Here is a 51,634-nt window from a genome sequence, read left to right as displayed (position 1 = left end):
GGTTTGCGATCCGGTCGGTGAAGAGACTGATCAGCGCCGCGCTCGCGAGATCGTTGCCCGTTGCAAGGACAGGACCGACCAGTTGCCAGTCGCCGCGGCTGTTGTCGACGTCCCAGACGAGAGAAATATCGGGCATCGGCTATTCCTGTTGCGTCGGCACTTCGGAGGTGACGGTGCTCGAGCCGCCCTGCACGTTTTTTACTTGATGCTGGTGGCCGTCGAAGATGATCCGATCATCGGCCATGCTGCGGCCCGTGGTGTCGCAGTTGTCGACGATATCGCCGGTGCACTCGAACAACGGCGTCTCCGCTCGGATCTTCGGCGTGTTGGTGATGGTCAGCGGATTGCCCCCACCGTTAATCACAATCCCATTCGCCGTGAGATATACCGATTGCCCGATGTTGTCGTGGATTGCGATCTCACCGGTCGCGAGCCCCTTCATGCGGTATTTCGCATTTCCGGTGGCAATCACGACGCCGTTCGAGCGGTCGCCGCCGGCGAACGCAACGAGCGCATCCGAGTCTTCCGGCGGATTCGACGTCAATCCATATTCCGCGCAACGCGGCAGATTGTCGATCGTCTGCAGGGAATTGAACTTCACCTGCATGAGCTGGATGCCGCCACTGTCGTTCACCACTTTGACGAGGCCTCGCGCGAGCGCACTCATGACGCGCCGCGCCGTACGATCGAGATATGCCCTCATGGTGCATTCGGCGCGCCGAGCACCACGTCCGGCGAAAGGGGCTGCAGGATGGTCGGCTCCGGCTTGAACGCGTCGGGCGGCATCAGCACCAGCTGCGCGTGCGTGCCGTGCTCGTCGCGCGTGTAGGTCACCTCGGAAATCAGCATAAAGGTCTCATCGGGGATCTTCAGCGACGGCAGCGTCACTGGCACCAGCACATTCGGGGTCCACAACAGACCGTCACCATCGCGCCAACTATCGGTCAGAAGATGGATCGCCTGCGAGCGGCCAGCGCGACGCGCCGCCTCCCAGTTCGCCCTTTCCTGCGCAATATTGCGACCGGCCTGCACCTGCTCAGACACGATGTACAGCTTCCGGTGGCGGCTCACAGTCGCGTCTCTGGCCGTCGCCACAGGCACGAGATTGACACCCGCGTCGCCCATCGTTTGCATTGTCAGCAGATAGCAGTCGATCTCCGAATAGCGGAGATCCGCGCCCCATTCAAACTCGGCGTCCTCGACGTTCTGCCCTTCGATAAAACCAGACGTGTGCGAATCGACGCCTGCACGCGCGAGCCTCAGGTTTCCGTCCGGTAGGTCATACGCGAGCAGGCCGGCATAGCGCGCGATCCGCTCAATTACCTCGAATGCCGTCTCGCCGATCATCAGGTTGATTTGCGGAATGCTCGGGCCATTGTTGCCGTCGCTCGTGACTGTGATTTTGTAAGGCGACGCGAGCTTCTGGGCTATCTGCAGCGCGTTCGAACCGCTGATCTGGCCGCCTTCCCATTCGGCGCTGCAATCGACGAGGTCCTCACACTTGCCACGTCCGAGCACGGCGATGCGGTGGTAGTCACGCCCGATGCCGGGCCGCACGCGGTCGACGTACCCGGTAATCACGACGTCTTCGCCGATGGCAATCTGGCAGGCTTGGCCTGGGATAACGCTCATCTGCTCGAGATCGCCGGGATACAGGTCCGTCATCTCGATTTCGAAGTCGCTGGGTAGCCGCTCAACGCCTCGAGTGACCCGAATCTTCGTCCAGCCCGACAGGCGCACACCGTCGACGATCAAGCTCAGTTCGTCTGCCATCGTCAGGATGAAAGTGCGCGGAAGCTGAGAGGCATGAACGCTGGATGCACCGGGTTCACCTGCGCAACGAGTTCGTCGGCGCGGCCCGCATCGCGGTATAGGCGATGCGCCAACACCAACGCCGGCAGGCCGGCCTTCATGTTGAAAGTCTTGATCGATGCAAGTCCGGCGCCGCGCTTGTTCAGATCCTGAACCACCGCGGCGCGCAGCGATCGCAACGCACCATATGTCTGGTCTTCGCCCTGATTGCCCGCGACCTCGATCTCGCTGTCGATCAGAGCCGTCAGGGCTTCGCGCACCGCGGCAGCATCGTCGGCCGACGTCGGTTGATACTGCGACGCGGCGATCGCGGCCGATCCAATCGCGGCCCGCCGAAACAGGTCGCCGCACGCAGACTGCATCGTCGCCATGCCCGTGCCGATCACTGACGTGGTCGTCGGCGACGACGGCTGAAAGTCGGCCAGCGACGTCAGCAGTCGCATGCTGTCGGCCGGCGCCGGCGCGGCCGCAAGCACGGCACTTGCAACGCCCTGCGCTGCCGCGGCGAACGTTGACGTCGAACCCGAATCCAGCGCGGCCGCCGCGGTCGCCAACACACCGGCCGCAGTCGAAACGGCGGTGCGCGCCTGCGTCGCCTGCTCGACCAGGTCCTCGACCGTCAGTGACGACGAGCGCGCCGGCGCGCCCGGGTACTTGCTGAACGTCGGCACGGTCGCGCTGCCCGCGAACCGGCCGAAGTTGCCGGGCAGGTTGAATACCAGCCGAACGAGGTTCCGTGCGTCGCCGACGATGTTTTTCGCATTGGTGTACCACGTCAGCGCGGTGCTGACCGCCATGCCGACGACCGCCGCGCCATACGAAAACGTGTTGAGCACGCGCGATGCGAAATCCGCGGCCGCCGACAGCCCCAGCGAATCGACGGCCGACGCAATCATGCTCGTCGTCGCGTTGGCAGCAGTCGGGAAAACGCGCTCGCCGCTCTCGACGAAGTCGAACTGGAGCTCGAAATAGCGCGCCTTGTCCCAGCGCTCGATCACCCTGAATTCCATGAGGCTGACCGTGCGACGGCCATAGGTCGGATGCACGAGCTCGCCGGTGTCCTCGGTCTCGCACATCCTGATCATGACGTCGCGCTTCTGGATGACGTCATCCCCTACCAGATATCCGGTCACCTGAAAGCGCCGCGCCGCGCGGCCCATATCCTCGGCCCACGGCGTGTCGCGTTTAGGGTACTCATGCAGCGCGTTGCGACGACCGAAGGTGCCGTCCGCGCCGAGCGAGACGAACTGCATGCCGCGAAACGATGCCGGTCGCAGCTGCTCGAAGTAACTGCCGATCGACCCGCCAAGCCGCGCGGCCAATGAGCTTGCGAGATTCGAAATACCGGACGTTGTCCCGAGTACTGCGCCCGCGCCGCCACCAACACTCATGTCGCTGCTCCAAGATCCATCGTCGAGCCGGTGCGCACGTTCGTATCGACGTTGCGCGACGAGCTCACCGACGTCCGCGTGCCTCGCGGTGCGCCTTTCAGATGGATGTCCACTTTCACGACCGATTCACCCTGGCTCAGCGATGCCTGCGTATTGTCGACAGAGCCTGCCGAGCCATAGAAACCGCCCAGGCTTGTCGCCAGTTGTGCGCGCCGCGCCGCCTCCGCATCGGCCGCCTGTGGCCGCTCGTAAAGACGCGAAACAATACTGGCGGCCTCCTCGGGTGTACTCGCGCAGGCGAGCGCCGCGCCCGCCTGCTTTTCACCGCCCTGGCGCAATTCGTAGTCGACGAAGCCGAGCTGTTGCTCGAGCGTCGAGTTGCCGATCCAGTTGCCGGCCCACTTCTGGAACGCGTCCTGACGATCCTTGTGCCACTGTGCGATCCCATAGGCCTTTCCGTTATCGCCCACCGCTGTTGGATCCACCGCGCTTTCGGCTTGCAGATTCGCGGCGATGCCGAGCGCCTGTGCGTGCGACCAGCCGCGCGATTCGAAGAACTGAACGGCAGATGTCGTGTTGCCATTGACGCCGGCGGCGAGTTCCGCGTTGGTGCTGAAGCCGTTCCCGCGCAGGCCGTTGCCAAGCCGCTCGAACCCCTCGCCGACCCGAGACGTCGTGCGGCTGACGCGCTGCAGCAGCTCATAGGTACGCGAGAGAAGGTCGAAGAACTCGTTTGCGCCCTTCTTCGCCTTGTCCCAGTCGAAGCTCTTCACCTCATCGGACAGCCAGCGCACGGCGCCGGCGACGCCATCTATCAGCTTTTCCTTGTTCTCAGGCACAGCGAGCCATTCAGTCATCAGCTGGATGGCGGGCTGAAGGACTGGAATCAGCGCGTTGCCGAGCGAATTCCGCAGAGATTCGACCGAGATTTCCAGTTTTGCGATGTTCTGCGCATATTCGTCGGCTTGGCGGATCGAGTCCCCACTCATCGCCGCATGCAGATCGTCGAACTGACGTACTAGGTCCTGAATCGCAGCCGGCCCTTTCAGCAGAATCGGTAGCAGCGCTTCAACGCCGAAGGCCTGCGCAATTTGGCGCGCCGATTGCACAGTGCCGCCGGCGCGCATGTTCGACTGAATCGCCTTCGATACGTCGAGTAACGCGCGCGAGGTGTCAACGGCGCCGTCGGCCGTCTTGTGCAGCCCGATACGCCATGCGCTCATGAGGGCCAGCGCTTCAGGTGCGCGGCCGTTGACTGCACCCTGCATCGTGTCGCCGAGCTGCTGCAGCGACGCGTCCATGCTCTCCGTCGACAGGCCGGCGAGGCGTGCCACCCCGCGGTATTGCTGCAACTCATCCGTGTTCACGCCGAGCAGCGCGGATGTGCGGTCGAGCTCCTGACCCGCTCGCCCCCATCCCGTGATGATTGCTGCGAGGCCAGCCGCGGATCCTAGGCCGCCGAGCAGACCGAGCGGCGTGGCGCGCATGACCAGCTTGCTCGCGAGCGAGCCGGCCGCCCGAGCGGCGCCCAGCAGGCCACGCGTCAGGCGCGACAGCCCGGTTTCGCGGCTGAGAGAGCCAAGCGATTTCGCGAGATCGGTGACTGGCGATACCGTGCTCGCAATCGATCCCTTGACCTTCCGCACGGTGGACGTCGCGCGGTCGACAGCGGTGATGACGAACTGAATCTTATTGGCCATTGGGTGTTCCAGTCGCGCCGCGAATCCGGTGCGCTTCTATCAGGTGCCACTCCGTTTCGGACCAGGTCATTGCCCAGACGCTGGCGGGCGCGATGCTCCAAAAATGAGCGGCATCAGCTATCCACTGTTCCCAGTCGGCGGGCACGTATGTCGCGTTGGCGGCGATCAGTCGTCCGAGTCTGTCCGCCGCCCGATCTGAAAACCGTTGAAGTAGCCCACGGCCGTGAGGAAGTCGCGGGCGCACATCGCGCGTACGGTCTTTTTCGGCACCTTCGCGACGTCGGAAATCAACGCGACGGATGCTGCGAAGGGGCCGCCGGCAGCGCGCGCTTTCCGGCGCTGCTGGTTCGTCGGTTCGCACAGGTCGAGCGACGCGGCATTCAGGCTGGTGTTGTCTTCGGTGATCTGCACCGGCTGCTGGAGCAGCAGCGTCATTTCATCGGCGCTGCGCTGTGTCGGATCGCTCACGCCGTCGGCGAACGTGGCGAAATAGTCTTCCGCCTCGTCGAGCTGGCTGCCGAACATCTGGTCGACGGCGTCGATCGGCACCGCGGAGATCAGCGCGATGAGCGCAACGAGGAAGCCGTACTTGCCCGCGTTCTTCTCGGCCGTCTCGTAATCGCCGGCAAGCGGCTCGCGCAGCGTCACGGATTCGTACGTCTTCGCACCTTCGCCGGCGCCGACGGTGATCGGCTTGCGGAAAGTGATGATCTTCGTCGATTCCATCAATTAGTGCTCCGTCACGCTCGGACCTTCCCACGTGACCGGCACGGTCGCGTCCTCGGCCTTAGCGCCCTGCGGATCAACCGTCCACATGTTCCGACCAATGACCGTCTTGCCATTCGCGAGCTCCACGGTCACCGTGACGTTGTCCATGGCGTTGATCGCTGCGAGCGTCAGACCACCCATGTCGCGCAGCGTTGCCTTGATCTGGCCCGCCTTCGGCTTTTCGCTGAAGCCGTCGACGCCTGACTGACCCGCGAGCGTCTCGCGCGTGACCGAGCTAGGGTCGTATTCGAAGTCGCCGGCAACGGGGTACGAGGTGCCGTCGACAGCCAGGTATGCCGTCCCGGCAATGCGGTTCGTGGTATTCGACATTTATGAACTCACAAAAAGAGAAGCCGCCCGAAGGCGGCCAATGCCGGTAGAAAAACTGGTTACTGCAGGCGGAACTGAGCGAGCAGCGCGAAGATGCGGAGACCGTCGATCAGGACGCCATCCCACAGCTCGTTGATCCGGCTGGGGTTCTGCGAGTCCTGCTCGACGATGAGGCCTGCCGCGAACGCGTCGCTGTTCTGAACGTAGCCCTCGTACTCCATCGCCTGATATTCAGCGATTTGATCCGCGCGGATCATGTTTGGCGTGACGATGTTGGCGCCCGGCGCAAAGCGTGTGCCGTTCGCGGCGAGCTTCTTGCGGGCATATTTGCTCGTGACGACGCCCTTCAGGCGGCGGATTACGTACATCAGCAGGAACAGCGTTTCGACCTCCAGATAGCTGTTGTCCGGCTGTCCAAAGGCGTTTTTCTGGTAGGTCGTGATCAGGTTTTCGATCGCGACCGTACCGTCATCGGCGACGGTGAAGGTTGAGATGCCGTCGAAAAGCAGCGTGTTGCGATCCGTGAACTCGAAACGCGCCTCGACTGGCGGTGCAAGGAACGTCGACAGCGCGACGGTCTGAAGCGGGAGGCCCGGATCCGCACGCAATGCGACAGCCGCTGCGCCGCACAGGTCGGCGGCTGCGACCCATGCCGGCGTCGGAGAGCCGTTGAAACCCATCACGGTGCCGTGCTGATCGTTGCGCGTGACACCGAATGTCGTGAGGGCGCCGACGGTGCCGCGATAAAACGCAAAGAAATGCCCGTAGATGCCCTTGGACCATGCCCAACGGCCGTTCTGGTCATTCAGGAACGACTTCACCGCGTCAAGCGACGTCGAGTCCGTGTACGGCATGGCGATAAAGTCGAACGGCATGTCCGCAAGGTTCGACAGACCAGCCGTCAGAGACGGATTGACCAGGCCGCCGCTCATCCCGACGATCGTGAAGGTCAGGCCGGCCGGGGTGACTTCACCGTTCCTCGTCCCCCTGTAGTTCACGCTGATGTCGATGTCGTTTCCGGCGAGACCCTTGTTCTTCGCCGTGAAGTTCACCTTACTGGTGGTCGTGCCATCGACAGCGGCAGTTACCGGCAGGTCCGTCGCAGCGTTGACTGTCGCGGCGAGCGCCGCGGCGATCTGTGCAGGCGTGAGCGACGCGTTGACCGTCTGCGTGACGAGCTGACCGCCCAGATACAGGAAGAGGACACCGGTCGCCGTGGCGGCAGTCAGGAAGTTGATGGATCCGCTCGCCGCGACGGCGCTGCCGTCGTCGGCCAGTGGCAGATACCAGACCTCGCCGAAGCTGTCGCTGTCGCGATATGCCGCCGTCATGAGTGCAAGCATCGAACCGGGGCCGCCTACCGTCTTCGCGTCCGACTTGCCTTGGCAGATGGTCGGCGTGTTTGCGACACCGGTACCGGCCGCGGTGATCTGGCCGATGATGAGCGCGCGCTGCGACTGCGTCGCGGTGTTCGCCTGGCTGTTGTCGACCTCCGCGTAGAACAGCGGAACGCGGATCTGGTCGCCAGCCGGGATATTTTTGAACGGAACGGTCACGATTATTCGCTCCCGATGTTACGCGCGGGCTGTGTGGATGCCGGCGCATTGGTCTTTTCAACCAGGACGACGTCACCATCGCGCAAGCGGCGGTGCCAATACAGGTCGTCGTCCGACACGTTCCGGCCATCGTCCGGAATCAGGTCCTTCAGTTGAGGGTCGCGAATCTTCAGACCCGGTGCGGGTTTGACGAACATGCGTCGCTCCTATTGGGGAAGTTCAATATCGAAGCCGCCTTCTGCGCGGCCGTCGGGGCCCGATGTGCGCGGCGCCGGCTGGACTGAATCAGGGAATGGCGGATTGGGGTAAGTGCCGTTCGGGTCGTAGACGTTTCGGAGGTCGGCCGTGAGCGACATCTCTTGCAGAGACGTCGTCACGTCCGGATCGAACGCCTCGAAGATCTGGAAATGCATCGCGATGCTGACTGCGCCGAAGTGCAGTTGCCCGTCTGACTTGATCTCTGTTGCGCTGGTGATCCTCGGGAAATCCTGTGTCACCTTGCGGATACCGATATTGCGGAGAACCACGTCTTCGATCGTCGCACCGAGGTCTTCCAGAGCGTCTTGAGCGGCTTCCGCCGTCGCTCCGGACACGATGCCGCGGATTTCGATGACAAAGTCAGTGTTGAACTCGGTCTCGCCGACAGGTCCCAACGATGTCTTCTGCTCGTCGCCACAGCGCACGAGGATAGCCGGTAGCTTCGCCGGCGGCACGCTCCAGTCTCCCGGCGACTGGATCGTCGGTGCTGTGGCCGTCGCCTGCAGCGCCGCTACAACCAGCTTGCGCATGGCCGAGCGGCCCGTCGGACTAGCCATTTCCACTCCCCACAAGGTTTAGCATCAGACCACCACCACCCCAGCCATCCAGCCGTGCTTCGCGCACGACATACATGGCCCCCGTGCGGATGATCTGCAGCTGATCGTCCTGCGCGGGCGCATGGGTGAACTGGGAGAGCTGGATGCCGAGGCGGGGTTGAACAGTCGCTACCTGCGCGCCATCGACGATGATGAGATCGAGAAAGGCTTCATCGAACACGCCGTCGACTTCGTATGGCGTATCGCCATTCGCCGGCATGAACAGCACCCGCTCTTCTTCGCCGAACGTCTGCATCACCACGCCGTTCATCCTGTCGGTGACGGCGCGCCAATCGAACGGCACGATCAGGTGCCGGCGCGGCCGGTCTGCAACACTTCAGGCCGCGTGCAGATGTGCAGCGGGTAGCTGTACACCTCCATCTTCCACCACGCGTTGCGGTCGCGATCGATGATCGGAAGCACATAGATCGGCTTGCCCGGGGTATTGACCCACTCGAACGACTCGCCCGGGGCGTATGCGACGCGAAAGACGCCGGGTGCACCGACCGGGAAGAATTTGACCTTGTCGTCCGGGATTTTCAGCGTAGTGTTGTCGTCCGAGCCCCGATAGTTGGACCACACGACGCCGGCAAACGGAAACGCTTCGAACGCACCGCCCTGCGTGCCGTCGCGCAGATCCTTGGCAGCGCTCCAGTTGACGTACGTCCGGATCACGTCAGGATGGTTCACGAACTCGTCGTAGAACACGTCCCCGCAAAGGGCATAGACCTTCGTCGTCGGCAAGAACGCGCCCTGCGCTTTCCGAGCCATCGAACGCACGATTCCGTTGATGATCGGACGCAGGCTGTTGGCCGTACCAGCGGCGAGATCGAAGGGAACTTCGGTCGCCGGGGTGATACCGAACTCGTCGAACCAGTTGTATTTGACGGTCCCGTCTGCATCGAGCAGTTGCCCTTGAACGGCCGCGAGGCGGTGATACTCCCACGTGTATTCGATATTGCTCGTAAGGCCCGTCGGTCCATTCAGACGGCGAGCGACTTCCGCCTGAACCTGCATCAGCTCGGATTCCGTACCGAATGCCCGGATGTCCTGAATTTCGTTCGCCTTCAGAGTGTCCGAATGCATGATCCGCGGCACCTTGAAGAAACGAGCTTCGCGGGTTTCGGTCGTACGCTGCGTGCCTTCCTGACCGCGCTCGCTGAACGGCACGATAACAAGCTTGCCCTGACGCTGTTCGACCGCGAGCATGGTCGTGCGGATCGGGTCCGGCTCGAAGATGTTCAGATCGCCCAGGCCGGTGGGCTGAAACGGAAATTTCTCGACCGCGGTCGTCAGTTGGATGGTCGAAAACGCATCCTGATGAAATACGTCCAAACTGGCCATTATTGGCTCCCAGAAATAATAATGGCCGCTTGCGCGGCCGACATTTACCTTAAAGAGAAGTACTTCTGGAGATCAGCGGACAATGATTCCCAGGGCTGCGAGCTGCGCGGTACCGGTAGCGATTTGCGCGTTGGTGGCGCCCGTGGGCCAGAACAGCTCAGAGCCGTTGACTTCGCAATCTCGCGTGACGACGGTGCCGGTCTGGTCAGCTAGCGTGGCGTCGACATTCGCGAACGAGATGCCGGCGGCAATCTGCGAGCCGTCCGTCGCTGTCAGGCTCAGCGGCACATAGGTCTTCGAAAGCGCCGAGACGGTGACGTCGAACTCGTCACCGACTGCGAAGTCGGTGGCGCCGTCAGCGATCACAAACTTGATCTGGTCGTTGAACGTCGCGCCTACGACGACGTCGCCGATAACGTCGCCGGTCGGATCGAACACGCGGAAAGTGCCGCCGTTGGCAGCCGCGGTCGTGCAACGCACGACATACACGCCGGGCTGCGCATTGCCCACGACCGGCGTTGTCGCATCAAGCGTGAACGTGCCGTTCCCGGTGTTGCCGGCTTTAGCCGCGGCGACCGCCGTGCCACCCGTTTTCTTGCCAAGCACGGTGCCAGCCAGGTGTTTGACTGCACCGCTAAGGATGCCGCGATCGAAGGAACGATGGCCGCGTGCTTCGCTGACCATAAAGCCACCATCGTGACGGCCTTCGACGAGAGGGGTTTGAGCCATGATTTGCTACCTCTAAATTGGATTGACGAAGAGTCGCGAATTAGCGCTTGGGCGGTCGAGCTCTCTGCATCGCGGTTTCCCAGCTCGAAGCAATCGCCTGCTCCGAACTGATGCCGCGTTCGCCGCCGGCGCCCAGCTGCGGATTGCGGCGAGCAACGGGTGCAGCTGCGGCCGGAGCAGGCGTGCCCCCGAGCACCGCGAGCGCTTCCTTGCGCGTCATCGACGTGTTGAAAGCGAGGTTTGCCGCAAGAACCGGGTTCTTGCCGGCTGCGGCCGATCCCATGATCGTTGCGCAACGCATGCGCTCGCGGCGACGGGCCTGTGCCGACGCGCTGCTACCGCGCATCTCTTCCTCGTCGTCATCGTCGTCGGCGTTTTCCTTGTCGTCGCTTTCGGCTTTGCCATTCTTGCCGCCCTTGCCGTTCTCCGGCGGCTGATCGTCACCTTCGGCGCCGGCGCCCCGTGCATCGCCGTTCTCATGGTTCTGATCGTTGTTTTCCTGATCGTCGCCTTCGGCGCTTTTGCCGTTCTTGCCCTTGTCGTCGGGCGGCGGCGTATCGTCGCCGGCGCGCGCCGGCACTTTCGCGAGGTGGGCAAAACTCAGCCCACGCGAGGTCAGATTGCGAAGCAAGTTACTCATTTGATGGCCCTGTTGGTGGGGGAATCAGCCCAGCTCGTCGAGCAGGGACGCAAAGGCTTCGTCCGGCGCCATGACGGCGTCAGCGAAGCCGATCTCGACGCCGGCGGCGCCCAGAAAGGTGCCCGCCTCGGTGGCACGCACCTTGGCGGGAGAAAGCTCGCGATTGCGCGCGACGGTCTCTACGAACAGTTCGCCCATCGCGTCGACGTCGGCCTGATAGCGCGCGAGGGCATCTTGTGAAAGCGGCTTCATGTCACTGCCGTCGGCCTTCTTCGCGCCGTAATGGATCAATGTCACCTCGATCCCGGCTTTCGAAAGCGCCTGTGAGAAATCCACGTGCATGCAGATCACGCCTACGCTGCCGGTACCGCCGGTGCGCGGCACGATGATTCGCGAAGCAGCACTGGCGATCGCGTACGCGGCCGAGAACGCATGCTCAGTCAGGATTGCCCAGATCGGTTTCGTCGCGCTCGCCTGGTAGATCGCGTCGACGAGATCGAAGCACCCGGCCACCTCGCCGCCCGGCGAGTCGATATCGAGCACGATCGCGCGCACGTCGTCGTCGTTCATCGCCATGCTCAGGTTCGCGCGGATGCCGTCGTACCCCGTCATGCCAGAGTACGGCCGCATTTCGCCGAGCTTCTGCACGAGCGTGCCTTCGATCGGAATAATCGCGACGCCCGCGATAACCTCGTACGGGCGATAGTCGGCGCGTCCGCTCGATGCAGCGTTATCGAGAAACGCTTTCGCGCCGCCGTCGGCGAACACGACGACGTCGCCTGAGGCACGAAATAGCTTCGAAATGCCGAAGCGGTCCGCTAGCGCAGCCATCACGATCTCCGCTTTCTGCGGTGCGATCGCGATAGGCGTGTTGAACAGCCGCGTGGCGAGATGCGGGTAATTGCTCATGCTGCTTGCGGCTCCTGAGGAGGTTCGTCGGTGCGCGTCGCGACCTCGGCGCCGCCCCATTCAGGCAGCGGAATATCGCGCTCGCGGAAGGCCGCGATTTCGACCTGTCGCTGGTCGAGTACTTCTTCCCAGTCGAGGCCCTGCTCGGCCGCTTCTTGTTTGAGCGTGGTGAGGGCCGCGTCCATCTTCAGGATTGAGCCTTGCGGTTCCTTCACCGGATCGACCCAGCCGCGCGCGGGGCCGAGCCAGCTGCAGGCTGCATATGCCGTGATCGCCTCGATGAAATCGGGCGCGCCAGCGGGCAGCGGCAACTCCCCGTTTTCCATTGCCTCGCGCAGCCACACTGCATACATCGGCGCAGCTGTCCCGGCCGAGAATTCTTGTCGGCGGCGCACCAGGGTTTTCCAGCTTTCAAGAAGCGCTGAGCGACCGCTCGTGTATGTCGTCTTCGACCAGTCCTGTGTCACCTGCTCCAGCGACACGCCCAGTGCAGAGGCGACGCAACCCTGCATCTCATGCACAAACTCCGTAAAGCCGTTGTGCGGGTGATCGGACGTCAGCGCCTTGATGTCTTCGCCCGGTGCAAGAGCCGGCACGCGAACGCCGTTGAACATGGCCGGCCGCTCGTCGTTCCATTCCTTCCGCAGGCCCTGATAGAAACCGAGCTCTTCGTTGCCTCCGACCGCTTCCTGCACGTCGTTCGGGTCGTAAGGACTCGTCACGTACGTGCCGATGGACGCGGCCAGCGCGGCAGCCTGCAGCTCGATTCCGTAATAACGGGCGAGCATTCGCGCGTGCGCGAGCACGGGAATGAACACGCCAACGCCGCGGTTCTGGCCAGCTCGATCGCGCTCGAAGTCGTGGATGACGCGCAGCCATCCGTCATCGTCTTCGCGCACGACGCGCTCCCAGACCATGCTCTCGACCGAGTTGTACCAGTCGTTCTGATGAGCCTTGCGGATGTGATAAGCAATCGGCACGCCGTCGTCGTCGATTTCGACACCGTTGCGCATGTACCGCGTATCGACCATCTGGTTCGGGTTCGACAGGCGATCCGGATCCACTACCAGATAGGAAGTCGCGTATCGTGCGCCGCCGCGGCCGACTCGCTCGGGCTTCCAGTAGTTGACGACCAAGGCCTCGCCGTCAATGAGCTTGTGGCGTAGCGCGAGGCGGAACTGCTGCGACACTGTCAGTTGGCGGGACACGTCGTTGTATCGACCGAAGTCATTCGCGAACAGACGCCAGCGGGCCTCGACGGCACGCCGGAATTCGTTCGCCCACGTGTTATCGAACGCCGCGCCGCTGATCTCCGCCAGCGCCCGATAATCCGGCGCGGCCGACAGTCGGAGCGACGAGCCGACCGCGTTGTCGAGGATCCGGGTGATGCCACCGCTCGAGCGGCCGTCGTTGCGAACCTGATCGCGCGAGCGCGCGACCATTCGATCGCGGAACTGGTTGATCTCGGCGTCGGGCGAGCGAATCCACGGCAGCCACGCACCCATCTCCTGCGTCTGCCAGTCGGCGGCCTGATACGGAAAGAATGCGCGCCCGACGTTGTTCGCGAGACTGCCGGGGCCCGCGCCAGTATCGGCGCGCGCGCGCAGCGGCTCGCCGCGCGAGTCGACGAGAGTGATGGCGTTGCTCATCAGAACAGCGGCACCATGCGACGGCGCTTGCAAATCTTCACGCCGGGATTGAGAGCGGCCTGAAGGTCGCTAATGAACATGCGGATCGAGGCGAGGTTCGTTGCTTGGAACGTGACGCTGCGCGAGCCGTCGCCCTGTGCGTAGGCCACCGTTACCGCCTTGTTTCCCGAGCGCAGCTCGAGATACGCCTGCTGCGCGGCCGCGAGCGCGGCCTGCAGCTGCGCGTCGGTCATGCCGTACAGCGGCGAGCAAAGATCGGTTGTGGCCATGGCTATCGATATCGGTGTACAGCAGACTTTTTCTGTGGCGCCTGCGCGGCTTGTGTCGATGTCAGGCCCGGCGCACTGGCCGAGCTCGTGCTGACCGCAGCTGCGGTCGCGCTGACGAGAAACGTGTTGGTGTCCCAAGGCTTTGCCCATGACGGCGGCTTGTCCCACGAGATCCGGTTGAGACCGTGCAGCTGCGCGAGCATGTGGGTCATCACCATCAGGTCCAGCGCCTCGTTCCGCCGGCCGGCAGCGGTTTTCTCCCATGCACCGTTCTTCAGCCGCGTCTCGGAAGTCAGCTGCTCGAACCACACATGCGGCTGCTCCTGCGAACGGAGCGCGTAAGGGAAATGCACGTAGAGCTTGCCGGGCTCAGCAAGCTGCAACTGCCCGGCGAGATCGTCCTTGAACAGGTTCGGATTGAATCGCGCGACCGGCACATCGCCGCTCGACGCGGCGCGGTTTGCTTTGCGCGACGTGTCCGGATAAACGACTGCCAGCCGCGGCGCGGCAAGTCTGTCAGCGCCCTTCGTCGGTATGACTGTCCATGCATCGCGGCCAGAGATCTTGCCGATCAATCGCGCGAGCCCCTTCTTTTTCCAGCGGCGCCATGCTGCATACGCCTGCTGTGTCACGCCCGGTTGGCCGTAGCTGTCGAAACCCAACGCGCGTACCGGCATCGCGCGACCAGACCCGTCAGCAAGCGGATATGTCCGCGTGATGAGGTTGATGATCTGGTCCCAATCCTCGGCTGACGTCGCCGGATCGCCTGGGATGCGCCCCTTGTCGATGACCCAGCTTTCACCGTCGACGCCGAACCCACGCGTGAGCCATTCGAAGTGCGCTATCTGGCAGTCGACAGCCGTGACGAGGAAACGCACGCCTTCGGGCACGACGCCGAGCTTGAGCTCCGAATCGGCCCGCTCGGCTAGCACGTTCGCGTCGATCGACCCGACTCCGCGCGCCGCCGCATACGGAAAGCCGAACTGCTTGACCATGACCTGGCGGATCGCCATGTCATCGCCGCTCATCTCCAGCTCGCGTTCAGCCTTGACCTTCGCGCGAGCGAGGCCGCCAATACCGCCGAGGATGAACGGCGACATCGCGCCAACGATCCAGAACCCGGCGCTCTTGCGCGCAACGAGCTCGCCGGTTACGACGCCGTCCTGCGAGATCTCCTGTCCGTCTCCAATCCAGCCGCCGAAAGGTGACCGGAACGCGGCCACGTTCATCCCGCGACGTTCCCGGTCTTCGATCAGGCAACCATTCACCGGGCACAAAAGCCGCGTGTTCTTCTCGATTTCGTCGAGCGACTGGTTCTCGTCGTAGTGCAGCGTCATGTGCCGCGGCGCGATCGGTACCGGGCTGGACCACGCACCGCAATGCGGGCAAGGCCAATACCAGATGCGGCGATCGCTGTCGCCGTACATCGCCATGATCCCGGCCGACCAGTCCCGATCCGGAACAAGGCCGCGCGCGCGGTCCGGGTGGCTCATCGCCAGCAGCATCGACTGCCGCTGGAACGTCTGGCGGCGCACGTCGAGCAACGTTTTCACGTCGCCGAGCGATGGATCGTAGGCGTCCACCTCGTCGGCGACGATCCGCGGCGCCGACTTGTTGATGACGTTGTTTGGCGCGGCCGAAAGGAACTCGACACGCATGCCGTCGAACCGCTTGAAGTGCAGCGAGTCGTCGATCGGCTTCGACCCGAGCCGCATCGCCATCTCGGGATGCGAGTCGATCATTGGGTTAATCCGGCTCTTTACATACGACTCGAGACCCGGATCGGTCTGCATGTACCACAGCATGTCGGCCGGATCGTTCGCAACCGACTTGAGCAACCAGTTCTGCGCGATCTCCGTCTTGCCGGACTGGCCGGGCCCGACCACCACCGTCGTCAGGTAGTCGAGGCGCGTGAGGGTCTCCATCGGCGCGACGAGATACGGCGCTTTCTCGTGGTGCCAACGCCCGACGTAACCGCCGCCCTGATTCGACAGGTGCCGGTGCAGCACGGCGTATTCCGCTACGGTCTGCCGCTCCGGTGGCACCAGCGAGCTGAGCGACTCGCGCGCGACCTGATATGGGTCGGCGTATTCCTGCTCGAGCATCGCGTTACCCCAGAAGCACGCGCAGCTCGTCGGCCATCGTGCGACGCAGATCGTCGGTGACCACGCGTATCTGGTCGGCGTATTCCTCCGGCAGCCCACATCGCTCGACGACCTGGTCCGACAGCCGGTCGAGCCCCTTGCCGAGGTGCGCGAGCATCGTATTCAGCACCTGACGCATTACCTCGACCTGCACGAGCTCGCCGCGATCGCGGCGCAGCTTGTCTTCGAGGATCTCTGCCTGCACGGCATCGCGCCGCTGCCTTGCGGTCTGTTCGCCCGTATGCAGAACCGGCTCTGTGCCCGGCGGCGGCACGACCGTGAACTTTGGCGCGGCCATCGGAGTGCGCGAGTCGATCGGCGCGCGGCCCTCGGTGCTCGGCTTCGGCGCCGCGGCGGCCGGCGTCGGCATTTCGATCGATGGCTCGCCGCCCAGGTATGCGCGCACCGCGGCGAGATCGAATTCCCAACCGCCGGCGCGCGTGCCGCGCTTCGCCACCGGAAAGTTGCCGTCGCTGTCGAGACGGCGATCAAGGCGCGGCCGCGTCCACCCGAGTGCCGCGCACAGCGCAGCCTTGCCGATCGTCTCCGGTGTAACGCTCCCTGCTGCCGGTGTAACGCTCCCCGCGTTCGGTGTAACGCCGCGATTTTTCCGCGTTACACCGGTTTCGCCAGTTGCCATAAGGGTTTGCGCCGCGCGCCGCGTCACGAGCGTGTAACGTGTAACGCGTTTTTTTTACTCAAAAGAACGGGAAGAACGGGCGCGCGCAGTGCCCGCGTTCCGGTAGGGCGGTGGAAGGACCCGCACCGACATGGTGCAATTGCCTATTTTTCGCGCAATCGCCCGGCAACCCGCGTCAGGCGGGGCTCGGGCGGTTGACGCTGAGGCGATCCAGCTCGGCTAGAAGCCGTCGTACGAAGCGCGGGTCAAGCATCGCGAGATAAACGACGGTGCTCCGGTCATGCGCGCTTGCCACATAGGACTGATCGCCAACAGCACGCACAGTGCATCCGTCGGCGTGCCATTCTTTATCGTCAACCGCCGCCAATGCGTGGCGAAGGGCGGCCAACTCAACAGCGAGTGATACGTCGACTGCGCTCTGGTTGTTGCGGGGTGCGTCATCGGCGCCCAGCATCAGCGACTCGATCTCATCCTGCTGAAACGTAATCGTGTGAGCGAGCAAATAGAGGGCCAGCGCCGAGATCTGGACCGGTGTCTCTGGCCTACGGGCCTCGACAGCCTGTAGCGCCTCACGCATTGCGCGAACTTTGTCCTGCTCGACCCAGTCGCTCATAGCTCCCTCAATTGCGCTTCGCGGTCCTGAGTGCCTTGGCCAACGCCTTAGCGAATTCCGCAGCTGCATTTTCCTTCACAACTGCCTGTGCCCGAGAGCCAAAATCAAGATGTTGCTTGACCGGCTGGGCGTCGCCGAACCGAATCAGCAACTTTAGATGCCCGGTTTTATTTGCGCCCCGCACCTTGGCGGCGCGCTTGCCTGGCGTCTGGACGACCTTGGTCGGCGCCGGCCGCTGCCACACACCACCAATCTGTTCGCCGCTGCGCGTGTGAATCGTCCCGACGAAAATGTCGGGGCGCGCCTTGAGCCGATCGAGCGCGGTCTTCGAGAAGTTGCCGTACTGATTGAGCAGCGCCCTGTCCTTTGGGTTCAGCCACGTGCGTCCTGAGCCGATCAGCTTATGCGTGCCCCCGAATTCGAACGGCGCGAGGTAAGCGGCTGCAATGTCCTTAACGAAGACGGTGGCCTCGAGGGACGACTTGCGCGCGCCCTTCACGCCGATGGAGTTGACAGTGAACGGCGTGGGCCTGTCGAACACCTGCGGCAGCGCCTTTTTCTCTACGCCCTGCGCGATCTTTGCGAGCGACGTGAGAGCCATCGCTGTGGCGAACGGCACCTGCTTTTTCTCCAACGCGCTCAAGCCGCGCGCGGCGGCCTGAAAATCAGCGCGCACGGAAATCGTGAACATGGGCTTAGGTGAGAACGTACGGGATCAAGCCGCCCATACCGCCGATTGGACGTCGTCGTCCGGCTCGGCGCTGTAGTACGGGATCGCAGGGATCTGGATGGACTCGCGGTCTACCGGAAACGCCTGCACGATGACATCGTCAGTGTCGGCTTCATACAGGCCGATGATGATGCCAACCGTGTTCGGTTTCACAAACCGGGACCTGACAATAACGGCTTGTCCACGCTTCGGGCCGCTGCCCTTCGACGCAGCCTTCGAAGCAGGTTTAGCCATCTCAGAATCTCCGCCACAAATGAAAAAGCCCCGGCCAATTTCTCGGTCGGGGCTTTGGAGACACTTATACACAGTGTCAGATTGAGGCGTATTTTACGGTCGGTTTCCTACGTGTCAAGAAAATTTCGATCACGTGCCAATGAAAGGCAGCGTGGACAGTAACTCATCCGCGCGCTTTCGCGCCTTCGATTCCAGCCCGTCGACGGCGCTCGAAACTTCAGGCTGGACTATCGCCTCGTCGTGCAAGTGCGGCTCGTCAGCCACATCGGCAGTCGCGTCACCAGCCGCGGCTCGCTTTCGCTTGGACGGTTTCACCTTCGGCCTGGAGCGCCCCTGAAACCATAGCTTGATTATCTGCCAGTGCGCGTCAGCCGTTTTCTCGTTGACCTCGCACTTCCTCGCAAGCGTCGCGATCTCCACCTTCAACCCAGCAGCCTTTTCGACGAGCCCCCGCCGCAACTGGTAGTGCACAACGCGGCCCGCGAGCACGCTCATTGCCGACTGTGTGAGCAGGCTGATTGCGGCTTGGTATTCCGGGTTCGGCTCGTAGCCAGAACAGCAAGCGCGGCCGCATGCGCATGGCCATGACCGGGGAGCGAAACGCGCCACCAACACGGCACGCTCGATATCGGATAGCTGCTCGAGCTCGCGCCGGATCATGCCGGCCTGTCCGGCGCCGTCATTGCCGCTCAGTCCCTTACCGGTGCGCGCCGCCGGCGACGCCATGCGATCGACAAGCGAGCGGTCGGCCCGCTGCATCGAATAGTTGAAAGCGAATATGAGGGCGTCCTGCGGCGTGCGAAATAGCTTTTGTTCAGTGTCGATCATGTGGTTTCCTTGTATTGCGCACAGCGCTTCCCGTATTTCCTGCCTTTCTTGCAAACCATCCGCACGCTGCCGAATGGGTCCTCCCGCGGCACGGCGTGTTGGCACCCAACGCATCGTTCCGACTAGCGACGCTCGAGCACTTCAAGCGGGTCGCTGTATTCCCACCATTCGAGCGGCTCGGTCATTTCGCATGCGCGCCGCCGGCGTCGCCAAATATCGCGATCGCTGCCTCATCGCGCTTTGCCAGCTTCCCCGTGCGCTCTGCGTATCGAATGCGCTGGCGCGTAGCATCGATGTCGCGCAGATATGGATCACGTCGCCGTTTGCGGTAGTACTTGCGCGCCGCGACTGTCGCATCCTGTGGCGCCGGCCTAGGCATATCCTCGCCCGCTCCCCACGCAAAGACTGCCGGCGGCGGTCCGGAAATGCCGCGAGGGCGATAGTCAATGACTCGTACCTCGGCGCGATGGCGTTCAATGAAGTTTTGGACGGTGCGCTTCGATGCGAGCGAGCGCGCCGCCAGTTCGGCCGTCGTTCCGGGCTCACGCTCCATCTGCTCCCTGATGCGCGCCCCCACCGTCGCTTCCGACCGCGCGAGCCTCATATCGCGACGGCGGTCCGGCAGACCAAGCTCTTTCTTCCCGCGCTGAATGAGCGAGTCATACGAGCGGCCGCTAAAGCGGTGCACGTGGATCTTCAACGGTGCTGGATCAGCCCACAACCGGGTAAGCAGCGCGTCTTCTTCCGGCGACCATGCGCGCCGGGGCGGTTTTGCCTCACTCATCGGCCAACTCCTGAACCGATTCATCGACAACGCCGTCGCGCACGAGCGACCACTCCCTGTATCCGCGCCGCCATGTCGTCGCTTTCAGCCCGTACGACGCGCCGCTCTGGTCGAGCCACGCATGGCACCAGAAGCATGCGGGCACCGTGTATCGGTCGTCGGTCTTGCGCATCCATCCTTTCCCGTGCGCCGTCTCGTTGCTGTGCGCCGGCACAATGGTCTCTTCCGGGTCGCGACGCGGGCATATATGCGGCACCCGGAGATAGCAGATCTGATTGCGGCACGCGTTCCGCATCTTCGCGTCGTGCCATTTGCGCTTCTTCCGAGGGCGGCGCTTCATCGGCGACTTCACGAGCATCTTCGTGTGCGTGAGCGAGCTGCCCGGCGCCGGCCGCACGCCGAGCGGCGCAGTGCGCTGAAGCGGCGTTTTGCTCACGAGCGGCTTCTTGCGCTTCAGCATGGGTCGCCTCGAAGCTGCACGACGTCGTCAATGCGCACGCGGTTCTTGTCCGGCGGAAACGCGGGCAGCGGCACGCGTTGGTTGAAATGCAGTGGCACGCGCAGCTCGACCTCGCCCGTCTCGAGGCGCGGCCAGTTCTCCGGCGGAATGATCCAGGCGGGCAAACGGACATACGCCGTATAGCTGACGCGCAAGCCGCGGCGAAGGCTGTTGCGGAACTTCCACGGCGAGTGAGCGAACATGCGCACGAGTTCGACAACGTCGCATTGAATGAGGCATGGCGGACGCTCGCGCTGCGGCACGCCGTACACCGTGAATTGCGCGGGCACGATGAAGGTCATCTTCACCACTCACCCCCGAGGCCGTTCAACTTCATCAGCACGAACGGAGCGTTCGCTTCGCTGGAGTCGCGATACACGCCGCGCGCGATCGCACCGATGAGGTAAAGCAGGTAGATGCGCTGTGTGCTGCGCGTCCACGCGTCCAGTTCGGCCTTACCCGTGGGCACCGAGAGCGCCGGCGTGCTGCTCGGCCGAAACTTCTCTGGCAGCAGGCCGATAAGTTCCGCGTGATGCGCGCGAATGCCCATCGTCTCGTCGTGCGCCGGCGGCGCGCTGCTAGCGACCGGCTCCGGATCGCCGAAAATGTCGAGCTGGCTCATGGTCAGACTGCGTGCGTGCCTTCGACGCCGCGCTGCATGCGCTTCGCGGTGCGCAACTGCATCCAATGGAGCGACTGCTCCGCGAGCAGAAGCGCGAACGAGTTTTCCTCGCACGCGTACGGGCCGTCCTGAAACGCGCGCAGGCGATCAATGACGATCGCCAGCAGAACCTCATGCGTGAGGCCGTTGACGCCGACCTCATTGATCGGGCCGTTCTGGAATTCGATCAGCACGCTGTCGTGGCCGCTCTCGCCCCGATAGCCAGAAACCATGTACTTGTGATTCGCGCCGCCGCTGCCCGGCTCGTCGATAACTTCGATTACAAGGCGATCGTTCGCCGGGTTCGTAGCGTGTTCAGTGATCGTGCGCATGTCCGTTTATTCCGTGAAATGTGAGGGGCGCCGCGCAATGGCGGCGCGCTTCGGTCAGGCCGGCGTGAAGTCGACGTAGTACTCGGCGCCGAGCGCGAACTGCTTGCCAGCATCGTCGCTGACCGTTTGAAGCTTCACCACGCCGCCGGGCGTCGCAGCGTAAAACGAGTCGTTATCCGGCGAGCCGCTCGTCACCGGGTGCATCTCGATCTCGTGGATTTGCCCTTTCTGCTTGTCCCAGTGCTCACGCTGGGTCGTGGAAACGACTTTGAATTTGGCTCGGACTGACATGCGTTGCTCCTATGGGTGGGTGGTCACCAGCTGCGGCTGGTGAGGTCTTCAAAGCTCCAGCCATGCCGGCCGGAGCGCTTGATCGCGATGAATCGATACGGATGCTGCGCCGCGGCCGCTTTCGTCTTGGCGCGCGCTTTGTCTGTCCAGTACCCCTTCACCTCGTGATATTCCGTGCTGCCATCGGCAACGATCACCGTGAAGTCGGGCGTATAGAAGGTGTTGTCGCCGAGCCGCAGCTTGTGTGCTTCAAAGCGATAGAAGAGGATCTCGCCAAGGTGGAGACGCGCCGCCAGCAACTGTTCGTATGCGGCCTCGGTTTTGTTCATGCGCCCCGTGCCGAGTCGGCCGAGCGCCTGATTCCGCTGCAGGGGCGTGAGTTCTCCCCGCGGGGTTTCGCGGTTGCCAGCCGCAGGCTTTTCCCCGAGCGCCGCGTTCGCGCGATGCTTTGCGCCGGCCGCCAAGTGCGGGGCTACCGACTGCACCCCGCTAGTATTCGAAATGTCCGTCTTTACACCACGCGGCATGGCGACCATCTGTGATGTCGCAGCGTCGAGCGCCACGTGCTCGTTTGATGCCAAGCGCGCCGCCGCATCTGCGATGGTCGACGCCACACGCGACGTGCCAATGCGGCCGTCTACGATCGCGCTCGCCGGGAAACGGACAGTGCCCTTGCTCACGCAGGGACTCGCAACGGCGCTATCGCAGCCGGGTATTGGCTGCAATCGATGATCATCTGAGGCGGCGAAGCATCGCTCGCCACTCGCCAGTCAAGATTCCGTTCGCACCACTTCCCTAGCGCGTATGCCTCAAGCTCCGATTCCGGCTTGATGCTGAGCGTGCCGTCGGCGAGAATGGTCGTCTTCATATCAGCACCAACTTTTGGTGATAGTCGCGGCCCTCGATGGGTACAGACAACCATTCGCGCGACTTGCACGTGTGGGTGTCAATTTCGATGTAGTGCCAGCCGCCGTTAGCAAGCCTCTGCGCCGTTCTCTCGACTTCGCGGCCCACGAACGGGCTCGATCGGTGCGGCCAGTCGAATACCTTGACGATGTAACGCCGGACGACCGGTGGCTCCGCGTATGGGCCTATGGCCTCGGTCTTCCCGATCATGATTGACCTCGCTTGGCGGCGCGCCGCCAGCAGGTGCACGCCCTCTTCCTGCGCCGTCGCCAGTCGCTTCTGCGCACTCGTCAGCTTCGCGATCGCGCGCTGGTAGTACTCGGTGAAATGCGTAATCGCCCAGTACGCAGAGAGCTGCACGCCGCAGTCGTCGCACTTCACAATGTCGCCGTTGTCGTCGAGCGTGATGTGCATGTGCCGACATTCGCCGGGCGCGCGAACGTAGGTGCTCTTGCGGGCCACGCGCAGTGCGTCGATGTCGATCACGTTGCTCATTTGTCGTCGCCGATGTCGAAGGGGATTGACTGTGCGAAGTGCTCGAGCTGGCGAAAGCGCATATGCTCATGTACCGTCGGCACCAGCATCTCGGGCGGCAGGTAAAACGCGTCGACTATCGATCGCCGGATGAACTCGGCGAGCTCGTCTAAAGCCGGATCGAGGGGACACAACTCGTAAAGCTCCGGCTCCGGGTGGAACGGCTCGCCGCTGCACATCGAAAGAACGGCCAATGGAACCGCGCAAAGCGGCGCCATCGCAGCGAGGATGAGCAGGGTCTCGGTCACGATGCGTAAAAATCCACGGGCAGCAGCTCGTCGCCGAATGTCGCCACGGCGAATTCGTAGAGCGCATGTGAGTTGAAACGCTTCGCGTCGCGAAGCACGAAATCGACGGCCGCTTTCTCGCGCGACGCCGCGACGACCAGCACGCGGTACGACGCGATCGGCTCGTCAGGTTTGCGCGGCCGCACGCCCAGTTCGGCGCCCCGCGCTTCGATCACTTCGGGCGTTGATTCGTACCAGGCAGTGCCGTCGTCGGCCGCGCCGGACTGTTCAGCCGTCGGCAAGCCGTCGCGCCAGCGCTTTTGCTCGAGATAGCGGATCGGAGTCGGATCACCGCCAGTGCGCCAGTGCTGCGTCTGGCTCATCGCCTCGACGTGCGCAACGATCTCGTCAACGAACGCTTCGAGCCCGCATGCGTCCCAGTGCGCCCGGCAGAGCACTGCGGCCTGTTTGCGTCCGGACGATCCCGGCCATGCAGCCCAGAAGCGATCAAACCCCGAGGGCGGTGTGTCGGGGTTCGCTGTTTCGTCGGTGTGTGTGGGAGGTTTTCCAGCGGCGGCCTCGCGCGCGTCTCCCTCTAAAACCTCTTCAGAAACCCTTAAAACCTTATCGTCCACCAAATTTGGGGGGCTTTCACTCCGTTTTTGGGGGTCTTTCTCTCCAAATTTGGGGGGCTTTGCATCCGTTTTTGGAAGCCTTCCGTTTTTGGAAGGGTTCCGTTTTTGGGTGTCTTTAACACCACCGTTTTTGGAAGCCTTCCGTTTTTGGGTGGCTTCGAACGCTTCGAGATCGGGTGGACCGTACGTCTTCGTCTCTCCGTTGTTCCTTTGATCGACGGTCTGCACGATGATGGAGCCCGGCGGCGCGGTCATCTGATACACGATGATCTGGCGCGTGGCCCCCTGCCGCTGGCCCGTGTCGCGCAGGTAGCCCATCTCGACGAGGATCGCGACATACTTAGAGATCGTCTTCGGGTTCATCTCCGTGTCGGCCTGCAGCTCGCCCGCACTGACCCACACGGTGTAGTCCTCGTTCGCCCAGTCGGCGAACGTTTTCAACAGGTGCTTTGCCGAGCTGTCATTAAGCTGCTGGCGGCGCGCCCAAACGCGTGCGTCATAGCTCATACGTCACCTTCGATCTTGCGGAGGCGGACAAACATCAGCGGCACCAGATCAACGCAGCCCCCGCTCGGCGCCGACCAGCTCACCGAACGAATCGCATATTCAACGCCGAACACCGACACGGTCTTGCGGGTCTCGCACGCCGTCCGAGCAGCAAAGAACTGTTCGAGCGAGAACAGGGGAACCTTCACAGGCGCTTGCGTCCACAGAGGGTCGTTCAGCATGAAACGCCCTCCCGCACATGCCGCGCAATACGGCCTTCAAGATGGACCCGCTGTTCCCAATAGCGGTAATAGAGATTGCGCAGCCACGTGCCGAGCACGGCAGCTGGCAACTTCTGCCGGCCGAGCACATGCGGCGCGCGCGCCACGATGATCTGATAGCCGTCAGGGCGACGACTCTCGAGCGCAGGGTTGTAGTACGGATCAACCACGGACGGCACCAAGTGCCATACCCCGGCGTGCGCAGGCACCCATTCCGGAATGCCGAGCTGCTCGGGCACCACGTAGATGAAGCGCGTGATCCAGTCGGGCATGCCGACCCACTTCGGCTTCGACAGATCCTTGCGCCAGTCCGCGAGCGAGACTTTCACCTCAAGCTCGGTGGCGTAGTTGGAGCGCGTGATCATCATGAAATCAGCTCGGTAGACGCCGCGCGTGCTGCCGACGCCATAGCGGATCTCGGCCTCAGGAATGAGCGTGTTGGCGCCGCGCGGATCGACGTGGCGACGTATCGCGGCCTCGACGAGGCCGGCATTGATCTGCGGGCGCGCCGCCGCGCCCTTCTTGCTGGTCTTAGGCATCGCGCGGCGCCACGTTGACGCGGTAGAACGTCTCGCCATCGCCCTTGATCTCGTCGACCAGGCCGGCCGCGGCCAGCGCCGTCAGCTGGTCGCGCACGCCGCTATCCGACATGCCGCACATGAAGGCGATCTTGCGGACCGTCGGCGAGCATTCGCGCGTGCTCATCACCGCAAGGTGCGCGAGGCACAGCAGGACGATCTTGCGCGGGCCGCGCAGCTCGATGTCCCACGTCTGGTTGGTCAGGTGATGGGACATGTCAGTGGCTCCAGAGAATGGCCACGGCCGCGAGCGCCGCGACAAACGTCACGACGAGCCGTTTCCGGTTGCGGGCCAGCGCCGGCGCAAACGCGGCCGCGATGCCCACGAGCGCGAAGGCGCGTAGCGCCGCGGTGCAAATCAGATCTGCGTTCATCGGTCGACTCAGTGGCAAAGGTTTTGCGATTCCCAGAGCCGTTGCATGCCGAGCAATGCGAACGCCTCTTGCAATTCCGGCTCGCGCTGGACCATTCGCAGCAGCTCAGCCTTCACGTCCTCTTCGTTGTCTCCTGCCCGGGCGCGCGCCGTACGCAACGCCCTCTTCGTTCGCCGTTCGGCCTCAACTTCTGTCACCGGCTTTGCTCCACCGCAAAAAACTCCTCGACGAGCCGCACGGCCATGTCGCGCGCGAGCCACTGGCCAATCGCGCAATTCCCGAGCTGCTGCTGCACGACGGCGATCTTGTGCGCCGGCAGCGCGCGGCGCTTGCGGCCCTTCTCGTCGTACTCGTCAGGTCGGAAATAGTCGGAGACGTGCTGCTGATACAGGTCGCACGTCGCTGCAAGGTAGGACTCGCTCAGCCCGCTGAACGCGCGGTGTTTCCACGCGAGCACGCACGCGTCGCGATACGTCTTGCAGGATTCAATGAGATCGCGCGGAAGAAAGCGCATGCGCGGCCCCGCGACGGCGGGATCGGCGCACAGCGCGCCGCCGGCCTCTCGCTTGGGATCTGCTTGATAGAGAAATGTCATCGTTACACCCGTTGCTACACCGGTTGCCCGGCGACGAAAATTTTTTGCATGGACAACATGCAAAACCCCGTAAATTCACGCGCCGCCGGGCAGCGCCATCTCCGGAACAACGCCTGCAGAGACAGCTGCGGCGAACTGGAGCAGCTGACGACTGGCGAGCAGCTCGACACCCACGCTGAAGCTCACCGACCCGTTGGCGTGCTGCGTGCCGTTGCCGGGGCGTGTGCGCACTTCGCTCAAGCCGTGGCGGATCGACGAGTCGTCATCGAAGATGAAATGCATTACGTCCGGCGCGAGCTCAGGACGCTCCTCGATCGTGCAGAGCAGCTGGTCGATCACGGAATGAAGAAGCTGGGCGCGCATTTAAGTGGCCTCCGGAATGTCGCGGTAGATCGCGATCGCAAACCGGAAAAGCAGGTAGGCAAACAGATAAACCGCTGCAAGAACCTGGTGAGAAACCGCGACGAGCAGGCCGATGCGCACGATCAACATGCCCCAGCTGGATATGCGACTTACCACGCCCTCTGTCGGAAAGGCGTCTCGCCGCTTCAAGGCGAGCGCGCCCAACATGGTGAAAGCACCGACGATCAGCAGCAGGACCGCGATCACCCAGTAGTAGAAAATCAGCACGCGGCCAGCCGCTTCAAAGTGGGCGATCTGCCAGAGGTACGCCGCTGCGCACTCGCTGGCGAAAAAGATGATGGAGGCGAGGCGTTTCATTCAAACGCCCTCCTTCGGATTACGCGGTTTGGCTTTGGCTCGACGTTCAGAGCGGCCCCCCGTCGGCGGCTGAGCATCGTCAACTGCTCGAGCAGATTCCAGTTGCAGTTCAGCAGCACCCTTCAGCTCGGGCCAGATCTTCCACCAGTCATCCGGTCTGCTATCCTCCCGGCGCACCTTCCCGTTCGTTGCCAGCTCAAGCCCGACACAATTTTCTGGGCTCGGCAACCGTCCCGAATATTTGTGCCGCCATTGCCTCAACTGGGCATTACTTTTAATTGGATAGCCGAGCTCCTCCATGCGCTTGCGCAGTTGGGAGATCGTCGGTGCGCCTGGCGCAGAGAGGAATTGGTCGAGATCCATGCCCGCATTCTAGTAGCGTCAGCTACTAGTTGCAAGGAGCATTTGCTATGCGTAGCCGGTGCTACGCTGTGAGAATGAACGAACTTGAACTGGCGCAGCAGCGCATCGAGGCTCTGCGAGCCGCAATCGAGAAAGTGTCCGAGGGCAATAGGACAGCTTTCGGTCGGCGTCTTGGCTACAAAGACGGTGCTTTTGTGCGCCAGATGCTTTCCGGTGACCGCCCCGTCACCGAGAAAACCATTCGAGCCATTGAAGCGATTCCGGGCATGCGCGGATGGTTTTCGAAGCATCAGCTCGCCGTTGACGAAGCGCGCGCTACGCAGTCATCAGGTAAGCATAAAAAAAGTGGAACAGATACATCAATCAGCGGGCAAAAAGGCAGCGTGCTTACGGAGTTGCCGGGCACATCACGTCATACGATGGAAAAAAATACTGAGCCGGGGCCTCAGACCAAGGGGACCTTTCCCCTTATCTCATGGGCCCAGGCTGGAACCTGGGAAACCATCGTGGACAAATTTGAATTTGGTGACGCCGAGCAATGGCTCGACTCACCATTTGCCGTTTCTGAAAAGTCCTACTACCTGCGCGTGCGGGGAGAGAGCAATTATGACCCGGCGGACCCTCGCTCTTTCCGCGAGGGAGAAATCGTGCTGATCGACCCGCGGGCGGATCCTGCGCACCGGAAGTTCGTGATCGTCCAGATCGACGGCGAGGCCGAACCCGTGTTGCGCCAGCTGCTCATCGAGGGCGAACGTAGGTACCTGAAAGCGTTGAATCCTGCATGGCCAGACCGCATTGTCGAGTTTGATGACATGAACGCAAGGATCTGCGGGGTCGTGAGAAGCAAAATCGTCGATTACGATTGATGCGAGGGCACATTGACTAAGGAGCGCATCGCACGACGAGTCACATTTTTGATTGCGGTGGCGGCTGCCAGCGCGGCGAACGCGCAACCGGCGAACGGCTCGTGGGTCAGGACGACTGCGCCAGAGCTTTACGCCGCATATCACGACAACGAAGTGGCCGCTGACCAGACCTACAAAGGGAAATCGCTTCGCATACGCGGGATGGTTGTAGGCATTGCCAAAGACGTTCTGAACCACCCTTATGTCAGCCTGGCCGGCTCTCAATTCGGGACGGTGCACCTCCAATTCGGTGATCGCAGCGCGAGCGAGCTGGCGAAGCTTCACCGCGGAATGAACATCGAAGTCACTTGCCGCGGTGACGGCATGATAATCGGCATCCCAGTGCTCACCTGCGGCAACTGACCTTCCCCAAAAGACCTACCCTCGAAACCCCGCTCTGCGGGGTTTTTTCTTGGCTGTTACAAATTTTCTTGCAGCTAGTAGCTTTCGCTACTTGCAATGACTCGTAGCGTTCGCTACTATTCGCTCCATCGCATCCGAACCGGAGCAACACCGTGAACGCGAACAAGGCGAAGCGCAAAGCAGCCCACCGTTCCCTTGATGGTCACGTCCGGTTCGTCGTTGCGACGGAGAAATCGATTGAAGTGCTGGATCTGCGTGCGGTAGCAACGCGCGGCGCCCGAGTCGATTTCATCGCAGCCTACTCCGGCGGCAAGTGCGTCACGCCGCGCAAGCATTGAACTGGGAACTGTGATGTCGAGCGTACAAAAAGAAGCTGCCGCGACGTCGCGCGCTACTCGCGCTGCGAAGTCCATCTTCCGGATCACGCGCAACGTGCTTGCGGTGATGGGCGTGATCTTCGCCTACCTGCTCTATACGGGCTGGCAGCAGTACGAAGATCGCGCCGCCAGCGGCGATACATCGTGCACGCTCACTCATTGCGTGTGAGAACGGCCATGCGATTTTGGACGTGCACCCTCATGAAACGCGCAGTGGCGTGTTCCAGCGTTATGACGGACGACTTCGGCGATGTAGTCGCAGTTGTTTCTGATATCAACTCGGAACGCCTCGAAGGTCTCTTCGACCGCCTCATTGTTATCGATCGCTCGACGTATCTCTCGCTGGCGCGGGCAAGCACGCGGGAGGACGAATAACATGCGTCCCACTCCCACCCGTCTCCCCGACGATCTGCTCGCGCCAGCATGCCGCACGCTCGGCGTCGAGGGATCCGCCGACGAAGCGCTGCTCAATCCCGCTGTGCGCGCCGCCGTGCAGGCCGCGGTGCGCGCGCAAATCGTCGGCCGCCCGCAGCGCCGAACCGGCCGCTTCACCCAGCCGCGCGCCGTTCCCACTCAAGCGTCCCTCGGTTTCGACGAGCAGTGCGTCGACATCAAGCGCCGCGCCGCCAATGACATCGACGAGGACTGACCATGTACGTCTCAGTGGAAATCGACGCCGACGACGTCCTTCGTCAAATGGACACCGACGAACTCATCACCGAGGTCGAGAAGCGCAACCGTAAGACCGAAGGGCCGAGCGACGTGTCTGTCCAGCAGATCTTCGACGCCTTCTACCTCGGCAACGAGGCAGCCGCCCTCGCGCTTACGAAGGCCTATATCCAAGCCATCACCGGTCGGGTGCTCCCATGAATACGCTCGGCTACATAGGCTCTGCCCTCGTCGCGTTCGGCTCCGTCGCCTGGACGCTCACCACGGTGGCGGGTCGTTTCGACCGCGCCTTCGACATCGATTCTGAACTGCCCGCCCCCGCGAATGATGATCGGGCTCATCCGGAGGCGCGGTCGCGGCGCGTCTCCGGCATAGGACGCTCCATGAGCATGCTCCTTCAACGTGGCACGCCCGCTGTGCCCGTGCGCCTCCGCGCGTTGCCGACGGCCGCGGTGCCGGTTGCTGAAACCGGAGTTCTCGACATCGCCGGTTGCCACTACTACAAGCGCTGCTTTATCTGCGGTGAGCAGCTCGGCCAGTACAAGGCATTTGTCCTGCGCCCGGCGGCCGCCGTCAGCCGTGTTTGCGTTGTGCCGCCGGCGCACCAGGACTGCGCGAAGTTCAAAGCAGCGAATCTCGCTGCGCGTCCGGACGCTGGTGTGGTCATGGTGTGGGTGACTCGCATCTATGAGCTGCTCCCGAACGACGACATCGTTCAGGTGCGCCTCGGCGATGCCGAGCAGGTCTTCTGGTACCGCGAAAGCCGCTGCGCGACACGCGACGAGGTGCGCTCGAGCTTCGAGGATGCGCTGCCAGCGCTGTACGACCGTGCTCACGAAATCGGCGAAGGCGCGGTGCTCGAGCTGGACACCATGGTGGCGCGCGCGACGCGCTTCTTCCCGAAGCACAGCGCAGCTGCACACATCGGGTGATAGCGATGAAAAACGTCCCTCACCCGAACATGTTCCCGGTCGGCGCCGGCGCGCCGACGAGCGAAGCACCGGCCACCACCGACGCTGATGTTGGCGGCATTGCCGCGACGCCAGCTCCGGCCGATCCGTGGGCAAACCCGATATCTGCGCTCCAGAAGCGCGGCGATAAGCCCTACATCCCCGCCGGCAAGACCCGCGCGGATAAGGTGATGAGCTATCTGCGCGAGAACGGACCTGCTGACGGCGCGACGCTTTGCAAGGCCTTGGGCATCACTTCCACCGGCGGGATCTCGCCGTACATCGCCGGGGCGCTGAAAGACGGGCGCATCGTGCGCGCCGATGGGAAATATTCGCTTGGCGCAACGGCGCCGGCAGCCGCGGCCGGTGCCGAGGCTTCACCCCCGACTCCCGCGCCGGCGCCGACGCCAGCGCCGGATCTGGCTGCGGTCAAAGCCGAGTTGCCAGCGATAGCCCACTTCGAGGCTGCTACCTCGATCGTCGCGCGTAAGCCGAAGGCACAGCGCCAGGCAGCGCCCGCGCCGACTCCGTCGCCGTCCGTAGAGGCGGAGCCAGCGAAATCGGCTGGCCGCAAGCCAGAGTTCGTTGTGTTCGTCGGCGACATACAGCTGCTGTCGTGGCCGGCAGGCGACATCACGATCCAAACGGAAGCATGCGCCGTCGACCTGAAGCCCGAGCACTTCCGCGCGCTCATGACGCTGGTCGAGCTGCGCAAATGATTTTTCAGTGGTCTCTCGTCGGCTGACGTCCCCCGGACGGCGAGCTTGGGGGCGGCTCTCACAGCGCCCGCTTTTTTCAGGATTGGACATGCGGCGACGCAGGCACACACCGACTCTCTGGCAGCTGCTCGCGGATCTGCAGGCAAACAGTATTTCGCTTCGCGAAGCTTATCGATTGACCCGCGCGCACATGCGCGCCGCCGAGCGTCGGCGATCGACGCACAAACCGAAGGGGCTCAAGCCATGAAAACCATCTTCATCTTCAATTATTCGCTGCCCACCGACGAATATCGCGCGGTTATGGCTCTCGGCGAAGACGGTCAGTGCGTCGCCCTCATCAAGTTCGACGCCTTCACTTATCCCCATCGGCAATTCGCGATGGGCTCCATGCACTCGTTCCATGAGGACGACACCGACATCTCGCGACCGGTGCAGGCAACCCGCGCGGCCGTGCTGGGCCGCTATGACGAAGTTTTCGGCGCCGCGAACTGGATGCCACTGTGGCTCGATGAGCCGAGTGCGAACCCGGACTGCTACGCCGCCCTGCGTCGCATGCGTGAACTGAACCGGCCGCCCGTCGGCGTGCGCGTCGGGTTCAGCCCTCAGGCGCTCGCCGGCATTCTCGGCGCGATCTTCGGCGCCTCCGACGCAACCCCGCGCACCACGCACTGATCGCCATGATGACCACCCAAGACTCGTCCGTCGCTATTCTGCCGATCGCATCGATCCGCCGATCCCCCACGAACCCGCGCAAGCGCTTCTCGGAGTCGGCGCACGCGGAGATGACCGCGAGCGTGCGCAAGCACGGCGTCATGCAGCCGGTGCTCTTGCGCCCATGGCCTGACGAGCCGGGCCTGTTCGAGCTCGTGGCCGGCGAGCGCCGCTACCGCGCCGCCGAGGCTGCGGGGCTCACCGAATTACCCGCCCTGGTGAAGGATCTCAGCGACGATGAAGTGCTGCACATCCAGATCATCGAGAACCTGCAGCGTAAAGATCTGCATCCGCTCGAAGAGGCTGACGGCTACAAGGTCCTGGCGGATCGCGGGCACACGCTCGAGCAGATCGCGGAGGAAGTCAGCCAGACGCGCTCGTACGTCGCGCAGCGTCTCAAGCTTTGCAGCCTGAACGCATCGTCGCGCAAGCTGTTCTTCGACGAGTTGCTCAACGCGAAAACGGCCCTGATCATCGCGCGCCTGCCCATCGAGCTGCAGGACAAGGCAGCGAAGGAAATCACGGCGAAGCGCTGGAACGGCGAGCAAATGTCTGCACGCGAGGTTTCCGAGCACGTGCAAGAACACTACATGCTGCGTCTCGACCAGGCCCCTTTCAAGACGTCGGACGCCGAACTGGTGGCGAGTGCCGGCGCATGCGGGCCATGCCCGAAACGCACCGGCAATCAGGTTGATCTGTTCGGCGACGTGAAGAGCAAAGAGATATGCACCGACCCGACGTGCTTCGAAAAGAAAAAAGCCGCCGCGGCGAAGCAAAAGCGTGAAGAGGCTGAGGCCGCCGGCCGCACGGTCATCACTGGCAAGCAGGCCAAACAGGTCAAACCGTATGAATACGGCGAGCTGAATGGCGGCTACGTGGATCTCGATAAGCGCTGCTACGACGATCCTAAGCAGCGTACCTATCGCCAGATCCTCGGCGCGAAAGGCGTGAAATCCGCAGCGTTGCTCGAAGATCCACACGGCGGGAAGCTCGTCGACGTCATGCAGAAGTCCGATCTGAAAAAGGCTCTCGCTGATAAGGGGATTGAGGCGCGCAGCACGGGCTCGGCCAATCCGAGCCAGTCAGCGGAAAACGCCAAAAAGAAGGCGGCAGACGCATATCGCGGCGAGCTCTTCCGTAGGGTGCGCGAGAAGCATCTCCCGGCCGGTGGTCTGGACAACTTCGATTTGAAGATCGTTGCCGTTACGTTCTATCGGCGGCTTTGGAGCGAAAACCAGAAGCGAATCACGAAACTGTACGACTGGGGTTCGAAGCCAATCAGCGAGGCCGACTTCGCGAAGAAGGTCGACGAACTCGAGAGCAACGAGCCGGAACTGCTCGGCCGTCTCGTGATGGATATCGCGCTGATCGACGAATCGGTCGTGCCGGGATACGCCACCTCGTCGAAGCCCGAGCTGCTCGAGGCGCTCGCGCGCGTACGCGGCATCGATCCCGCTGCGATCAAGAAGGAACTGGATGCCGCGAAGCCTAAGGCCAAGCCGCCGGCGAAGAAGGCTGCTGCGAAAAAAGCGGCGGTCGAACAGCCACCCGTGGCGAAACCTTCTCCGCGCACGACGACGTCGAAGAAATTTGCCGTGAAGAAGGTTCCCGCAAAGAAAGCGGTGGCCACGCCGAAATCGATCAACAGCGATGAGGCAAAGGTCGCGTGGCCCTTCCCGTCCGGCAGCCGCCCATGAACAAGCAACTGATCGAGCTGGCGCGCGCCGCGGGCCTCACGGTCGTTCTGAACGGTCGCATCGGCCGCGAGGAATACCACAGCGTCTCAGGCCCGATCAGCGCGCTCGAGCGTTTCGCTGAAGCGTATCGCGCCGCGGCCGAGCTGCGCGTCGACGAAACGAAGCAAGACTGAATTTGCAGTACCGGGCGCGGCCGGACCACCGCGCAAACCAACCTGAGGAAGACCATGAAGCGCATCACCATCGCAATCGCAGCAGCTTTCGCACTCGCCGCAGCACCGGCGGCTTTCGCCACGAACGGCAATGGCAATTCCGGCAGCAACACGTATTCGTCCAGCGGCGGCTTCGGCTCGTCGTCCAACACCTCCGGCGGCTCGCAGGCTGAAGCCGGCCAGAACGGCAATGGCTATTCGTCGCAGTGGAGCAGCTCGGCGGGTGGCGGCTATGCAATCGGCGGCACGGCGATCGGATCCGGCGCCGTCGGCGGTTACGGCTTCAGCGCCGCTGGCGGCCTGTCGGCGTCGGGCAGCTACACGGCCAGCACGTCGAACGCCGCTGCCGGCGGATACACGAGCGGTTCGGGCTATGGCTCGAGCAAGTCAGGTGTCGGCACCGACGTGGGCGGCTACGGCTACACCAACCTCGCCGGCAGCTATTCCTTCAGCCACTAAGCAAAAAAAGGCCTTCGATACCGCAAATATCGAAGGCCCGAACCACACACACCTTGGGGGTGTAACGATGAAAACGAAATTCGCCGTCGCGCTGATTCTAACACTGGGAGTCATAGGGCATGCACAAGCCCAATCGTCATCTTCGGCGACGCAATCCAGCGCGTCGACCTCCACTGCACAGGGCACGATCCAGTTCTCGCAGACGCCGGAGCATACGAGCGAGACCGTTCGGAACGTTTCGGCACCGGTACTGGGGGCTTACGCGTCTTCTTTCTCGCAGATGAACTGCGGGCAGACGACGCAGGCCGGCGTCGCGTTTGCCGGCTTCTCGGCCGCGGCCGGATCGAGCAACAGCTTGCTCGACTGCAAGCTCGAGGTGGCGGCCGCCGAAACCGTGCGCCAGTCCACGGTCACCGACGACCAGGCCGTTAAGGCAAACCTGCAGAAGGCCGCGGTGCTGATTCGCTGCCAGGTGAGCAAGGAAGTCTACGACGCATATCGCGCCGCCGGCTTCGACTGTTCGCTGAAACCGGCCGAACTGGTGTCGCGCACTGACACGCAGCCCGCTAACTACCGAGTGGCAGGCAACTGATGAAAGGCATACCGCGCCGCCGCGATGCGTTTCTCGACGCGGCGCGCGTATATGCCGGCTCGCGGATTCCGACGCACAACGCGACGCACGAGCTCTGCGTCCAGCTCGTCGAAATGCTCGCGCACGATCGCGGCGAGCGAGTCGTCCTGCAGGTTGGCCCTGTGGTCATCGCACGCGACGGTTCGAGCGCCATTTTGAGTGGGACGTCGCGCTGAATCTCTCAGCAGCGCGGCGTGTGTTTGGCCGGGCTTCGGCCCGGTCCTTTTTAGGAGTTTTCATGGCCCCGCAGCCGAACAAAGAGCAGGTCTACGACGAGCAGATCAATCCTTTGATGGCTCAGATCATCGAGATTTGTCGCGCGCACAAGATCGCGTTCGTGGCGTCGTTCTCCATTGCGACCGCTGAGGATCCGGATCTCGCATGCAGCAGCGCCATGCTCGCTCCCGAGTTCGACCCGCCGAAACGCTTCGTCGAAGCATGGAACGTCTTGCATCAGGGGCGCCGCTCCCTTGCACCGCCCCTGATGCTGCGCACCGAGAATGCCGACGGCTCTACGACACTGACCGCGATTATCGGCTAACGCCCATGCCTTGCACGCCCTTCCGACTGCCCGGCGGCGTCTCTGGAATCGTCTGCACGCGCGGCCGCAAGAGCAGCCGTCGTTGCTCAGTGGCCGGTTGCAACGCGCCGAGCGGCTTCCAGTGCGATTACCCGGTCAAGCCCGGCAAGACGTGCGACCGGCACCTATGTGTAACGCACGCGCGGGAAATCGGCACTGACATGCACCGCTGTCCAGAGCACGTCGACGCAGCGGCACAGACTGACCTATTTGAGGAGCACAAGTGAAACGACCCCGCATTCTTCTCGCCCTTGCCGTGGCATGCGTATCCGCGTTGTCCGGTTGCAATGATGCTGATGTGGCATCGAGAAATCTAAGCACGGCGGCCGACAACTTCCAGATCACGCGTCGAATCGTGTTCTACAACACGCAGTCCGACACATACGTGCTCACCATCGAGGGTCTGTGCTCGCTCGGCAATGCGGATAGGAACGGCGAATTGTCCGTGACCTGCAAAGTAGGCCCGAACGCGTACAAGAAACACTTCCTTGGGCTCTCGCGCAACGTCACCTACCTGGTGGAACAGATGGATCCAGCCCAGGTCAGCCCGTACCACTACAAAGTGGTGTTCAAGCCGGCCCAGATCGTTCCTGACCTCGAAGTGAAATGAGGCCCCGGTCCATGAACTCCAATACACGAGACTCTGATGCGATGCGCGAATACGACGAGCGTGACCCCATCGACCGCGCAATCGACGCTTTTCACGAAGTCCATCCGCTCGCCGGCAATGAGCCGATGGATTGGCCCGCGCGCTTCATGGAAGACGTGCGGATTGCGCTCAAGGCCGCCATTGCCGTCGCCACCACGGCGACAGATGCGGAGCCGGCCGCCTATCTCGTGCGCGGCATCGACAGCCAGAACGAGGAATACGCGAGCGTCTGGATTAAGCGGCAAAACGCCGATGCGGCAGCAGCGGGCATCTTTCGCGCGACGATCACGCCGCTCGACGAGCGCCGCGCGGCAGCACCGCAGGCAAATTTGACTGACGAGCAGCGCGAAGCGATTCAGACCGCGATCAACCTGTTACCGGATGAATACCCGCAGACCGCCCGAAATCTGCGCGCCCTACTCGCCGAGCAATCCGCCGCTCCGAAGGAGACGGTTACGCAGAAGCGCGACGATACAGGCCGTCTGACTTCGGACTACGAGCCGACGCCATATGAAATCAAGGTGGCGCGCGAAGCAATCTGCCGGGAGTTCGGTAACAACGGTACCGATGGTTATTACATGCGTATCCTCAAGGCCATCCACGGCGCGTCTCCCCTTCCGCGCGCCAGCGAGCAAGCAGACGAGCGCCCAGACCCAAACGACATTCAGGGCTGGGCCGTCACAGTCAATGTGAACGCACGAGACATTCTCACGATCGGCCACAACAGCCTCAGTGGGATCGACAACATCGAGGACTTTGCACCCGTCGTTCGCAACTGCGCTGAGCACTTGCTCTCGTTCATTGGCGCCGACCACCAAGGCACAGATGGTCACTTGACGAGGGACGCCGCGCGTTACCGCTGGCTACGCAAACATCGCCTGTTCCCCCCAACCTCGACGTTCCTCAACGCGGTCGAGCTCGACGCCGCCATCGATGCCGCGCGGAAAGGAGACGATCATGCCGACGTTTAAGCGCATTTGCGTGATGGTCGCCGCTCTGTGTCCGCTCCTCGTCCATGCCCAAAAAACCGCGCCGAACACGCGCATCGATCCTGCAGATCAGTCGATCACGTATGCGGTAACCGGGCTCGACCCCTATCTCGAAATCAGCGGGGACTACACGCTGCTGAACGTGACGCCGGCGAACATCCCTCAGAAGTTGGTGATGGTGCAGGTGGTGTGCACAGACTCTCCAAACGTGTCGACTGGCGGTCACGAAGGGCACTACGTTACCTGGGTGATCTGCAAAGGCGGCAAGCGATGACTGTCTACGTCGACGACATGCGCGCGAAGTTCGGCCGCATGGTGATGTGCCACATGATCGCGGACACCGACGACGAGCTGCATGCGACGGCTGAACGCATCGGCGTCGCGCGCAAATGGCACCAGGCTCCGCCGAAGCACGACAGCCATTACGACATTGCTCTCAGCAAACGCGCCGCCGCGGTCGCCGCAGGCGCGGTCGAAATCACTTGGCGCCAGACCGGCGCCATGGTGATGCGCCGGCGTATCACCGGCCAGCTTGGTTCGCATGCCGACGCGATTGATTGGCAAGTAAAGCACTTCGCTGCACGCCGCGAAGGAAATCTGCAAGGACAAACCACGTGAGCGCGAGCAGTCTACGAAAAGCTGTCGCTGCCGAGCGTAACAACGTCAACCGTCGGGTGTGCTCGGCACATCCGGTAAGCAGCTGCCCGGATACGGTCGATATTGGCCAAGAAAGCCTCTTCACGAGTTCCGTTGCCGAGCAGCGCGAGCGCCGTCCCAGAAATTCGACCCTTTCGCGGCCGGTCGCCATCCAAGATCCGGAAGGACAGAAAGTCTCCGGTTGTCGGCGTCTCGGGCGCAGAGATATCAAACGGTTCGTCCATAGCGGCCTCGTATTGTCCGAAAGGAAAATCGTAGCATGAGCGAGAACAGCAAAATCGAGTGGACCGACCACACGTTTAACCCGTGGGAGGGCTGCCAGAAGGTCGGCCCGGGGTGCGATCACTGCTATGCCGAGGCACGCAACTCGCGCTTCGCCGGCGGCACCCCGATCAACTGGGGGCCCGGCGCACCGCGCCGCCGCACTTCCGCAGTGAACTGGCGCAAGCCGTTGCAGTGGAACGCTGGGCATGCGGAGTTCTTCGCCGCCCATGGGCGCCGGCAGCGTGTGTTTTGTGCGTCGCTCGCCGACGTCTTCGACAACGCCGTCCCGAATGCTTGGCGCGCTGACCTGTTCGACCTGATATGGAACACCCCGCACATCGATTGGCTGCTGCTGACAAAACGCATTGGCAACGCTGGGCCAATGATCGGTCGGGCGCTCGAGCTCGCCGGCCGCGGTGTCAATACGCCGTGGCCGTGGTCGAACGTCTGGCTTGGCGCGACGATCGTCAATCAGGAAGAGGCTGATCGCGACATCCCAAAGCTGCTCGCCACGCCGGCGCGCGTGCGATTTCTTTCGATGGAGCCTTTGCTCGGGCCGGTCGATCTGAATCACGACTGGCTCAGCGGCGAGTACTTTGGGCACGCCGATGATTGCGGCGATGACCTCTGCGCGCTGAATGGCGACATCCACTCGTGCGCTGGGCAGCTATTTCCTCAGCCTCGCGTCGACTGGGTAATCGTCGGCGGCGACGCGCGGCCAATGCGTCCATCGTGGCCACGTGCGCTCCGCGATCAGTGCGCAGCTGCACGCGTCCCGTTCTTGTTCAAGCAGTGGGGTGAATGGCTGCCCGATGACCAAAACCCTGCCATGACCGGCCCGCGTGACCTGAGCGGCGCGATTCGCATCGGCAAGCGCGCGGCCGGTCGCAAGCTCGACGGCCGCACGCACGACGAATTTCCGGAGGTCGCGTGAAAGAGCGCCCCATTCTCATGTCCGGTGCGATGGTGCGCGCGACTCTGCGCGACGTCTATCCCAAGACACAGACGCGGCGTCTCGTGAAACTGCCCCACAACAATCCACTCGGGCAATGGGAGCCGATGACATTCGGCGGCCCCAATGGCGGTCGAACGTCGGCCGGCGCGGCCGTGCCGCTCCAAGGGGGCGTCTGGCACACCCGCACTGGTGAATGCCTCGCGAGCCCACACGGTCAGCCGGGCGACCGCCTGTGGGTCCGCGAGGCTTGGCGATACGACGGCTGGTGCCCGAGCCAATACCGAAACATGGCGCAGGGCGCGATGGCCGTGGGAATTCGATACGCCGCCGATGACGCGATGATCGATCACCGGGTCGAGGACTTCTCGTGCGACAAACACATGAGCCTTCGCCCGTCCATCCACATGCCTCGGTGGGCGTCGCGCCTCACGCTGGAAATCACCGACGTGCGCGCCGAGCGCCTGCAGGACATAAGCGAGCAGGACGCGGCATCGGAAGGTGTCGAGAGCCTGCGCAATGAAGGTGAGCTGTGGAAGGACTACCTGCGGTCGACAGCTCACTGCGACGAGTTGCTCTGCCTGAGCGCGCGCGAATCGTTCCGCACGCTGTGGGACAAGCTCGCAGCGCCGGACGCTGATTGGCAAACGAATCCGTGGGTCTGGGTCATTGAATTCAAGCGGGTAATGCCATGAGCAATACGAAAACTGTCGCGGATGCACTGCCAGACGAGATTGCGCGGGTGACGCGAATCCTCGGCTATTACGTCGAAATCGGTCCGGCCGGCGCGCTCGCCGCCACGTTCATTCGCGCGGATCTCGATCGTGCCACGCGCGCCGCCGCAAGCGGCGACGTCGTCGCCATGATTCAGGCGCTCGAAGCTCTGAAGGAATACAAGGAATGATTGCAGCCTATCCGCTCCAGTGGCCAGAAGGCTGGCCGCGCACGAAGTCCTACGCGCGAGCGCATGGGAAATTCAGCACTCGCCGCAGCAGCAGCTCGACGGCGCAAGACCTCTCGGTCTTCGACGGCGTCGAGCGCGTGCTGCTCGAACTGAGCCGACTCGGCGTCGGCCGCGACGATATCGTCATTTCGACGAACATCAAAACACGGCTTGACGGCCTGCCCCGCTCTGACCAGAAGGCGCCCGACGATCCCGGCGTCGCGGTCTATTGGGAGACGCGACGAGGCGGCCGCAAAGTTATGGCTGTCGATCGCTACACGAAGGTCGCCGACAACCTCGCAGCAGTCGCCGCGACGCTCGAGGCCATGCGCGCCATCGAGCGGCACGGCGGCGCACAGATCCTCGATCGCGCTTTCACCGGCTTCACCGCGCTGCCGGCAGCCGCCGCGCCGCGCACCTGGCGCGAAGTTATCGGCGTGCCGGCGTCAGTCCGTGACATGCCCTCTGTACGCATCGCCTTCCGGCGCCGCGCCGCCGAGCTGCATCCGGACAAGGGAGGTTCACATGCTGCCATGGTCGAGCTGAACCTCGCGTTCGCCGCGGCCGAGAAAGAGTTGAACGGTTGAAACAACGAAAGACGCACGGAGTAGTGAAATGAAGATCCGTCTGGATGAATGGCTCAAACGAGAGTTCGATCCCCCGCCGGCAATCCGCACAGCGCGGCTCTGGATCAACGCTGGGAAGATCTATCCGACGCCGGTCAAAATTGGCCGGTCATACTACGTGGAACAGAACGCCGTCTTCGACGACGGCACCGTTCGTCAGTCGCTCGCACAAAGGGTTCTCCAAAAGCATGGCCGCACGTCCTAGAATCCGCCGGCGCGCCAATTGGCCCGAGAATCTGCATGAGCCGCGCCCGGGCTATTACACCTGGCGCGACCCAATCAACAAAGAGACCCACGTCCTCGGCCGCATGCCCCTCGCGCAGGCGATGCACGAAGCCCGGGAGGCTAACCTCGCGCTTGTCAACCTGAAGCCGACGACGACGCTCATCGAGCGCCTCAACACGCCCAAGGAAACCGTCGCTGACCTGCTGCTGAAGATGCCGGCCGGGAAGGCCAAGCCCGAAACGATCCGCCATCGGAAATACGTCGACAACGCGATTCGCGAAGAGCTCGGCACGATTCGCTGCGCTGAGCTGACGACGAAGCACATTGCGGACATGCTGGAGAAGATCGAGGCCCGCGGCAAGATGCAATGGGCGGTGCACGTGCGCAGTCGCATGAAGGTGCTGTGCCGGCGCGGCAAAGCCCTCGGCTGGATGAAAGAGAATCCGGCGACGGACACCGAGCGCGCGACGGTCACCGTCAAGCGTCGCCGGTTGACGTTCGAAGAATTCCAGCGCATCTACGAGAAGGCACCTGAAGTCGCGCTTTGGTTGCAGAACGCGATGCTTCTGGCGCTGGTGTCAGGGCAGGACCGCTCAACCGTCGCGCGATGGGAGCACGGTTTCCAGAAGGACGGGTATGCCGTGCTGACGCGCGGTAAGACCGGCGTCCGGATCGCGATTCCGCTCGAGTTGCGTATGGAAAAGCTCGGCATGTCACTGGCCGATGTCATCGCGCGCTGCCGCGCTACGGGAATCGTCAGCAAGTACCTGATTCACCACATTCGCCCGAACGTCAACGCGCCGAAGGGCTCGGCCATAAAAATCAAGACGTTCACGGCAAAGTTCAAGGAGGCGCGCGAACTCGCTGGGATCACCGGTGACGATGCACCGACCTTCCATGAAATGCGAAGCCTTACGAAGCGTCTTTACATGGAACAAGGCAACGTCGACACGAAGGCTTTGCTCGGCCATATGACCGATGCCATCGCCGATCTCTACGCAAACTCGCGCGGTTTGGAGCCGGTGAAGGTGCGAATCACGGCTGGGTAGTTTTGAACAAGTTTTGAACACCTGTTAAACAACCCTTGCTGGACAAGGCTTTGCGGGCGACGGGAAATGTCGAAGCGGTACGGGCCCACGTCGAAACTCACGCTGCCAAAGCGCTCGGGATAGGCGCGCCGCAGCAGCGCGCCGACGCGTTCGCGGAACTCCGCCGGGCGAAGCGGCAGCGCAACGTAGTCGTCGGCGCCGTTGACGAACGCGCGCACCATGCTTTCCTCCGACGTCTCGCGCGACACGAAAATCACCGGCATGCGGTCTCCGCCGACAGCGCGTGCCGTCCGCAGCACCTCGGTGCCCGACAGGCGGGTGCCGTGCCAGTCCAGCACCAGCAGGTCGACCGTGGAACGCGCCAGCGCTTTCGACATGGTCAGGCCGTCGTCGTAGCTCGCGCAGGTGTGGCCGGCAGCCGTCAGGACTTTTTCGATCGACTGGCGCACGACGGGATCGCGTTGGAGTATGGCAATACGCATGGGATAGCTCTTTACAATGGCGTGGACGCGATTCTCGAAGGCCCACCGGCCCTATCCCATAGGATCAATCCTAATTTAGCGGCGGCTCAGACGAATCCGTTCGTCTAACGGCAACGGACTACAACCACTTACGCTTGGCTCACGCGCCGCTGTGCGACGTCGCAGAACGCCCGCCGTCGGCGCAACTTTTCCAATCTAATTAAGCACTTCCCGGAACGTCCGGCGCCGATCCTGTAAAATCGCGGGCTGGCTTCTTTCGTCATCGCGCCGCCCTACCCGGGACGGCGCGCCGGTGTTCCGCGCTCTACCCAGCCGTTCCCCCACTTCTCGCCGACGACCGCCGTTTTTCCACGCCACACGTGGTTTTTCCATTCAAGACAACGACATAGCAATGCAAGCGACAAATCTGGGTGGAGCGCAGGCTGTCACCCCACGCCCGCTTGGGCGCAGCGACTATAAAACGCTCGGCCTCGCGGCTCTCGGCGGCGCGCTCGAGTTCTACGACTTCATCATCTTCGTGTTTTTTGCGCCGGCAATCGGCCAGTTGTTTTTCCCGGCTGCCATGCCCGACTGGCTGCGCCAGGTGCAGACTTTCGGCATCTTCGCCGCGGGTTATCTGGCCCGGCCGCTCGGCGGCATCATCATGGCGCACTTCGGCGACCTGTTCGGCCGCAAGCGCATGTTCACGCTCTCGGTGCTGCTCATGTCCGTGCCGACGCTGATGATGGGCCTGTTGCCCACCTACGCGAGCATCGGCGTGATGGCCCCGGTTCTGCTCCTGCTGTTTCGCGTGATGCAAGGCGCGGCGGTCGGCGGCGAAGTACCCGGCGCATGGGTGTTCGTCTCCGAGCACGTGCCCGAGCGGCACGTCGGCTACGCGTGCGGCACGCTGACGGCCGGCCTCACCGCGGGCATTCTGCTCGGCTCGCTGATCGCTTCGGCGGTGAATCGCAATTTCTCGCCCGCCGAAATCACCGATTACGCGTGGCGCCTGCCGTTCCTGATCGGCGGCGTGTTCGGCATGTTCTCGGTTTACTTGCGCCGCTGGCTGCACGAAACGCCGGTGTTCGCCGAGCTCAAGCAACGCAAGGCGATTGCCGCCGAAGTGCCGCTCAAGGCCGTGCTGCGCGATCACGGCCGCGCGGTGATCGTGTCGATGCTGCTCACGTGGATGCTGTCCGCCGCGATCGTCGTCGTGATTCTGATGACGCCCACGCTGCTGCAAAAGCAGTTCCATGTTGCGCCTGCCACCGCGCTGCTCGCCAACTGCGTGGCGACCTTGTGTCTGACGATAGGCTGCGTGATGGCCGGCTCGATTGCCGGGCGCGTCGGCGCGGGGCGCACGATCTTCGTCGGCGGACTGCTGTTGGCGGTGACCTACTACGCGATGTTCCAGCAACTGGCTGTCGACACCTCGTCGCTCGTGCCGTTGTACGGCGCGGCGGGCCTTTTCGTCGGCGTGATCGGCGCGATTCCGTTCGTGATGGTGAAAGCGTTCCCGCCGGTCGTGCGCTTCTCGGGCATCTCGTTTTCGTACAACGTCGCGTATGCGGTGTTCGGCGGACTCACGCCGATTGTCGTCTCGCTGATGATGAAATCGAATCCGATGGCAGCGCCGCTGTACGTCGGCGGGTTGTGCGTGCTGGGCGCGCTGACCACGCTGTTCATCAAAGACGCGCCGAAGACGCGGTAATACCGCGTTTGATGTGACGACGATGCGAACGGCGCGCCTGAAGGCGCGCCGTTATCGCTGGCCGCTTCGGCTCGCATCGCCCGACATCGACACTTCACGCCACGCCGAAACATCGCCTGCCCGATCGGCCTACGATGTTCGGCATGAACTCCTCGAAAACCTCCGTTTCGCCCGCCCTCGGCCGCGTGCTCGCGACTGTCAGCGTGGGCTTCGTCGTCACGCAGCTCGACGTGACCATTGTCAACATCGCGTTACCCGAGATCGGCGCGAATCTGGACGCGAACGTCGCGGGTCTGCAATGGGTCGTCGACGCGTACACGCTCGCTTTTGCCGTGCTGATGCTCTCGGCCGGCGCGCTCGGCGACCGCTTCGGCGCACGTAGGCTGTATGCGGCGGGAATCGTGCTGTTCGCGCTCGCGTCACTCGCCTGCGGCCTCGCGCTCGACGCGCCCATGCTCGTCGCGGCGCGCGCGCTGCAAGGCGTGGGCGCCGCTGCAATGCTGCCGAATTCGCTAGCGCTGCTCAACCAGTCGTATGGCCACGATCCGAAACTTCGGGCTCGCGCGGTCGGCCTGTGGACGGCGTCGGGCGCGATTTCCATTGCGGCAGGTCCGGTGGCGGGCGGCCTTCTGATTGCGGCCTTCGGCTGGCGCAGCATTTTTCTCGTCAATCTGCCGATTTGCGCAGCGGGCTTTCTCGCGACGCTGCTGTGCGTGCCGCGCCCGCAAGCCCACCGTCCTGCGCCGCCGCACGCCGCGCAAACCGACGCCAGTGCGCGCGGCATCGATCTGGCCGGCCAGTCGCTCGCGGTCGTCGCATTGACCGCCTTCGTGGCCGCGGTGATCGAGTGGCGGCCCCTCGGGCTCGGCCATCCGCTCGTCACGGGCGGGTTCGTGCTGGCCGCGCTCGCGGGGGCCGCGTTCGTCGCGGTCGAAGCGCGAGCGCGTGCGCCGATGCTGCCGCTGTCGCTGTTCGGCAAGCGCAGCTTCAGCGCCGCCGTGCTGTTCGGCATCTGCGTGAACATGACCTATTACGGAATGGTGTTCGTGCTGAGCCTCTACCTGCAGCGGGCACGCGGCTACACGCCGTTGCAGGCCGGCCTCGCGTTCCTGCCGTTGACCGGCGGGTTCCTCGTTTCGAACGTGGCGAGCGGCTGGGTGGTGGGTCGCTTCGGCGTGCGTGTGCCGATGATCGCCGGCGCGATTACCGCCGGGTTGGGCTACGGTCTGCTGCATTTCGTCGATGCCGACACGCCGCTGATCGGCTTGCTTCTGCCGTTCCTGATGATTCCCTCCGGCATGGGCCTTGCCGTGCCGGCCATGACGACAGCGGTGCTCGCATCGGCGGACGCGCGGCGCGCGGGCACGGCCTCCGCGGTGCTCAATACCGCGCGTCAGGCAGGCGGCGCGGTGGGCGTGGCCGCATTCGGCGCGCTGGCGAGTGGCTCGGCCGCGACGCAGATCGTCGCGGGCATGCAGGCGGCGACCGCAATCTCGGTTGGTCTACTGGTGTTCGGCGGCGTGATGAGTTGCCTTGTGCATCCGCAGCCGCATTCGTCCACGCCGGCGCGGCGTGAAACGGATTCGGTGGGAGTTGGCCGTTCGCGCTGAGCTCAAGTGAGGTCGCGCTGAGGGGCGAGGTGGCGAGATAGCGCGTTGCGAATCGCAATCGCAAGATCTGCCAGCGACAACCCCCGCGGCTCGCGGCCGCAGAGGTTGTCAACGTTGATCAAACGGCGAGTTCAGGCGCGATGCGCGTTACAGCGCCGCCTCCTGGATCGTGCCGGTATTGACCGCGGCTTCGATCAGCCCTTCGTTTTGCGCCTTGGCGATTGCATCGGCGATCAGTTTTTCCGGCTCCTCGATCTCCGCCTTGATCGTGCCGAGGAACCCCGAGGCATCCAGAACCACGAGCGTTTTCGCGGAATCCGCAAGGCTGATTATCACGCGATGCGGCGTGGGCCCTTCGCCAAGACTGGCGCACAATTGCAGCACCTTGCCGCCGATGGATTGCTCGAAACTTTGAATCATATGTTGCTCCCTTGATTGCAGCCGAATACCACAGCGCGGCGGACCGGCGGGCTCGTCGCCCCAGCCGCGCCTACAGGCCCAGCCCACCGCGCGGAGCGCGAGCGCCGTCGATACTGATACGCCCCGCGCCCGTCACGAACAGCAGCAGGAAGCCACCGGCGATGCCGATGTTCTTCCAGAAATGGATCACCATGTCGCGCTGCAACGCGGCGTCGGTCACGTTCCAGAAATCGTGGCCCAGCACCGCGGTTGCCACCGTGTACGCCGCCATGATGAGGCCGAGCGGCCGCGTCTTGTAGCCGACCACCAGCAACAGGCCGCCCAATGCCTCCACTATGACGGCAATTGGCGCAGCGATCTGCACGAACGGCACGCCCTTAGAATGCAGGTAGCCGACGAAACCCGCATAGCCCAGCAGTTTCATCACGCCGCCCCACAGGAACAGAACTGCGAGCGCAATACGCGCGATGAGAATAACGCCGGAATCGACGGGACGCGTCATGAGGTGCTCCTGTAGATGAATAAGCAGCAGACCCGCTTGCGGCGTCGCAGTTCCCGGGCCCGCCTCCGAGCATATGTGGATTGCCCGCGCTTTCCAAGGCGGGCAAGCGCGGAACGCCCCGAAAGACGCTCGCTGACGCCGGGGCCTCGAACTACGAACGCGGCGCGTCCGGTGCGAGCAGCACGCCCTTTGTGAACACGAAGCAGCCGTAGCCGCGCTCTTCGCCCGTCGCAATCACGCAATAGGCTTTGCGTGCACGCTCGTAAAACGCGAAGCGCTCGATGGACGCAAACGGCACCTCGCGGCCCTCAGCTGAATTCACTTCGTTCTGAGCCTCGCGCTGCACGGCCGGCAGCGTATGCGGCTCGCCGACCACTTCCATGCGCGACGCCGGTTGTTCGATGAACGTATCGAGCGGCATGACCGAGAGCACCGCACGAACCGCACGCGGTGCGCTCACGCCGTCCATTCGAAGCAGCTTGCCGAGCACCGTGGAATGCGCGACGGAGTCGGCAGGAAAGTTCGCGTCGCAAATCACGAGTTCGTCGCCATGACCCATTGAGCGGAGTGCATGCAGGATGTCGGCGTTGAGCAGCGGATCAAGATTTTTTAGCACTGTGTCTCCATGCAAATTTGCTTGCAGTTATTGGAATGGTTTGCCTTGAGCGCAATACGGCAAACGATTGTAGCAAGCAACACCGCGCGCTTCGGCGAGATTCAACGCGCCGTGCAAGATCCGCCATGCCCGCGCGCTTGCTCCGTCGCCGCATTGCCGGGCCAGCGCCACCGCAACCAGCCGAGCAACGCGAGCAGCATGAGCCCCGCGCCGCCCAGCACCGGTTCGCGCCAGGCCAGAAGCGCTGTAAACGTGAACGCCCGCGTGCCGGCGAGGAGCGCGAAGCCGGCGATCGCGCCGCACAACGCGTCGAAGGTGTGGGTGAGACGCGCGAATTCGCGCACAGGCGAATGAGGCGTGACGCTGTCGGGCTCGGGCATGACGGGCTCTCCCTGGGAGATGGATGTTGGGCGGTGGCGGTGGCGGTCAGGCCTGAGCGCCTGCGGGCACCTGATCCAGGAATCCAGTCATGCTCTGTAAGCGGCCGCGCGCGTCGACCGTGCCGAAATCGGAACCCTTGACGATCGCCTCGCCCGCGGGCGTCAGCAATTCCCACGAAAAACGCAGCCGGTTGCCGAAACCGTCGACGTCGGTCGAGCGCCGGAACGTGTGGCCGGCGAAGCGCTCCTGCACCGCGCGGATCATCGCGTCGATGCCGTCGTGGCCGGAGCCCGTCATTAGCGGATCTCGGTAGTCGGCGTCGCTCGCCCACGTCGACGCGATCAGTTCGCGACGGCGCACGCCATCGGTCTCGTTCCATGCGGCGAAATAACGGTCGACCAGATCGGTATGCGGGTTCATCTCCTGCTCCTTTGAGTTGATTGAGCGCTACGCTCGGCACGCGGGTCGGTGCGGCGGGCTCCGAGTGAAGATTCGCGGTTTGAGCGACGTGAGTCGATTACCTGGGAGGTAATGGATACCCGCGACGCTTTGGCTATCATCGGCGGCATGAACACACTTTCGATTGCGCAAAGCGCCCCCTCGGCGCCGTCCACGACGAGTCGCAGCGTCGGCGATCTGCTGCGCGAATGGCGCCAGCGGCGGCGAATGAGTCAATTGCTGCTTGCCGCCGAAGCCGACATTTCGACGCGCCATCTCAGCTTCGTCGAATCCGGCCGCGCGACGCCGAGCCGCGAGATGGTCATGCACCTCGCAGAGCGCCTCGACGTGCCGTTGCGGGCGCGCAACGCGCTGCTCGTCGCGGCAGGTTATGCGCCGCTCTTTCGCGAGCGTCCGCTGTCCGATCCGCAATTGAGCGCTGCGCGCGAGGCCGTCGAACTCGTACTCAAGGGCCACGAGCCGTATCCCGCGCTGGCTATCGACCGTCACTGGACGATCGTCGCGACCAACAATGCGCTCGCGCCGCTGCTGGCGGGCGCGAGTCCGGAGTTGCTGAAGCCGCCGGTGAACGCGCTGCGCCTGAGCCTGCATCCCGAGGGCATCGCTGCGTCGATCGTCAACTGGCACGCCTGGCGCGACCACGTGCTCGCGCGGTTGCAACGACAAATCGACGTGAGCGCCGACGACACGCTCAGCGTCTTGCGCGACGAACTGGCTGCCTACCCCGCCCCGTCCGGCGCCGCAGCACCGGATGCCGGCGACAGTCCGTTCAACCAGATCGCGGTGCCGCTGCGATTGCGTACGCCGCTTGGCACGCTGTCGTTTTTCAGCACGACGACGGTATTCGGTACGCCCGTGGACGTAACGCTCTCCGAACTGGCGATCGAGGCGTTCTTTCCGGCTGATCCGCAAACGGCGGCGCTCCTGCGCGATTTCGCCGCGAAGCAGCGCGCGAACGACAGCGCCGCGCAAGGGTAGACAGCAGGGGACGTCTTGCGGCGTGCCGGTCTGTAAGCGCGGCTGTGGTGGTGCGGTTGTGATGGTGCTCATCTGTCAGCGCCAGCAGGCTGGGCTGGCATGGGCCAGCAGCGCCAGTACTCGAGATGGACGGGCCGGACGGGCTAAACACCGACCCGCAGAGACAACTGCGCGACAGTGGCCGCGCACAAGCGGCATGGGAAAGAAGCCGACGCGGCGCCCGTCAGCGCGATTACGCACTACGTGCTATCTTTTTTGATTCATTTTGATTATTTGCGTGGTCCAAGTGCGTGGCATGGGGCGTTGCCTGAGTCTCCGGGCCGGGCCTTTGGCCTCAGCGCGGCCCGCCTTCCGGTGGGAGCTGGTGGCTTGAGCTACTGGTCCGAACTACTGGCCAGAGTTGCTGGCCTGAGCCGCTGGCCCGCGCCGCCTGGCTTACGCGGCTGGGCCTGAACCGCTGGCCCGCGCCGCTGCCCTGAGCTGTTGATCCAGGTCCTACCCCAAGTTCCGACTGGACACCTAACTCCAGCGCCGCGACGGTATCCACGCCACATACCCAGAAGCCAGAACCGCAACCCCATCCCAACCATCACCTCGCCCTGCTGTCCGCCTGCACATATGTCCGATCTCTCCACCGCCCTCTCCCGCCCGCCGCGCCGCTTTGGCGTGAACCCGAAGCCGCTCGCCGCAGCGCTTCTACTTATCGCGCTCGGCGCCGTCTACCTCGCGCAAGCGGTCAGCGGCCGCCAGGCTGCGCTGTATATCGTCGGCGCGCTGCTCGGCATCTCGCTTTATCACGCGGCATTCGGCTTTACGTCGGCCTGGCGCGTATTCATCGCGGACGGCCGGGGCGCCGGGCTTCGCGCGCAGATGCTGATGCTCGCCGTAGGCGTCGTCCTGTTCTTCCCGACGCTGGCCGCAGGCAGTCTGTTCGGGCATCCGGTCGTCGGACTGGTGGCGCCCGCCGGCACCTCCGTGCTGGTCGGGGCTTTCATGTTCGGCGTCGGCATGCAACTCGGCGGCGGTTGCGCATCCGGCACGCTGTACACGGTCGGCGGCGGCAGCACGCGGATGATCGTGACGCTCGCGGCATTTGTAACCGGCTCGGTCGTGGCGACCGCACACATGCCGTTCTGGACCGCCCTGCCGTCGCTAAAGCCGCTCTCCATGGTCAAGACGCTCGGCGCAGGCGCCGCCATCGCGCTCAATCTCGCGATTTTCGCGGCCATCGCCGCGCTCACGGTGTTCGTCGAGCGGCGCCGGCACGGACGCCTCGTCAACGAGCCTGCGCGGGCGCCGAGCGCCTCGCCGTGGCTGCAAGGGCCGTGGCCGCTCTTCGTCGGCGCGCTCGCACTCGTGCTGCTCAATTACGCGACGCTCGCCCTGTCGGGCCGCCCGTGGGGCGTGACCTCCGCGTTCGCGTTGTGGGGCGCCAAGATCTTTGCCGCCCTCGGCGTGGACGTCGTCAACTGGCCGTACTGGGCGACCCGCGCGAATGCGGGTGCGCTGGCCGCGCCTGTTACACATGACGTCACCACGGTCATGGACGTGGGCATCATTCTCGGCGCAATGGCCGCCGCGGCGCTGGCCGGGCGTTACGCGCCGGTGTGGAAGGTGCCGGCGCGCTCGCTCATTGCGGCCGTGGTAGGCGGCTTGATGCTCGGCTACGGCGCGCGCCTTGCCTACGGCTGCAACATCGGCGCGTACTTTAGCGGCATCGTCTCCGGAAGCCTGCACGGTTGGCTGTGGCTGGTCGCGGCTTTTGCCGGCAACGTGCTGGGTACGCGGCTGCGCCCGGCCTTCGGACTGGAAGTCGAACGTCTACGCAGCACTGGCTGCTGATTCTTACCCAAGAAGTTACAAAGTCGCCGCGTTTGTAACTGGGTCCGGATCGTCCAGTTACAGCTTCAACCTGTCCCCAAATGGCCAAAAGCACACGGTATTAATTACACACTTGGCTTTGGCTTTTCACCTTCCGTTTCATTCAGTCTTATTTACCGGTTGTGCGCACAACGATCGCCTGTTGCGCGGATAAGACGCCTAGGTGCCCGCCCTACAAGGGTTTTCATGGATCGGACGATTGCTCACGAGGCCCGAAAAGCCGCGTAGTATAGGCTATTACAGGCCTGTGAAATTCTTACCGAAATTTGATGTATCTTTTTGAGATATTTTTTTGAGAAGGGATTGATTTCTTGTTTTGCCCTTCATACAATTCGTCCCAAGCTGTTACGAAATGTAACGCGATGTATCAAACGGTCGCCATCTGTATCAAGGGGTGACCTGTAGCCGAAGGACAACGTTTTCGGCGAGGCACAAAAGACATAACGGCAAAAAGCCGACTTAGTAATTCGGGGCTTCGGAAACAGAGAAAATGGACCGTAGCAGCGAGACGCTGGACTCAATCCGCGAGATTAACCTGTCGTACATCATGCTTGCGCAACGCATGTTGCGTGAGGACAA

The 51,634-nt window shown here is 63.2% G+C and carries 78 protein-coding genes and 1 pseudogene (2 of these 79 only partly in view); 30 read left to right on the top strand and 49 right to left on the bottom strand.

Annotation, left to right across the window (positions count from 1 at the left end; genetic code table 11):
* The 42 genes from JNB89_RS04365 to JNB89_RS04160 form a co-directional block, all read right to left on the bottom strand.
* A protein-coding gene (locus tag JNB89_RS04365) for a phage GP46 family protein (RefSeq protein WP_220361410.1) crosses the window boundary here: on the bottom strand, positions 1-136 show its start. The gene continues 314 nt to the left of window position 1, outside the view; only the first 136 of its 450 coding nucleotides appear in the window; it begins with the start codon at positions 134-136; the stop codon falls past the left edge of the window.
* A 3-nt stretch (positions 137-139) separates the two neighbouring features.
* On the bottom strand, positions 140-703 hold the full coding sequence (locus JNB89_RS04360) for a phage baseplate assembly protein domain-containing protein (RefSeq protein ID WP_223216695.1): 564 nt from the start codon (positions 701-703) through the stop codon (positions 140-142).
* Complete coding sequence (locus JNB89_RS04355) at positions 700-1,773, bottom strand: phage baseplate assembly protein (protein WP_222858891.1); 1,074 nt, start codon at positions 1,771-1,773, stop codon at positions 700-702. Before JNB89_RS04355 ends, JNB89_RS04360 begins: the two co-directional genes overlap by 4 nt.
* Positions 1,774-1,775: 2 nt before the next feature.
* Complete coding sequence (locus JNB89_RS04350) at positions 1,776-3,203, bottom strand: DNA circularization protein (protein ID WP_220361409.1); 1,428 nt, start codon at positions 3,201-3,203, stop codon at positions 1,776-1,778.
* On the bottom strand, positions 3,200-4,903 hold the full coding sequence (locus JNB89_RS04345; RefSeq protein ID WP_220361408.1) for a phage tail tip lysozyme: 1,704 nt from the start codon (positions 4,901-4,903) through the stop codon (positions 3,200-3,202). Before JNB89_RS04345 ends, JNB89_RS04350 begins: the two co-directional genes overlap by 4 nt.
* Positions 4,904-5,068: 165 nt before the next feature.
* Entirely contained in the window at positions 5,069-5,629 is a 561-nt protein-coding gene (locus tag JNB89_RS04340) for a phage tail assembly protein (protein WP_220361407.1), read from the bottom strand.
* Positions 5,630-5,632: 3 nt separating this feature from the next.
* Positions 5,633-6,001: a phage tail tube protein gene (locus tag JNB89_RS04335; RefSeq protein WP_220361406.1), complete on the bottom strand. Its 369-nt coding sequence runs from the start codon at positions 5,999-6,001 to the stop codon at positions 5,633-5,635.
* A gap of 59 nt (positions 6,002-6,060) precedes the next feature.
* A complete protein-coding gene (locus JNB89_RS04330; RefSeq protein WP_220361405.1) occupies positions 6,061-7,557 on the bottom strand; it encodes a phage tail sheath subtilisin-like domain-containing protein in 1,497 nt (498 codons plus the stop codon).
* Between the two features lie 2 nt (positions 7,558-7,559).
* Positions 7,560-7,754, bottom strand: a complete 195-nt coding sequence (locus JNB89_RS04325) for a DUF2635 domain-containing protein (RefSeq protein ID WP_220361404.1) — start codon at positions 7,752-7,754, stop codon at positions 7,560-7,562.
* Positions 7,755-7,763: 9 nt separating this feature from the next.
* Positions 7,764-8,372, bottom strand: coding sequence for a hypothetical protein (locus tag JNB89_RS04320; RefSeq protein WP_220361403.1), 609 nt, complete (start codon positions 8,370-8,372; stop codon positions 7,764-7,766).
* On the bottom strand, positions 8,365-8,715 hold the full coding sequence (locus tag JNB89_RS04315) for a head-tail joining protein (RefSeq protein WP_220361402.1): 351 nt from the start codon (positions 8,713-8,715) through the stop codon (positions 8,365-8,367). Before JNB89_RS04315 ends, JNB89_RS04320 begins: the two co-directional genes overlap by 8 nt.
* A gap of 2 nt (positions 8,716-8,717) precedes the next feature.
* Positions 8,718-9,755: a major capsid protein gene (locus tag JNB89_RS04310; RefSeq protein ID WP_220361401.1), complete on the bottom strand. Its 1,038-nt coding sequence runs from the start codon at positions 9,753-9,755 to the stop codon at positions 8,718-8,720.
* Between the two features lie 72 nt (positions 9,756-9,827).
* The gene (locus tag JNB89_RS04305) at positions 9,828-10,484 is read right to left on the bottom strand and encodes a head decoration protein (RefSeq protein ID WP_220361400.1); all 657 of its coding nucleotides are present in this window, start codon (positions 10,482-10,484) and stop codon (positions 9,828-9,830) included.
* 40 nt (positions 10,485-10,524) lie between these two features.
* On the bottom strand, positions 10,525-11,124 hold the full coding sequence (locus JNB89_RS04300) for a hypothetical protein (RefSeq protein WP_220361399.1): 600 nt from the start codon (positions 11,122-11,124) through the stop codon (positions 10,525-10,527).
* A gap of 24 nt (positions 11,125-11,148) precedes the next feature.
* Positions 11,149-12,033 carry a S49 family peptidase gene (locus JNB89_RS04295; protein ID WP_220361398.1) on the bottom strand — a complete coding sequence of 295 codons (885 nt, stop codon included), beginning with the start codon at positions 12,031-12,033 and terminating at the stop codon, positions 11,149-11,151.
* On the bottom strand, positions 12,030-13,682 hold the full coding sequence (locus JNB89_RS04290; protein ID WP_220361397.1) for a phage portal protein: 1,653 nt from the start codon (positions 13,680-13,682) through the stop codon (positions 12,030-12,032). Before JNB89_RS04290 ends, JNB89_RS04295 begins: the two co-directional genes overlap by 4 nt.
* Positions 13,682-13,951, bottom strand: coding sequence for a gpW family protein (gpW, locus tag JNB89_RS04285; RefSeq protein ID WP_223216694.1), 270 nt, complete (start codon positions 13,949-13,951; stop codon positions 13,682-13,684). The genes JNB89_RS04290 and gpW overlap by 1 nt, the downstream gene beginning before the upstream one ends.
* Positions 13,952-13,953: 2 nt before the next feature.
* On the bottom strand, positions 13,954-16,056 hold the full coding sequence (locus JNB89_RS04280; protein ID WP_220361396.1) for a phage terminase large subunit family protein: 2,103 nt from the start codon (positions 16,054-16,056) through the stop codon (positions 13,954-13,956).
* Positions 16,057-16,060: 4 nt separating this feature from the next.
* Positions 16,061-16,552: a hypothetical protein gene (locus tag JNB89_RS04275; RefSeq protein WP_220361395.1), complete on the bottom strand. Its 492-nt coding sequence runs from the start codon at positions 16,550-16,552 to the stop codon at positions 16,061-16,063.
* Positions 16,553-16,910: 358 nt separating this feature from the next.
* Complete coding sequence (locus JNB89_RS04270) at positions 16,911-17,348, bottom strand: hypothetical protein (RefSeq protein ID WP_220361394.1); 438 nt, start codon at positions 17,346-17,348, stop codon at positions 16,911-16,913.
* 7 nt (positions 17,349-17,355) lie between these two features.
* Positions 17,356-18,039, bottom strand: coding sequence for a hypothetical protein (locus JNB89_RS04265; RefSeq protein ID WP_220361393.1), 684 nt, complete (start codon positions 18,037-18,039; stop codon positions 17,356-17,358).
* A 24-nt stretch (positions 18,040-18,063) separates the two neighbouring features.
* Complete coding sequence (locus tag JNB89_RS04260) at positions 18,064-18,312, bottom strand: hypothetical protein (RefSeq protein ID WP_220361392.1); 249 nt, start codon at positions 18,310-18,312, stop codon at positions 18,064-18,066.
* A gap of 129 nt (positions 18,313-18,441) precedes the next feature.
* Positions 18,442-19,140, bottom strand: coding sequence for a DNA-binding protein (locus JNB89_RS04255; protein WP_220361391.1), 699 nt, complete (start codon positions 19,138-19,140; stop codon positions 18,442-18,444).
* A gap of 181 nt (positions 19,141-19,321) precedes the next feature.
* Entirely contained in the window at positions 19,322-19,948 is a 627-nt protein-coding gene (locus tag JNB89_RS04250) for a hypothetical protein (RefSeq protein ID WP_220361390.1), read from the bottom strand.
* Positions 19,917-20,384, bottom strand: a complete 468-nt coding sequence (locus JNB89_RS04245; RefSeq protein WP_220361389.1) for a nuclease domain-containing protein — start codon at positions 20,382-20,384, stop codon at positions 19,917-19,919. The genes JNB89_RS04250 and JNB89_RS04245 overlap by 32 nt, the downstream gene beginning before the upstream one ends.
* Complete coding sequence (locus JNB89_RS04240) at positions 20,378-20,725, bottom strand: hypothetical protein (protein WP_220361388.1); 348 nt, start codon at positions 20,723-20,725, stop codon at positions 20,378-20,380. Before JNB89_RS04240 ends, JNB89_RS04245 begins: the two co-directional genes overlap by 7 nt.
* Positions 20,726-20,727: 2 nt before the next feature.
* Complete coding sequence (locus JNB89_RS04235) at positions 20,728-21,045, bottom strand: hypothetical protein (protein ID WP_220361387.1); 318 nt, start codon at positions 21,043-21,045, stop codon at positions 20,728-20,730.
* A gap of 2 nt (positions 21,046-21,047) precedes the next feature.
* Positions 21,048-21,416, bottom strand: coding sequence for a hypothetical protein (locus JNB89_RS04230; protein ID WP_220361386.1), 369 nt, complete (start codon positions 21,414-21,416; stop codon positions 21,048-21,050).
* 54 nt (positions 21,417-21,470) lie between these two features.
* Entirely contained in the window at positions 21,471-21,707 is a 237-nt protein-coding gene (locus JNB89_RS04225; protein WP_220361385.1) for a hypothetical protein, read from the bottom strand.
* A gap of 23 nt (positions 21,708-21,730) precedes the next feature.
* Positions 21,731-22,321, bottom strand: a complete 591-nt coding sequence (locus JNB89_RS30985) for a hypothetical protein (RefSeq protein ID WP_346656189.1) — start codon at positions 22,319-22,321, stop codon at positions 21,731-21,733.
* Positions 22,322-22,383: 62 nt separating this feature from the next.
* Entirely contained in the window at positions 22,384-22,575 is a 192-nt protein-coding gene (locus tag JNB89_RS04215; protein ID WP_220361384.1) for a hypothetical protein, read from the bottom strand.
* Positions 22,572-23,108 carry a hypothetical protein gene (locus JNB89_RS04210; RefSeq protein WP_220361383.1) on the bottom strand — a complete coding sequence of 179 codons (537 nt, stop codon included), beginning with the start codon at positions 23,106-23,108 and terminating at the stop codon, positions 22,572-22,574. Before JNB89_RS04210 ends, JNB89_RS04215 begins: the two co-directional genes overlap by 4 nt.
* Entirely contained in the window at positions 23,105-23,395 is a 291-nt protein-coding gene (locus JNB89_RS04205) for a hypothetical protein (protein WP_220361382.1), read from the bottom strand. The genes JNB89_RS04210 and JNB89_RS04205 overlap by 4 nt, the downstream gene beginning before the upstream one ends.
* Positions 23,392-24,516 (bottom strand): hypothetical protein, encoded by a 1,125-nt coding sequence (locus JNB89_RS04200; protein WP_220361381.1) that lies wholly within the window; start codon positions 24,514-24,516, stop codon positions 23,392-23,394. The genes JNB89_RS04205 and JNB89_RS04200 overlap by 4 nt, the downstream gene beginning before the upstream one ends.
* Positions 24,513-24,737, bottom strand: a complete 225-nt coding sequence (locus tag JNB89_RS04195) for a hypothetical protein (RefSeq protein WP_220361380.1) — start codon at positions 24,735-24,737, stop codon at positions 24,513-24,515. Before JNB89_RS04195 ends, JNB89_RS04200 begins: the two co-directional genes overlap by 4 nt.
* The gene (locus JNB89_RS04190) at positions 24,731-25,315 is read right to left on the bottom strand and encodes a hypothetical protein (protein ID WP_220361379.1); all 585 of its coding nucleotides are present in this window, start codon (positions 25,313-25,315) and stop codon (positions 24,731-24,733) included. Before JNB89_RS04190 ends, JNB89_RS04195 begins: the two co-directional genes overlap by 7 nt.
* Positions 25,308-25,571 carry a helix-turn-helix domain-containing protein gene (locus JNB89_RS04185; RefSeq protein WP_220361378.1) on the bottom strand — a complete coding sequence of 88 codons (264 nt, stop codon included), beginning with the start codon at positions 25,569-25,571 and terminating at the stop codon, positions 25,308-25,310. Before JNB89_RS04185 ends, JNB89_RS04190 begins: the two co-directional genes overlap by 8 nt.
* 1 nt (position 25,572) lies before the next feature.
* Positions 25,573-25,728 carry a hypothetical protein gene (locus tag JNB89_RS04180; protein WP_220361377.1) on the bottom strand — a complete coding sequence of 52 codons (156 nt, stop codon included), beginning with the start codon at positions 25,726-25,728 and terminating at the stop codon, positions 25,573-25,575.
* Positions 25,729-25,921: 193 nt separating this feature from the next.
* A complete protein-coding gene (locus JNB89_RS04175; RefSeq protein WP_220361376.1) occupies positions 25,922-26,323 on the bottom strand; it encodes a hypothetical protein in 402 nt (133 codons plus the stop codon).
* A 75-nt stretch (positions 26,324-26,398) separates the two neighbouring features.
* A complete protein-coding gene (locus tag JNB89_RS04170; RefSeq protein ID WP_220361375.1) occupies positions 26,399-26,686 on the bottom strand; it encodes a hypothetical protein in 288 nt (95 codons plus the stop codon).
* Positions 26,687-27,043, bottom strand: coding sequence for a hypothetical protein (locus JNB89_RS04165; protein WP_220361374.1), 357 nt, complete (start codon positions 27,041-27,043; stop codon positions 26,687-26,689). It abuts the gene before it with no gap.
* On the bottom strand, positions 27,044-27,406 hold the full coding sequence (locus tag JNB89_RS04160) for a transcriptional regulator (RefSeq protein ID WP_220361373.1): 363 nt from the start codon (positions 27,404-27,406) through the stop codon (positions 27,044-27,046).
* Positions 27,407-27,480: 74 nt separating this feature from the next.
* Between JNB89_RS04160 and JNB89_RS04155 the strand changes: the two genes are divergently transcribed.
* The 19 genes from JNB89_RS04155 (at position 27,481) to JNB89_RS04065 (ending at position 37,935) form a co-directional block, all read left to right on the top strand.
* Positions 27,481-28,272, top strand: a complete 792-nt coding sequence (locus JNB89_RS04155) for a S24 family peptidase (protein WP_220361372.1) — start codon at positions 27,481-27,483, stop codon at positions 28,270-28,272.
* A 12-nt stretch (positions 28,273-28,284) separates the two neighbouring features.
* Entirely contained in the window at positions 28,285-28,674 is a 390-nt protein-coding gene (locus JNB89_RS04150) for an OB-fold protein (RefSeq protein WP_220361371.1), read from the top strand.
* Positions 28,675-28,826: 152 nt separating this feature from the next.
* The gene (locus tag JNB89_RS04145; RefSeq protein ID WP_220361370.1) at positions 28,827-29,012 is read left to right on the top strand and encodes a hypothetical protein; all 186 of its coding nucleotides are present in this window, start codon (positions 28,827-28,829) and stop codon (positions 29,010-29,012) included.
* 13 nt (positions 29,013-29,025) lie between these two features.
* Positions 29,026-29,220, top strand: coding sequence for a hypothetical protein (locus tag JNB89_RS04140; RefSeq protein WP_220361369.1), 195 nt, complete (start codon positions 29,026-29,028; stop codon positions 29,218-29,220).
* A 32-nt stretch (positions 29,221-29,252) separates the two neighbouring features.
* The gene (locus JNB89_RS04135) at positions 29,253-29,426 is read left to right on the top strand and encodes a hypothetical protein (RefSeq protein WP_220361368.1); all 174 of its coding nucleotides are present in this window, start codon (positions 29,253-29,255) and stop codon (positions 29,424-29,426) included.
* A 1-nt stretch (position 29,427) separates the two neighbouring features.
* Positions 29,428-29,700, top strand: coding sequence for a hypothetical protein (locus tag JNB89_RS04130; protein ID WP_220361367.1), 273 nt, complete (start codon positions 29,428-29,430; stop codon positions 29,698-29,700).
* A gap of 2 nt (positions 29,701-29,702) precedes the next feature.
* Entirely contained in the window at positions 29,703-29,921 is a 219-nt protein-coding gene (locus JNB89_RS04125; protein WP_220361366.1) for a hypothetical protein, read from the top strand.
* Positions 29,918-30,652: a hypothetical protein gene (locus JNB89_RS04120; RefSeq protein WP_220361365.1), complete on the top strand. Its 735-nt coding sequence runs from the start codon at positions 29,918-29,920 to the stop codon at positions 30,650-30,652. The genes JNB89_RS04125 and JNB89_RS04120 overlap by 4 nt, the downstream gene beginning before the upstream one ends.
* A 29-nt stretch (positions 30,653-30,681) precedes the next feature.
* Entirely contained in the window at positions 30,682-31,389 is a 708-nt protein-coding gene (locus JNB89_RS04115) for a hypothetical protein (RefSeq protein WP_220361364.1), read from the top strand.
* A 243-nt stretch (positions 31,390-31,632) separates the two neighbouring features.
* Complete coding sequence (locus tag JNB89_RS04110) at positions 31,633-32,061, top strand: hypothetical protein (RefSeq protein ID WP_220361363.1); 429 nt, start codon at positions 31,633-31,635, stop codon at positions 32,059-32,061.
* 5 nt (positions 32,062-32,066) lie between these two features.
* Positions 32,067-33,797 (top strand): ParB/RepB/Spo0J family partition protein, encoded by a 1,731-nt coding sequence (locus JNB89_RS04105; protein WP_220361362.1) that lies wholly within the window; start codon positions 32,067-32,069, stop codon positions 33,795-33,797.
* Entirely contained in the window at positions 33,794-33,970 is a 177-nt protein-coding gene (locus tag JNB89_RS04100; protein WP_220361361.1) for a hypothetical protein, read from the top strand. Before JNB89_RS04105 ends, JNB89_RS04100 begins: the two co-directional genes overlap by 4 nt.
* Before the next feature lie 54 nt (positions 33,971-34,024).
* Entirely contained in the window at positions 34,025-34,468 is a 444-nt protein-coding gene (locus tag JNB89_RS04095; protein WP_220361360.1) for a hypothetical protein, read from the top strand.
* 67 nt (positions 34,469-34,535) lie between these two features.
* A complete protein-coding gene (locus JNB89_RS04090) occupies positions 34,536-35,060 on the top strand; it encodes a hypothetical protein (RefSeq protein WP_220361359.1) in 525 nt (174 codons plus the stop codon).
* Between the two features lie 277 nt (positions 35,061-35,337).
* Positions 35,338-35,640 carry a hypothetical protein gene (locus JNB89_RS04085; RefSeq protein ID WP_220361358.1) on the top strand — a complete coding sequence of 101 codons (303 nt, stop codon included), beginning with the start codon at positions 35,338-35,340 and terminating at the stop codon, positions 35,638-35,640.
* Positions 35,641-35,977: 337 nt separating this feature from the next.
* A complete protein-coding gene (locus JNB89_RS04080; protein WP_346656188.1) occupies positions 35,978-36,289 on the top strand; it encodes a hypothetical protein in 312 nt (103 codons plus the stop codon).
* Between the two features lie 11 nt (positions 36,290-36,300).
* Complete coding sequence (locus tag JNB89_RS04075; protein ID WP_220361356.1) at positions 36,301-37,299, top strand: hypothetical protein; 999 nt, start codon at positions 36,301-36,303, stop codon at positions 37,297-37,299.
* A complete protein-coding gene (locus tag JNB89_RS04070) occupies positions 37,286-37,591 on the top strand; it encodes a hypothetical protein (protein WP_220361355.1) in 306 nt (101 codons plus the stop codon). The genes JNB89_RS04075 and JNB89_RS04070 overlap by 14 nt, the downstream gene beginning before the upstream one ends.
* On the top strand, positions 37,588-37,935 hold the full coding sequence (locus JNB89_RS04065) for a DUF4031 domain-containing protein (RefSeq protein WP_220361354.1): 348 nt from the start codon (positions 37,588-37,590) through the stop codon (positions 37,933-37,935). Before JNB89_RS04070 ends, JNB89_RS04065 begins: the two co-directional genes overlap by 4 nt.
* Positions 37,936-37,946: 11 nt before the next feature.
* Here the strand turns inward: JNB89_RS04065 and JNB89_RS04060 are convergent, their stop codons facing one another.
* The gene (locus tag JNB89_RS04060) at positions 37,947-38,198 is read right to left on the bottom strand and encodes a hypothetical protein (RefSeq protein WP_220361353.1); all 252 of its coding nucleotides are present in this window, start codon (positions 38,196-38,198) and stop codon (positions 37,947-37,949) included.
* A 35-nt stretch (positions 38,199-38,233) separates the two neighbouring features.
* Here JNB89_RS04060 and JNB89_RS04055 point away from each other — a divergent pair, with 35 nt between their 5' ends.
* The 6 genes from JNB89_RS04055 (at position 38,234) to JNB89_RS04030 (ending at position 42,033) form a co-directional block, all read left to right on the top strand.
* Positions 38,234-39,172, top strand: coding sequence for a phage Gp37/Gp68 family protein (locus JNB89_RS04055; protein ID WP_220361352.1), 939 nt, complete (start codon positions 38,234-38,236; stop codon positions 39,170-39,172).
* On the top strand, positions 39,169-39,885 hold the full coding sequence (locus JNB89_RS04050) for a hypothetical protein (RefSeq protein WP_220361351.1): 717 nt from the start codon (positions 39,169-39,171) through the stop codon (positions 39,883-39,885). Before JNB89_RS04055 ends, JNB89_RS04050 begins: the two co-directional genes overlap by 4 nt.
* A complete protein-coding gene (locus tag JNB89_RS04045; protein ID WP_220361350.1) occupies positions 39,882-40,094 on the top strand; it encodes a hypothetical protein in 213 nt (70 codons plus the stop codon). Before JNB89_RS04050 ends, JNB89_RS04045 begins: the two co-directional genes overlap by 4 nt.
* 137 nt (positions 40,095-40,231) lie before the next feature.
* Positions 40,232-40,720 (top strand): hypothetical protein, encoded by a 489-nt coding sequence (locus JNB89_RS04040; RefSeq protein WP_220361349.1) that lies wholly within the window; start codon positions 40,232-40,234, stop codon positions 40,718-40,720.
* A gap of 28 nt (positions 40,721-40,748) precedes the next feature.
* Complete coding sequence (locus JNB89_RS04035; RefSeq protein ID WP_220361348.1) at positions 40,749-40,964, top strand: excisionase; 216 nt, start codon at positions 40,749-40,751, stop codon at positions 40,962-40,964.
* On the top strand, positions 40,948-42,033 hold the full coding sequence (locus tag JNB89_RS04030; protein ID WP_220361347.1) for a phage integrase central domain-containing protein: 1,086 nt from the start codon (positions 40,948-40,950) through the stop codon (positions 42,031-42,033). The genes JNB89_RS04035 and JNB89_RS04030 overlap by 17 nt, the downstream gene beginning before the upstream one ends.
* Before the next feature lie 56 nt (positions 42,034-42,089).
* Here the strand turns inward: JNB89_RS04030 and JNB89_RS04025 are convergent.
* A pseudogene (locus JNB89_RS04025) lies at positions 42,090-42,515 on the bottom strand (response regulator transcription factor); the annotation flags it as partial.
* Positions 42,516-42,906: 391 nt separating this feature from the next.
* On the opposite strand from JNB89_RS04025, the gene JNB89_RS04020 reads away from it, so the two are divergent.
* Positions 42,907-44,208, top strand: coding sequence for an MFS transporter (locus tag JNB89_RS04020; RefSeq protein ID WP_220361346.1), 1,302 nt, complete (start codon positions 42,907-42,909; stop codon positions 44,206-44,208).
* A 143-nt stretch (positions 44,209-44,351) separates the two neighbouring features.
* Positions 44,352-45,818 (top strand): MFS transporter, encoded by a 1,467-nt coding sequence (locus tag JNB89_RS04015; RefSeq protein WP_220361345.1) that lies wholly within the window; start codon positions 44,352-44,354, stop codon positions 45,816-45,818.
* Between the two features lie 147 nt (positions 45,819-45,965).
* Here JNB89_RS04015 and JNB89_RS04010 read toward each other — a convergent pair whose 3' ends face one another.
* From JNB89_RS04010 to JNB89_RS03990, 5 genes are all read right to left on the bottom strand, one after another.
* Positions 45,966-46,238: a hypothetical protein gene (locus JNB89_RS04010; RefSeq protein WP_220361344.1), complete on the bottom strand. Its 273-nt coding sequence runs from the start codon at positions 46,236-46,238 to the stop codon at positions 45,966-45,968.
* 70 nt (positions 46,239-46,308) lie between these two features.
* Entirely contained in the window at positions 46,309-46,740 is a 432-nt protein-coding gene (locus JNB89_RS04005) for a DoxX family protein (RefSeq protein ID WP_013342737.1), read from the bottom strand.
* 151 nt (positions 46,741-46,891) lie between these two features.
* Positions 46,892-47,356 (bottom strand): RbsD/FucU family protein, encoded by a 465-nt coding sequence (locus JNB89_RS04000; RefSeq protein WP_220361343.1) that lies wholly within the window; start codon positions 47,354-47,356, stop codon positions 46,892-46,894.
* A 101-nt stretch (positions 47,357-47,457) separates the two neighbouring features.
* Positions 47,458-47,736: a hypothetical protein gene (locus tag JNB89_RS03995; protein WP_220361342.1), complete on the bottom strand. Its 279-nt coding sequence runs from the start codon at positions 47,734-47,736 to the stop codon at positions 47,458-47,460.
* A 46-nt stretch (positions 47,737-47,782) separates the two neighbouring features.
* The gene (locus JNB89_RS03990; protein WP_220361341.1) at positions 47,783-48,157 is read right to left on the bottom strand and encodes a nuclear transport factor 2 family protein; all 375 of its coding nucleotides are present in this window, start codon (positions 48,155-48,157) and stop codon (positions 47,783-47,785) included.
* A gap of 147 nt (positions 48,158-48,304) precedes the next feature.
* Between JNB89_RS03990 and JNB89_RS03985 the strand changes: the two genes are divergently transcribed.
* The 3 genes from JNB89_RS03985 to flhD all read left to right on the top strand — a co-directional run.
* Entirely contained in the window at positions 48,305-49,174 is an 870-nt protein-coding gene (locus tag JNB89_RS03985) for a helix-turn-helix domain-containing protein (protein ID WP_223216693.1), read from the top strand.
* Positions 49,175-49,792: 618 nt separating this feature from the next.
* Complete coding sequence (locus JNB89_RS03980; protein WP_220361339.1) at positions 49,793-51,016, top strand: YeeE/YedE family protein; 1,224 nt, start codon at positions 49,793-49,795, stop codon at positions 51,014-51,016.
* 529 nt (positions 51,017-51,545) lie between these two features.
* Positions 51,546-51,634, top strand: the 5' end (the start) of a protein-coding gene (gene flhD, locus JNB89_RS03975) for a flagellar transcriptional regulator FlhD (protein ID WP_006052742.1). It continues 232 nt past the right edge of the window; only the first 89 of its 321 coding nucleotides appear in the window; it begins with the start codon at positions 51,546-51,548; its stop codon lies beyond the right edge, outside the window.

Origin of the sequence: Paraburkholderia phenoliruptrix, assembly GCF_019511605.1 — a bacterium.
Taxonomy (GTDB): Bacteria; Pseudomonadota; Gammaproteobacteria; order Burkholderiales; family Burkholderiaceae; genus Paraburkholderia; species Paraburkholderia phenoliruptrix_A.
This window is presented reverse-complemented; position numbering and strand designations above follow the sequence as displayed.

Excerpts from the sequence above, each read along its gene's own strand:
- JNB89_RS04360 (WP_223216695.1), bottom strand. The coding sequence starts at position 703 with ATGAGGGCATATCTCGATCGTACGGCGCGGCGCGTCATGAGTGCGCTC.
- JNB89_RS04355 (WP_222858891.1), bottom strand. The coding sequence starts at position 1,773 with ATGGCAGACGAACTGAGCTTGATCGTCGACGGTGTGCGCCTGTCGGGC.
- JNB89_RS04350 (WP_220361409.1), bottom strand. The coding sequence starts at position 3,203 with ATGAGTGTTGGTGGCGGCGCGGGCGCAGTACTCGGGACAACGTCCGGT.
- JNB89_RS04345 (WP_220361408.1), bottom strand. The coding sequence starts at position 4,903 with ATGGCCAATAAGATTCAGTTCGTCATCACCGCTGTCGACCGCGCGACG.
- JNB89_RS04340 (WP_220361407.1), bottom strand. The coding sequence starts at position 5,629 with ATGGAATCGACGAAGATCATCACTTTCCGCAAGCCGATCACCGTCGGC.
- JNB89_RS04335 (WP_220361406.1), bottom strand. The coding sequence starts at position 6,001 with ATGTCGAATACCACGAACCGCATTGCCGGGACGGCATACCTGGCTGTC.
- JNB89_RS04325 (WP_220361404.1), bottom strand. The coding sequence starts at position 7,754 with ATGTTCGTCAAACCCGCACCGGGTCTGAAGATTCGCGACCCTCAACTG.
- JNB89_RS04320 (WP_220361403.1), bottom strand. The coding sequence starts at position 8,372 with ATGGCTAGTCCGACGGGCCGCTCGGCCATGCGCAAGCTGGTTGTAGCG.
- JNB89_RS04310 (WP_220361401.1), bottom strand. The coding sequence starts at position 9,755 with ATGGCCAGTTTGGACGTATTTCATCAGGATGCGTTTTCGACCATCCAA.
- JNB89_RS04305 (WP_220361400.1), bottom strand. The coding sequence starts at position 10,484 with ATGGCTCAAACCCCTCTCGTCGAAGGCCGTCACGATGGTGGCTTTATG.
- JNB89_RS04300 (WP_220361399.1), bottom strand. The coding sequence starts at position 11,124 with ATGAGTAACTTGCTTCGCAATCTGACCTCGCGTGGGCTGAGTTTTGCC.
- JNB89_RS04295 (WP_220361398.1), bottom strand. The coding sequence starts at position 12,033 with ATGAGCAATTACCCGCATCTCGCCACGCGGCTGTTCAACACGCCTATC.
- JNB89_RS04290 (WP_220361397.1), bottom strand. The coding sequence starts at position 13,682 with ATGAGCAACGCCATCACTCTCGTCGACTCGCGCGGCGAGCCGCTGCGC.
- gpW (WP_223216694.1), bottom strand. The coding sequence starts at position 13,951 with ATGGCCACAACCGATCTTTGCTCGCCGCTGTACGGCATGACCGACGCG.
- JNB89_RS04280 (WP_220361396.1), bottom strand. The coding sequence starts at position 16,056 with ATGCTCGAGCAGGAATACGCCGACCCATATCAGGTCGCGCGCGAGTCG.
- JNB89_RS04270 (WP_220361394.1), bottom strand. The coding sequence starts at position 17,348 with ATGAGCGACTGGGTCGAGCAGGACAAAGTTCGCGCAATGCGTGAGGCG.
- JNB89_RS04265 (WP_220361393.1), bottom strand. The coding sequence starts at position 18,039 with ATGTTCACGATTTCCGTGCGCGCTGATTTTCAGGCCGCCGCGCGCGGC.
- JNB89_RS04260 (WP_220361392.1), bottom strand. The coding sequence starts at position 18,312 with ATGGCTAAACCTGCTTCGAAGGCTGCGTCGAAGGGCAGCGGCCCGAAG.
- JNB89_RS04255 (WP_220361391.1), bottom strand. The coding sequence starts at position 19,140 with ATGATCGACACTGAACAAAAGCTATTTCGCACGCCGCAGGACGCCCTC.
- JNB89_RS04250 (WP_220361390.1), bottom strand. The coding sequence starts at position 19,948 with ATGAATCGGTTCAGGAGTTGGCCGATGAGTGAGGCAAAACCGCCCCGG.
- JNB89_RS04245 (WP_220361389.1), bottom strand. The coding sequence starts at position 20,384 with ATGCTGAAGCGCAAGAAGCCGCTCGTGAGCAAAACGCCGCTTCAGCGC.
- JNB89_RS04240 (WP_220361388.1), bottom strand. The coding sequence starts at position 20,725 with ATGACCTTCATCGTGCCCGCGCAATTCACGGTGTACGGCGTGCCGCAG.
- JNB89_RS04235 (WP_220361387.1), bottom strand. The coding sequence starts at position 21,045 with ATGAGCCAGCTCGACATTTTCGGCGATCCGGAGCCGGTCGCTAGCAGC.
- JNB89_RS04230 (WP_220361386.1), bottom strand. The coding sequence starts at position 21,416 with ATGCGCACGATCACTGAACACGCTACGAACCCGGCGAACGATCGCCTT.
- JNB89_RS04225 (WP_220361385.1), bottom strand. The coding sequence starts at position 21,707 with ATGTCAGTCCGAGCCAAATTCAAAGTCGTTTCCACGACCCAGCGTGAG.
- JNB89_RS04215 (WP_220361384.1), bottom strand. The coding sequence starts at position 22,575 with ATGAAGACGACCATTCTCGCCGACGGCACGCTCAGCATCAAGCCGGAA.
- JNB89_RS04210 (WP_220361383.1), bottom strand. The coding sequence starts at position 23,108 with ATGAGCAACGTGATCGACATCGACGCACTGCGCGTGGCCCGCAAGAGC.
- JNB89_RS04200 (WP_220361381.1), bottom strand. The coding sequence starts at position 24,516 with ATGAGCTATGACGCACGCGTTTGGGCGCGCCGCCAGCAGCTTAATGAC.
- JNB89_RS04195 (WP_220361380.1), bottom strand. The coding sequence starts at position 24,737 with ATGCTGAACGACCCTCTGTGGACGCAAGCGCCTGTGAAGGTTCCCCTG.
- JNB89_RS04190 (WP_220361379.1), bottom strand. The coding sequence starts at position 25,315 with ATGCCTAAGACCAGCAAGAAGGGCGCGGCGGCGCGCCCGCAGATCAAT.
- JNB89_RS04185 (WP_220361378.1), bottom strand. The coding sequence starts at position 25,571 with ATGTCCCATCACCTGACCAACCAGACGTGGGACATCGAGCTGCGCGGC.
- JNB89_RS04180 (WP_220361377.1), bottom strand. The coding sequence starts at position 25,728 with ATGAACGCAGATCTGATTTGCACCGCGGCGCTACGCGCCTTCGCGCTC.
- JNB89_RS04175 (WP_220361376.1), bottom strand. The coding sequence starts at position 26,323 with ATGACATTTCTCTATCAAGCAGATCCCAAGCGAGAGGCCGGCGGCGCG.
- JNB89_RS04170 (WP_220361375.1), bottom strand. The coding sequence starts at position 26,686 with ATGCGCGCCCAGCTTCTTCATTCCGTGATCGACCAGCTGCTCTGCACG.
- JNB89_RS04165 (WP_220361374.1), bottom strand. The coding sequence starts at position 27,043 with ATGAAACGCCTCGCCTCCATCATCTTTTTCGCCAGCGAGTGCGCAGCG.
- JNB89_RS04160 (WP_220361373.1), bottom strand. The coding sequence starts at position 27,406 with ATGGATCTCGACCAATTCCTCTCTGCGCCAGGCGCACCGACGATCTCC.
- JNB89_RS04155 (WP_220361372.1), top strand. The coding sequence starts at position 27,481 with ATGAACGAACTTGAACTGGCGCAGCAGCGCATCGAGGCTCTGCGAGCC.
- JNB89_RS04140 (WP_220361369.1), top strand. The coding sequence starts at position 29,026 with ATGTCGAGCGTACAAAAAGAAGCTGCCGCGACGTCGCGCGCTACTCGC.
- JNB89_RS04135 (WP_220361368.1), top strand. The coding sequence starts at position 29,253 with ATGAAACGCGCAGTGGCGTGTTCCAGCGTTATGACGGACGACTTCGGC.
- JNB89_RS04130 (WP_220361367.1), top strand. The coding sequence starts at position 29,428 with ATGCGTCCCACTCCCACCCGTCTCCCCGACGATCTGCTCGCGCCAGCA.
- JNB89_RS04125 (WP_220361366.1), top strand. The coding sequence starts at position 29,703 with ATGTACGTCTCAGTGGAAATCGACGCCGACGACGTCCTTCGTCAAATG.
- JNB89_RS04120 (WP_220361365.1), top strand. The coding sequence starts at position 29,918 with ATGAATACGCTCGGCTACATAGGCTCTGCCCTCGTCGCGTTCGGCTCC.
- JNB89_RS04115 (WP_220361364.1), top strand. The coding sequence starts at position 30,682 with ATGTTCCCGGTCGGCGCCGGCGCGCCGACGAGCGAAGCACCGGCCACC.
- JNB89_RS04110 (WP_220361363.1), top strand. The coding sequence starts at position 31,633 with ATGAAAACCATCTTCATCTTCAATTATTCGCTGCCCACCGACGAATAT.
- JNB89_RS04105 (WP_220361362.1), top strand. The coding sequence starts at position 32,067 with ATGATGACCACCCAAGACTCGTCCGTCGCTATTCTGCCGATCGCATCG.
- JNB89_RS04100 (WP_220361361.1), top strand. The coding sequence starts at position 33,794 with ATGAACAAGCAACTGATCGAGCTGGCGCGCGCCGCGGGCCTCACGGTC.
- JNB89_RS04095 (WP_220361360.1), top strand. The coding sequence starts at position 34,025 with ATGAAGCGCATCACCATCGCAATCGCAGCAGCTTTCGCACTCGCCGCA.
- JNB89_RS04090 (WP_220361359.1), top strand. The coding sequence starts at position 34,536 with ATGAAAACGAAATTCGCCGTCGCGCTGATTCTAACACTGGGAGTCATA.
- JNB89_RS04085 (WP_220361358.1), top strand. The coding sequence starts at position 35,338 with ATGGCCCCGCAGCCGAACAAAGAGCAGGTCTACGACGAGCAGATCAAT.
- JNB89_RS04075 (WP_220361356.1), top strand. The coding sequence starts at position 36,301 with ATGAACTCCAATACACGAGACTCTGATGCGATGCGCGAATACGACGAG.
- JNB89_RS04070 (WP_220361355.1), top strand. The coding sequence starts at position 37,286 with ATGCCGACGTTTAAGCGCATTTGCGTGATGGTCGCCGCTCTGTGTCCG.
- JNB89_RS04065 (WP_220361354.1), top strand. The coding sequence starts at position 37,588 with ATGACTGTCTACGTCGACGACATGCGCGCGAAGTTCGGCCGCATGGTG.
- JNB89_RS04060 (WP_220361353.1), bottom strand. The coding sequence starts at position 38,198 with ATGGACGAACCGTTTGATATCTCTGCGCCCGAGACGCCGACAACCGGA.
- JNB89_RS04055 (WP_220361352.1), top strand. The coding sequence starts at position 38,234 with ATGAGCGAGAACAGCAAAATCGAGTGGACCGACCACACGTTTAACCCG.
- JNB89_RS04045 (WP_220361350.1), top strand. The coding sequence starts at position 39,882 with ATGAGCAATACGAAAACTGTCGCGGATGCACTGCCAGACGAGATTGCG.
- JNB89_RS04035 (WP_220361348.1), top strand. The coding sequence starts at position 40,749 with ATGAAGATCCGTCTGGATGAATGGCTCAAACGAGAGTTCGATCCCCCG.
- JNB89_RS04030 (WP_220361347.1), top strand. The coding sequence starts at position 40,948 with ATGGCCGCACGTCCTAGAATCCGCCGGCGCGCCAATTGGCCCGAGAAT.
- JNB89_RS04020 (WP_220361346.1), top strand. The coding sequence starts at position 42,907 with ATGCAAGCGACAAATCTGGGTGGAGCGCAGGCTGTCACCCCACGCCCG.
- JNB89_RS04015 (WP_220361345.1), top strand. The coding sequence starts at position 44,352 with ATGAACTCCTCGAAAACCTCCGTTTCGCCCGCCCTCGGCCGCGTGCTC.
- JNB89_RS04010 (WP_220361344.1), bottom strand. The coding sequence starts at position 46,238 with ATGATTCAAAGTTTCGAGCAATCCATCGGCGGCAAGGTGCTGCAATTG.
- JNB89_RS04005 (WP_013342737.1), bottom strand. The coding sequence starts at position 46,740 with ATGACGCGTCCCGTCGATTCCGGCGTTATTCTCATCGCGCGTATTGCG.
- JNB89_RS03995 (WP_220361342.1), bottom strand. The coding sequence starts at position 47,736 with ATGCCCGAGCCCGACAGCGTCACGCCTCATTCGCCTGTGCGCGAATTC.
- JNB89_RS03990 (WP_220361341.1), bottom strand. The coding sequence starts at position 48,157 with ATGAACCCGCATACCGATCTGGTCGACCGTTATTTCGCCGCATGGAAC.
- JNB89_RS03985 (WP_223216693.1), top strand. The coding sequence starts at position 48,305 with ATGAACACACTTTCGATTGCGCAAAGCGCCCCCTCGGCGCCGTCCACG.
- JNB89_RS03980 (WP_220361339.1), top strand. The coding sequence starts at position 49,793 with ATGTCCGATCTCTCCACCGCCCTCTCCCGCCCGCCGCGCCGCTTTGGC.